The 42,190-nt window shown below is 70.0% G+C and carries 43 protein-coding genes, 2 pseudogenes and 1 riboswitch; of the genes and pseudogenes, 28 read left to right on the top strand and 17 right to left on the bottom strand.

The genetic code is table 11. The features are described from left to right. A pseudogene (locus tag KUTG_RS63795) lies at positions 1-669 on the bottom strand (bifunctional transcriptional activator/DNA repair enzyme AdaA); the annotation flags it as partial. An 80-nt stretch (positions 670-749) separates the two neighbouring features. On the opposite strand from KUTG_RS63795, the gene ychF reads away from it, so the two are divergent. Continuing rightward, complete coding sequence (ychF, locus tag KUTG_RS21970; RefSeq protein ID WP_043719176.1) at positions 750-1,829, top strand: redox-regulated ATPase YchF; 1,080 nt, start codon at positions 750-752, stop codon at positions 1,827-1,829. A gap of 68 nt (positions 1,830-1,897) precedes the next feature. Here the strand turns inward: ychF and KUTG_RS21965 are convergent, their stop codons facing one another. Together KUTG_RS21965 and KUTG_RS21960 are read right to left on the bottom strand one after the other, a co-directional pair. After that, entirely contained in the window at positions 1,898-2,098 is a 201-nt protein-coding gene (locus KUTG_RS21965) for a hypothetical protein (protein ID WP_043719175.1), read from the bottom strand. Beyond that, positions 2,098-2,784, bottom strand: a complete 687-nt coding sequence (locus KUTG_RS21960) for a hypothetical protein (protein WP_157494701.1) — start codon at positions 2,782-2,784, stop codon at positions 2,098-2,100. The genes KUTG_RS21965 and KUTG_RS21960 overlap by 1 nt, the downstream gene beginning before the upstream one ends. A 54-nt stretch (positions 2,785-2,838) precedes the next feature. Here KUTG_RS21960 and KUTG_RS21955 point away from each other — a divergent pair, with 54 nt between their 5' ends. Next, entirely contained in the window at positions 2,839-3,339 is a 501-nt protein-coding gene (locus KUTG_RS21955) for a GNAT family N-acetyltransferase (protein ID WP_043719170.1), read from the top strand. On the opposite strand, the gene KUTG_RS21950 is transcribed toward KUTG_RS21955, so the two are convergent. After that, complete coding sequence (locus KUTG_RS21950) at positions 3,320-3,901, bottom strand: Uma2 family endonuclease (RefSeq protein ID WP_043719169.1); 582 nt, start codon at positions 3,899-3,901, stop codon at positions 3,320-3,322. The genes KUTG_RS21955 and KUTG_RS21950 overlap by 20 nt on opposite strands. Positions 3,902-3,953: 52 nt before the next feature. Continuing rightward, the gene (locus tag KUTG_RS21945) at positions 3,954-4,175 is read right to left on the bottom strand and encodes a hypothetical protein (RefSeq protein ID WP_043719166.1); all 222 of its coding nucleotides are present in this window, start codon (positions 4,173-4,175) and stop codon (positions 3,954-3,956) included. Positions 4,176-4,614: 439 nt separating this feature from the next. Between KUTG_RS21945 and KUTG_RS21940 the strand changes: the two genes are divergently transcribed. After that, positions 4,615-5,103 (top strand): YflT domain-containing protein, encoded by a 489-nt coding sequence (locus tag KUTG_RS21940; RefSeq protein WP_043719165.1) that lies wholly within the window; start codon positions 4,615-4,617, stop codon positions 5,101-5,103. On the opposite strand, the gene KUTG_RS21935 is transcribed toward KUTG_RS21940, so the two are convergent. Beyond that, entirely contained in the window at positions 5,088-5,393 is a 306-nt protein-coding gene (locus tag KUTG_RS21935) for a 4a-hydroxytetrahydrobiopterin dehydratase (protein WP_043730220.1), read from the bottom strand. The two genes, KUTG_RS21940 and KUTG_RS21935, sit on opposite strands and share 16 nt — an antisense overlap. Before the next feature lie 45 nt (positions 5,394-5,438). Beyond that, a riboswitch (TPP riboswitch) is annotated at positions 5,439-5,550 on the top strand. A gap of 28 nt (positions 5,551-5,578) precedes the next feature. Here KUTG_RS21935 and KUTG_RS21930 point away from each other — a divergent pair. From KUTG_RS21930 to KUTG_RS21900, 7 genes are all read left to right on the top strand, one after another. Next, positions 5,579-6,625: a thiamine ABC transporter substrate-binding protein gene (locus KUTG_RS21930; RefSeq protein ID WP_043719163.1), complete on the top strand. Its 1,047-nt coding sequence runs from the start codon at positions 5,579-5,581 to the stop codon at positions 6,623-6,625. Continuing rightward, on the top strand, positions 6,601-8,178 hold the full coding sequence (locus KUTG_RS21925) for an ABC transporter permease (protein WP_043719156.1): 1,578 nt from the start codon (positions 6,601-6,603) through the stop codon (positions 8,176-8,178). The genes KUTG_RS21930 and KUTG_RS21925 overlap by 25 nt, the downstream gene beginning before the upstream one ends. Further along, positions 8,178-9,212, top strand: a complete 1,035-nt coding sequence (locus tag KUTG_RS21920; protein WP_043719155.1) for an ABC transporter ATP-binding protein — start codon at positions 8,178-8,180, stop codon at positions 9,210-9,212. Before KUTG_RS21925 ends, KUTG_RS21920 begins: the two co-directional genes overlap by 1 nt. Before the next feature lie 231 nt (positions 9,213-9,443). After that, positions 9,444-11,606 (top strand): ATP-binding protein, encoded by a 2,163-nt coding sequence (locus KUTG_RS21915; protein WP_052395198.1) that lies wholly within the window; start codon positions 9,444-9,446, stop codon positions 11,604-11,606. A gap of 61 nt (positions 11,607-11,667) precedes the next feature. After that, entirely contained in the window at positions 11,668-12,885 is a 1,218-nt protein-coding gene (locus KUTG_RS21910; RefSeq protein ID WP_157494699.1) for an FAD-dependent monooxygenase, read from the top strand. Between the two features lie 29 nt (positions 12,886-12,914). Continuing rightward, positions 12,915-13,625 carry a TetR/AcrR family transcriptional regulator gene (locus KUTG_RS21905; RefSeq protein ID WP_043719153.1) on the top strand — a complete coding sequence of 237 codons (711 nt, stop codon included), beginning with the start codon at positions 12,915-12,917 and terminating at the stop codon, positions 13,623-13,625. A gap of 10 nt (positions 13,626-13,635) precedes the next feature. Continuing rightward, complete coding sequence (locus tag KUTG_RS21900) at positions 13,636-14,550, top strand: alpha/beta fold hydrolase (RefSeq protein WP_157494698.1); 915 nt, start codon at positions 13,636-13,638, stop codon at positions 14,548-14,550. A gap of 4 nt (positions 14,551-14,554) precedes the next feature. Here KUTG_RS21900 and KUTG_RS21895 read toward each other — a convergent pair whose 3' ends face one another. The 6 genes from KUTG_RS21895 to KUTG_RS21870 all read right to left on the bottom strand — a co-directional run bounded on the left by KUTG_RS21895 (position 14,555) and on the right by KUTG_RS21870 (position 20,125). Then, a complete protein-coding gene (locus tag KUTG_RS21895) occupies positions 14,555-15,211 on the bottom strand; it encodes a response regulator (protein WP_232240888.1) in 657 nt (218 codons plus the stop codon). After that, positions 15,193-16,344: a sensor histidine kinase gene (locus KUTG_RS21890; RefSeq protein ID WP_043730214.1), complete on the bottom strand. Its 1,152-nt coding sequence runs from the start codon at positions 16,342-16,344 to the stop codon at positions 15,193-15,195. Before KUTG_RS21890 ends, KUTG_RS21895 begins: the two co-directional genes overlap by 19 nt. Continuing rightward, the gene (locus KUTG_RS53710) at positions 16,344-17,003 is read right to left on the bottom strand and encodes a DUF998 domain-containing protein (protein WP_198047273.1); all 660 of its coding nucleotides are present in this window, start codon (positions 17,001-17,003) and stop codon (positions 16,344-16,346) included. Before KUTG_RS53710 ends, KUTG_RS21890 begins: the two co-directional genes overlap by 1 nt. Before the next feature lie 184 nt (positions 17,004-17,187). Next, positions 17,188-18,057 carry an ABC transporter permease gene (locus tag KUTG_RS21880; RefSeq protein WP_043719147.1) on the bottom strand — a complete coding sequence of 290 codons (870 nt, stop codon included), beginning with the start codon at positions 18,055-18,057 and terminating at the stop codon, positions 17,188-17,190. Next, on the bottom strand, positions 18,054-19,022 hold the full coding sequence (locus KUTG_RS21875; protein ID WP_043719145.1) for an ABC transporter ATP-binding protein: 969 nt from the start codon (positions 19,020-19,022) through the stop codon (positions 18,054-18,056). The genes KUTG_RS21880 and KUTG_RS21875 overlap by 4 nt, the downstream gene beginning before the upstream one ends. Further along, positions 19,019-20,125, bottom strand: a complete 1,107-nt coding sequence (locus KUTG_RS21870) for a LolA family protein (protein WP_043719144.1) — start codon at positions 20,123-20,125, stop codon at positions 19,019-19,021. The genes KUTG_RS21875 and KUTG_RS21870 overlap by 4 nt, the downstream gene beginning before the upstream one ends. Positions 20,126-20,400: 275 nt before the next feature. Between KUTG_RS21870 and KUTG_RS21865 the strand changes: the two genes are divergently transcribed. The 12 genes and pseudogenes from KUTG_RS21865 (at position 20,401) to KUTG_RS21810 (ending at position 35,444) form a co-directional block, all read left to right on the top strand. After that, positions 20,401-21,108 (top strand): response regulator transcription factor, encoded by a 708-nt coding sequence (locus KUTG_RS21865; RefSeq protein ID WP_043719143.1) that lies wholly within the window; start codon positions 20,401-20,403, stop codon positions 21,106-21,108. Then, positions 21,105-22,457 (top strand): ATP-binding protein, encoded by a 1,353-nt coding sequence (locus KUTG_RS21860; RefSeq protein ID WP_043719142.1) that lies wholly within the window; start codon positions 21,105-21,107, stop codon positions 22,455-22,457. The genes KUTG_RS21865 and KUTG_RS21860 overlap by 4 nt, the downstream gene beginning before the upstream one ends. A 2-nt stretch (positions 22,458-22,459) precedes the next feature. Beyond that, the gene (locus tag KUTG_RS21855) at positions 22,460-22,870 is read left to right on the top strand and encodes a (deoxy)nucleoside triphosphate pyrophosphohydrolase (protein WP_043719139.1); all 411 of its coding nucleotides are present in this window, start codon (positions 22,460-22,462) and stop codon (positions 22,868-22,870) included. A gap of 101 nt (positions 22,871-22,971) precedes the next feature. Further along, positions 22,972-23,316 carry a hypothetical protein gene (locus tag KUTG_RS21850; protein WP_043719137.1) on the top strand — a complete coding sequence of 115 codons (345 nt, stop codon included), beginning with the start codon at positions 22,972-22,974 and terminating at the stop codon, positions 23,314-23,316. A 131-nt stretch (positions 23,317-23,447) separates the two neighbouring features. Continuing rightward, positions 23,448-24,320 (top strand): NBR1-Ig-like domain-containing protein, encoded by an 873-nt coding sequence (locus tag KUTG_RS21845; RefSeq protein ID WP_052395194.1) that lies wholly within the window; start codon positions 23,448-23,450, stop codon positions 24,318-24,320. Positions 24,321-24,657: 337 nt separating this feature from the next. Then, a pseudogene (gene typA / locus KUTG_RS21840) lies at positions 24,658-26,566 on the top strand (translational GTPase TypA). A 759-nt stretch (positions 26,567-27,325) separates the two neighbouring features. Beyond that, entirely contained in the window at positions 27,326-29,074 is a 1,749-nt protein-coding gene (locus tag KUTG_RS21835; RefSeq protein ID WP_157494697.1) for an ABC transporter family substrate-binding protein, read from the top strand. A 310-nt stretch (positions 29,075-29,384) separates the two neighbouring features. After that, complete coding sequence (locus tag KUTG_RS21830) at positions 29,385-31,187, top strand: ABC transporter family substrate-binding protein (protein WP_043719135.1); 1,803 nt, start codon at positions 29,385-29,387, stop codon at positions 31,185-31,187. A gap of 163 nt (positions 31,188-31,350) precedes the next feature. Further along, positions 31,351-32,349, top strand: a complete 999-nt coding sequence (locus tag KUTG_RS21825) for an ABC transporter permease (RefSeq protein ID WP_043719134.1) — start codon at positions 31,351-31,353, stop codon at positions 32,347-32,349. After that, entirely contained in the window at positions 32,342-33,262 is a 921-nt protein-coding gene (locus KUTG_RS21820; RefSeq protein ID WP_369794496.1) for an ABC transporter permease, read from the top strand. Before KUTG_RS21825 ends, KUTG_RS21820 begins: the two co-directional genes overlap by 8 nt. Continuing rightward, positions 33,262-34,398 (top strand): ABC transporter ATP-binding protein, encoded by a 1,137-nt coding sequence (locus KUTG_RS21815; RefSeq protein ID WP_043719132.1) that lies wholly within the window; start codon positions 33,262-33,264, stop codon positions 34,396-34,398. Before KUTG_RS21820 ends, KUTG_RS21815 begins: the two co-directional genes overlap by 1 nt. Continuing rightward, a complete protein-coding gene (locus KUTG_RS21810; protein WP_043719131.1) occupies positions 34,395-35,444 on the top strand; it encodes an ABC transporter ATP-binding protein in 1,050 nt (349 codons plus the stop codon). Before KUTG_RS21815 ends, KUTG_RS21810 begins: the two co-directional genes overlap by 4 nt. A 126-nt stretch (positions 35,445-35,570) precedes the next feature. On the opposite strand, the gene KUTG_RS21805 is transcribed toward KUTG_RS21810, so the two are convergent. The 4 genes from KUTG_RS21805 to KUTG_RS21785 form a co-directional block, all read right to left on the bottom strand. Beyond that, the gene (locus KUTG_RS21805) at positions 35,571-35,807 is read right to left on the bottom strand and encodes a DUF397 domain-containing protein (protein WP_043719130.1); all 237 of its coding nucleotides are present in this window, start codon (positions 35,805-35,807) and stop codon (positions 35,571-35,573) included. Positions 35,808-35,816: 9 nt separating this feature from the next. Continuing rightward, positions 35,817-36,083, bottom strand: coding sequence for a Scr1 family TA system antitoxin-like transcriptional regulator (locus KUTG_RS21800; RefSeq protein ID WP_255361031.1), 267 nt, complete (start codon positions 36,081-36,083; stop codon positions 35,817-35,819). Positions 36,084-36,104: 21 nt separating this feature from the next. Continuing rightward, positions 36,105-36,979, bottom strand: a protein-coding gene (locus KUTG_RS56540; RefSeq protein ID WP_198047272.1) for an IS5 family transposase whose coding sequence is annotated in 2 segments (ribosomal slippage) — positions 36,105-36,589 and positions 36,589-36,979 — 876 coding nt in all. Because the reading frame shifts where the segments join, the coding sequence is not laid out codon by codon here. A 7-nt stretch (positions 36,980-36,986) separates the two neighbouring features. Continuing rightward, entirely contained in the window at positions 36,987-37,592 is a 606-nt protein-coding gene (locus KUTG_RS21785) for a helix-turn-helix domain-containing protein (RefSeq protein WP_052395190.1), read from the bottom strand. Between the two features lie 86 nt (positions 37,593-37,678). Between KUTG_RS21785 and KUTG_RS21780 the strand changes: the two genes are divergently transcribed. The 4 genes from KUTG_RS21780 (at position 37,679) to KUTG_RS21765 (ending at position 40,037) form a co-directional block, all read left to right on the top strand. Then, positions 37,679-37,900, top strand: a complete 222-nt coding sequence (locus tag KUTG_RS21780) for an HC3 family zinc finger protein (protein WP_043719125.1) — start codon at positions 37,679-37,681, stop codon at positions 37,898-37,900. A gap of 261 nt (positions 37,901-38,161) precedes the next feature. Then, a complete protein-coding gene (gene mshB / locus KUTG_RS21775; RefSeq protein WP_043719124.1) occupies positions 38,162-39,028 on the top strand; it encodes an N-acetyl-1-D-myo-inositol-2-amino-2-deoxy-alpha-D-glucopyranoside deacetylase in 867 nt (288 codons plus the stop codon). Further along, a complete protein-coding gene (locus tag KUTG_RS21770) occupies positions 39,025-39,429 on the top strand; it encodes a hypothetical protein (protein ID WP_043719122.1) in 405 nt (134 codons plus the stop codon). The genes mshB and KUTG_RS21770 overlap by 4 nt, the downstream gene beginning before the upstream one ends. Before the next feature lie 59 nt (positions 39,430-39,488). Beyond that, positions 39,489-40,037 carry a hypothetical protein gene (locus KUTG_RS21765; RefSeq protein ID WP_043719120.1) on the top strand — a complete coding sequence of 183 codons (549 nt, stop codon included), beginning with the start codon at positions 39,489-39,491 and terminating at the stop codon, positions 40,035-40,037. 48 nt (positions 40,038-40,085) lie between these two features. Here the strand turns inward: KUTG_RS21765 and KUTG_RS21760 are convergent, their stop codons facing one another. Further along, positions 40,086-40,892, bottom strand: coding sequence for a GNAT family N-acetyltransferase (locus tag KUTG_RS21760; protein WP_063753548.1), 807 nt, complete (start codon positions 40,890-40,892; stop codon positions 40,086-40,088). Between the two features lie 185 nt (positions 40,893-41,077). Here KUTG_RS21760 and fdxA point away from each other — a divergent pair, with 185 nt between their 5' ends. After that, positions 41,078-41,404, top strand: a complete 327-nt coding sequence (gene fdxA, locus KUTG_RS21755) for a ferredoxin (protein ID WP_043719118.1) — start codon at positions 41,078-41,080, stop codon at positions 41,402-41,404. Beyond that, positions 41,401-42,190: succinyldiaminopimelate transaminase (gene dapC, locus KUTG_RS21750; protein ID WP_043719117.1), on the top strand; the 790-nt coding region annotated here is incomplete at its 3' end. The genes fdxA and dapC, both read left to right, overlap by 4 nt.

Below are 42,190 nucleotides of genomic sequence, written 5' to 3'. Positions count from 1 at the left end.
GGAATCGCCCGGGTCGCGAGGAACGCGAGCATGCCCGCCGCGTCCATCGGCGGTCGGAACGGCAGCCGCAGCGAGATGGTGCCCGGCGTCGCCTCGCGGGGCTTGCGCTTGGCCGCACCCTCGCGCAGCTGCGACGGGGTCACGGCGAACACCGCGCGCACGGTGTCGTTGAACTGGCGGATGCTGGCGAAGCCCGAGGCGAAGGCCACGTCCGAGAAGGGCAGGTCGGTGCTCTCGATCAGCAGCCGGGCCGAGTGCGCTCGGTGGGCCCGGGCCAGCGCCAGCGGCGGGGCGCCGAGCTCCGCCGCCAGCACCCGGGTCAGGTGCCGCTCCGAGTAGCCGAGGCGGCGGGCCAGCCCCGGCACGCCGTCGCGCTCGACGACGCCGTCCGCGATCAGCCGCATCGAGCGGGCGGCCCAGGTCGGCGCCCGTTCCAGTCCGGCGAGCCCGGCACCGCGTCGGGCAGGCAGCGCCGGCACGCCCGGTAGCCGCCGGCCTGCGCGCCGCCGCCGTCAGGTAGAACTCGACGTTCTCCCGCTTCGGGCGCACCGCGGGGCAGGACGGCCGGCAGTAGATGCCGGTCGTGCGCACCGCGGTGATGAAGTGGCCGTCGAAGCGCGCGTCGCGGGAGGCGACGGCGCGGTAGGCGCGTTCCGGATCGATGAGCACGGTATGAATGCTGCCAGCGCCGACCGCCGACGGCTGGCGGTTTTCGGACACGAGCTTCGAGCCGCGTAGACTGCTCCGTCGTGAGTCTCACCCTCGGCATCGTCGGTCTGCCCAACGTCGGCAAGTCGACCCTGTTCAACGCGCTGACCCGCAACGACGTGCTCGCCGCGAACTACCCGTTCGCGACGATCGAGCCCAACGTGGGTGTGGTCGCGCTGCCCGATCCGCGGCTGGACAAGCTCGCCGAGCTGTTCCACTCGGAGAAGATCGTGCCCGCGACCGTGTCGTTCGTCGACATCGCCGGCATCGTCAAGGGCGCGTCCGAGGGTGCCGGACTCGGCAACAAGTTCCTCGCCAACATCCGCGAGGCCAACGCCATCTGCCAGGTCATCCGCGTGTTCGACGACCCCGACGTGGTGCACGTGGACGGCCGCGTCGACCCGTCGTCCGACATCGAGACGATCAACACCGAGCTCATCCTGGCCGACCTCCAGACCCTGGAGAAGGCGCTGCCGCGGCTGGAGAAGGAGGGCCGGACCCACAAGGACCGCCGCCCCGCCTTCGAGGCCGCCGCCAAGGCCAAGGACGTGCTCGACGCCGGCCGGACCCTGTTCCAGGCCCAGGCCGAGTTGGACGTCCCGCTGCTGCGGGAGCTCAACCTGCTGACCAGCAAGCCCTTCCTGTACGTCTTCAACGCCGACGAGGGCGTGCTCACCGACGAGGCCCGGCTCAAGGAGCTGCGCGAGCTCGTCGCCCCCGCCGACGCCGTGTTCCTCGACGCCAAGGTCGAGTCCGAGCTCATCGAGCTGGACGCCGAGTCCGCCCGGGAGCTGCTGGAGTCCATCGGCCAGCACGAGCCCGGCCTCGACGCCCTGGCCCGCGCCGGTTTCCACACCCTCGGCCTGCAGACCTATCTCACCGCCGGTCCCAAGGAATCCCGCGCCTGGACCATCCCCCAGGGCGCCACCGCGCCCCAGGCCGCCGGCGTCATCCACACCGACTTCGAGCGCGGCTTCATCAAGGCCGAGGTCATCTCCTACGGCGACCTCGTCGACACCGGCTCCGTCGCCGCCGCCCGCTCCGCCGGCAAGGCCCGCATGGAGGGCAAGGACTACGTGATGGCCGACGGCGACGTCGTCGAGTTCCGCTTCAACGTCTGATCGACGACGTCGCCCGGCTTCGCTTCAGCCGTTGTCGGCGGCCAGCGTGACCAAGGAAAGCACGCAGCTTATATAGTACCTATCTCGCTTGTGGTGGCCACCGCGACCTGAAGCGAACCGCCGGGGGCGGCCGCCACCGCGAAGTCCATGAGGTTGGGGATCGGTCCGGCGACGTCGTTCGACTCGACCTCGCCGATGTCGCTCCAGGTGCCGTCGGCGTGCAGGATCAGGTGCCACAGGCGGGTGCCGTAGAAGGAGTAGCTGACCATCACGTGGAGGTCGGCGCCGATCTGCGCGATGCTCGCGCTCCGATGCCGAGCGAGGTGCCCAGCACACCGAGCGTCCGGTACGTCGGCGACGACCACACGCCTTCGGGGGACCGGTTCACCAGCATGATGTTCTTGTCGTCGTCGACCACTCCCACCAGCCGGAGTGTGCCGCCGTTCGAGGTCACCGTCAGTCCCCTGATCGGCAGGTCGCCGAGCGGCGCCGTCTCCCACGCCGACCATGTGCCGTCCGCCAGTTGGGTCGACAGCCACGCACTGCTGCGGTCGACCTGGCGGATCAGGGCCAGGCGGCCGTCCAAGCTGGTCACGTTCACCGCGCCCAGCTCGTCGGCCGTCACCGTCGGCACGCTGGCGGCCAGGTCCCACGTGCCGTCGACGTGCCGGACGTAGTGCTCAAGCGCCGTGGACGTGGTGAAGAACAGGTGCTCTTCGCCCTTGATGAACACCGACGTCGGCGATCCGACCGTGGCCGCGTCCAGATGCCCGAACCGCTGCCAGTCGCCGTTCGCGTACCGGATCGTGTGGGCCAGGGTGTTCCCCTCCACCGCCACCAGCTGCGCGTCGCCCGCCATGCTCGGCGTCGCTTGCGCCGCCGGCACCATGCTCACCGCCAGCACCGCCGCCATCGTCAGCGCCGACACCAGCCTGCTGCTCGCTCGTCTCCCCATCGGGGCAACGTATCGGGGTGGAACGTCCCTGCGGTCCCGTTTACCGTTTCGCGCGTGCTCATCCGTGACGCCGTCGAGTCCGACTGGCCCTTGATCTACCCGTTCTTCGCCCAGATCGTCGCCGAGGGCCGGACCTACGCCTTCCCCGAGGACCTCACCCTCGACCAGGCCCGCGGCTGGTGGATGGAATCCCCGCCCGGCCGCACCGTCGTCGCCGTCGACGGCCCCGTCATCCTCGGTTCCGCCAAGATGGGCCCCAATCGCCCCGGCCGCGGCTCCCACGTCGCCACCGCCAGCTTCATGGTCGACCCTCGCCACCGCCGCCACGGCGCCGGCCGCATCCTCGGCCTCCACGTCATCGACTGGGCCCGCTCCGCCGGCTATCGCAGCATCCAGTTCAACGCCGTCGTCGAGGCCAACACCACTGCCGTCACCCTCTGGCACTCCCTCGGCTTCCGCACCATCGGCACGGTCCCCCAGGCCTTCGACCACCCCGACCACGGCCTGGTCGGCCTCCACGTGATGTGGCTGGACCTCAGCGCTTCTTCGGGTTGAACATCGCCGCGAGGTCGATGTCGATGGGGAACGGCACCGGGCGCTCCAGGCGACCACGGAAGATGCCGGCCGGGACATATGTGCTGGTCGGCCGGTCCAGCTCGTAGACGTGCACCACGGGTGCCCCGTCTTCCTCTTCGATGATCCAGAAGTGGGCGATGCCAGCTTCGGCGTACTTGCGAAGCTTGACCGTGCGGTCCCGGTGCCCGGATTCCGGGGAGACCACTTCGACAGCGAGCACCACATCGCTGGGAGCGAACCAGGTTCGGTTGAAGTCGATCGGCGCCACTGTCGCGAGAATGTCGGGCTCCGGCCGGTTGCGCTCGTCGAGCCGGACCGTCATCTCGGGAACTACGTAAATGCCGTCCGGAGCCTGGCTGGCAAGGGTGTTCGTGACAACAGTAATGACAATGGCATGCCAGTACCGCTGCGGCGACATCATGAAGACGAGGGCTCCGTCGATCAGTTCCGTGTGCCTGGGAGCCTCCGGCAGGTGGTCCAGGTCGTCCGCGAACCAGCCCTCGGCGCGGGGAGGGCGCATCCAGTCCGGTAGAGCGGTCATGGCTCAACGGTAGCCGGTGTGTCGGGGCGCAGGGAGCCCCGACACAGGTGGCTCACTGCTCGGAGTGGCGGTGCCGGGCGGCGTAGATGATCACGCCGAAGGCGGCGGCGAGGATGAACAGGCCGGCGGCGCCGGCGAAGATCAGGTCGCCGTTGCCCTGATCGGGCTGGGCGGTGACCCGCGGGCTGGGTGAGGCGGCCTGCGCCTGCACGGCGAACAGGACGGCGAGAACGACGGCGGCGGCGCTGGCGGTTGCGGTGCGAACGAACTTCATCACTTCTGATCCCCTTGAACGGCTTCACTACCAACGACGCACGGGGAGGGGCGATCGTTGCCCGGGTCGCGCAGGTCACAACCCGATGGGGTGAGAGGGAGGGGCGGGGCTCGCGAGGGTGTGTCGGAAAACAGGTTCGGGCAGGACACGTCGGGGCGTGGGGGAGGGGTGTCGCTGGGCTCTGTGGGGGTGTGCTGGAAGGCGGCTTTCGGTGTGCCGCCGGGCGGGACACGGCGGGGCGCGCGGGTGGAGGTGTCGCTGGGGTGTGTCGGAAAGCGGGTTTCGGTGTGACGGTGGGCGGGACTCGCGGGGGTGTCTGAAGCGGTGGGGCGGGACCTCCGGGGCGCAGTCTGAGATTCCGCTGTGGACTTCGGGGGAGGGGCACAAGGGGAGTGGGGGCGGCGTTGAAGCGTGTGTAAGGCCGACAAGGAGGGCCAAGATGACTACAGCATTCGCGAACAACAACGGGCCGGCGTCGGCGCTGCCCACTCCGCCCACCGGCTGGCCGATCGGGTCGTACGACACCTACGAGCAGGCGCAGCGGGCGGTGGACTTCCTTGCGGACCGGGACTTTCCGGTGCAGGACATCACCATCGTCGGCGTGGAGCCGATGCTGGTCGAGCGCGTGGCGGGGCGGCTGAGCTGGGGACGGGTGCTGGGCGCGGCGGCGGCCTCGGGTGCGTGGTTCGGCCTGTTCGTGGGCATCCTGCTGTCGCTGTTCACGGCGGGCGGGGGCTGGCTGGTGATCGCGCTGGGCCTGCTGGCCGGCGTGGGGTCGAGCATGATCTTCGCGGCGATCAGCTACGCCTCGACGAGGGGCAAGCGGGACTTCGTGTCGCAGAGCCAGCTGGTGGCCCGCCGCTACGACGTGCTGTGCCAGCCGCGCAACGCGGAGGCGGGCCGCAACCTGCTCTACTCGCTCGGCTGACCGAGCAGCTCCAGCACATTGTCGATCTCGCCGGCGAGTGTCACGTCCAAGGCCGTGATGCCGCCGGCGCTGTGCGTCGAGCATCGAAACGTCAGGGTCCGCCAGCGGATGTCGATGTCGGGATGGTGGTTGTCGTTCTCGGCGATCTCGGCGACGCGGTTCACCGCCTGGATCGCCTCGGAGAAGCTGGCCAGTTCCGCGATGCGGACTATGGCCTCGCCGTCCTGGGTCCACTGGGACAGCCGCCCCAGCGCCTCGGTCACCTGGTCGTCACTGAGCAATTCCGCCATGCCCTCCATGGTGGTCCTGACCACGCCTGAACGCAGCGTAAGCTCCGGGTGAGCCACGGGAGTCCGGTACGCCGGGCTGAGAGGAGAGCGGGCGAGCTCTCGACCGTAAGCACCTGATCCGGGTCATGCCGGTGGAGGGAGGCACTACGGGCGACCTCGCGCGACGAGGTCACCTGGAGGAGAACTTGACCCGGACGGCACGGCTGGCCGCGCTGGCGCTGGCGGCGACGACACTCGCCGGCTGTTCGCTGGTCGGAGGCGGTGAACAGGCCTCGAGCGGACACACGGTGACGCTGGTCACCCACGACTCGTGGGCGGTCGACAAGGCACTGTGGGCGGATTTCCAGAAGACCTCGGGCATCACGGTGAAGGTCAGCACGAACGGCGACGCGGGCGCGCTGACCAACAAGCTGGTGCTGACCAAGGCCAACCCGATCGGCGACATCGCGTACGGCGTGGACAGCACCTTCGCGTCCAGGGCGCTGTCGGGCGGCGTCTTCGCCCCGTACAGCAGCCCGGACGCGGGCAAGGGCCCGCAGCGCTACCAGATCGACGACTCGCACCGGCTGACGGCGGTCGACGTCGGCGACGTGTGCCTGAACGTGGACACGGGCTGGTACGCCCAGCACAACCTGCCGGCGCCTTCTGGGTACGCCGATCTGGTCGATCCCCGCTACAAGGGACAGACCGTGGTGGAGGACCCGTCGACCTCGTCGCCGGGCCTGGCTTTCCTGCTGGGCACGGTGAAGCAGTTCGGCGCGGACAAGTGGCCGGACTTCTGGACCAAGCTCAAGGCCAACGACGTGAAGGTCGACGCGGGCTGGGACGAGGCGTACACGCAGGACTTCTCGGGCTCGTCGGGCAAGGGCCCGCGCCCGGTGGTGGTGTCCTACGCGTCCTCGCCGGCCGACGAGATCGGTGACGACGGCAAGCCGCGGACCAAGGCCGTGTTGAACACCTGCTACCGCCAGGTCGAGTACGCGGGCGTGCTCGACGGGGCCAAGAACCCGGACGACGCCAGGAAGGTGCTGGACTTCCTGATCTCGCAGAAGTTCCAGGAGCAGGTGCCGGGCAGCATGTACGTCTACCCGTCGCGCGAGGGCGTTGCCCTGCCGGACGCCTGGAAGACGGCAGCCCCGCTGCCGGACGCGCCGGCGCAGCTGCCGGCCGACCAGGTGGACGCCAACCGGGAGAAGTGGGTCCAGCAGTGTCGAACGCTGCTCCAAGGCTAGTTCTGCTGCTGCTGGCCCTGGTTCCGGTCGGCTTCCTCGGCTTGTTCTTCGCCTGGCCGGTGGTGTCGATCGTCGGCATCGGCCTGGGCGGCAGCGGCGTCACGGAGGTGCTGACCAGCGGCGACACCTGGCGGCTGGTGGCGTTCACGCTCGGCCAGGCGGCCGCGGCGACGCTGGTGGCGGTGCTGATGGGCATGCCGCTGGCGTACGTCATGGCGCGCTGCAAGCTGCCGGGGGTCGGCCTGGTGCGCACGCTGATCCTGGTGCCGTTCGTGCTGCCGACGGTGGTGGTGGGCCTGGCGTTCCGGTCGCTGCTGCCGGACGGCGGCGTGCTGTCGATCGTGCTGGCCAACGCGTTTTTCAACGTCGCGGTGGTGGCCCGGACGGTGGGCGGGCTGTGGGCCCACACGGATCGGCGCGCGGAGGAGGCGGCCCGGTCGCTGGGGGCGTCGCGGTGGCGGGCGTTCACGTCGGTGGTCCTGCCGGCCATCGCGCCGGCCGTCGGTTCGGCCGCGGCGGTGGTTTTTCTGTTCTGTGCCACCAGTTTCGGTGTGGTGCTGATGCTCGGCGGGGCGCGCTACCGGACGTTGGAAACCGAGATCTACCTCCGCACGGTCGACCTGTTCGACCTGCCCGGCGCGGCGGCGTTGTCGATCCTCCAGGTGGTCGCGGTGATCGCCGTCCTGCTGGTCGGCGCGTTCGCACGGCGACGCCGGGAGACGGCATTGAAGCTGCGCGGGCGTACGGAGACGGCGAAAAGGCCGGTCGGCGCTGAATGGATCATTGTCGGGGCAGCGCTCCTAGTAGTGATCGCCCTGCTGGTGCCGATCGTCGGCCTGATCACACGGTCACTGACCACAATGGACGGCTGGCGCGCGCTGGCCGGCACCGGCGACGAGGGCACGCTGGAGGTGCCGGCCTGGCAGGCGGCGTCGAACTCGATCCGCGCGGCGACCGATGCCACGATCCTGGCGATGCTGCTCGGCGTGACGGCGGCGGTGGTGCTCTCGCAGCTGCGCCGCGGCCGCGCGGTGCTCGGCGAGACGCTGGACCTGGCGCTGATGCTGCCGCTGGGGGTGTCGGCGGTGACGGTGGGCTTCGGTTACCTCGTCACGCTCGGCGATCTGCCCTTCGACCTGCGGACTTCGCCGCTGCTCGTGCCGTTCGCGCAGGCTCTGGTGATCACTCCGTTGATCGTGCGCACGGTCCTGCCGGTGTTGCGGGCGATCGACGAGCGGCTGCGGCAGGCCGCCGGCACGCTCGGCGCCGGGCCGTTCCGCGTGTGGCGCGAGGTCGATCTGGCGCTGGCCTGGCGGTCGCTGATCGCCGCGGCCGGGTTCGGGTACGTGGTCGCGCTGGGCGAGTTCGGCGCGACGAGTTTCCTGGCGCGCCCGGACGCGCCGACGCTGCCGGTGGCGATCGCACGGCTGATCTCCCGCCCCGGCGAGCTGAACAACGAGATGGCCTACGCGGCGTGCGTGGTGCTGATGCTGGTCACCGTGGTCGCCGTGGTGGCGATCGAACGGCTGACGCCGGCCGTTGGGGAGTTCTGATGGCACTGGAACTACAAGGTTTGTCCGTACGCTACGGCTCGTTCGCGGCAGTGTCCGATGTGGACCTGAGCGTGGCCGACGGCGAGGTGGTCGCGCTGCTGGGGCCGTCGGGCTGCGGCAAGTCGACCCTGCTGCGGGCCGTCGCCGGCCTGGAGCGGGCCGCCGCGGGCTCGATCCGTTGGGACGGAACGGATCTGGCCGGCGTCGCGGTGCACCGGCGCGACTTCGGGCTGGTGTTCCAGGACGGACAGCTGTTCCCGCACCGGGACGTCGCCGCCAACGTCGCCTTCGGCATGCGCATGCACCACGTCGACAAGGCCGACCGCAGTGCCCGAGTCGACGAACTCCTCAAACTGGTCGGCCTCGAAGGCTACGGCGAACGCCGCGTGACGGAGCTGTCCGGCGGTGAACAGCAGCGAGTCGCCCTGGCCCGGGCCCTGGCCCCCAAGCCCCGCCTGCTGTTGCTCGACGAGCCGCTGTCCGCTTTGGACCGAGCGCTGCGCGAGCAGCTCGCCGTGGACCTGGCTGCCCTGCTGCGCGCCACCGGCACCACCGCTCTGGTCGTCACCCATGACCACGACGAGGCGTTCACGCTGGCCGACCGGGTCGCGCTGATGCAGGCCGGGCGGATTCGGCAGGTCGGGCCGCCGGACGAGGTGTGGCGGCACCCGGCCGATGACGTGGTGGCCGGTTTCCTCGGCTGCACCACGTTCGTGCCGGCCCGGGCCGACCGGGACCTGGTGACCAGCTCGCTCGGCGAGATCGCGCTGCCGGGCTCCGGCAACGGGACCGTGCTGCTCGGCTTGCGCGCCAACGCTTTGCGCACCGATCCGGGCGGCTTCGTGCACGGCGAGGTGGTGCAGCGGCTGCACCGGCGCGATCACGCCCGGCTGCTGGTGCAACTCAGCGGCGACGGCGTGCCCAGCGGCCCGGTCGAGGCGGTGGCGCCGGTGGCCGGCGCGCCCGAGCCCGGCGACGCCATCCGGCTCGCCCTCGACGCGGACGGCATCGCGCTGACCGGACTGGCCGTGTGATTCGGGCCGGTTCGGTGCCGTAAATTCGCAAACCTTTTCTCCCTGATTTCCGGGGTTGGACGTCGACGATCGGTCCGGCCGAAGTCCGCTCGACCGTTTGTCGCGCGTTTTCGACTGGTCGTCGCAAAGGCCTACAGTCGCCCCCGGCGGCCGGTAGCGTCCGGATGTCCTTCGGATCTGGGGATGGGGAAGGAGCGGGCGTCGTCATTGTTCGGCGCCCGGGCGTGCCTGATGTCAAAAGAAATCGATGAGGTTCTCGGATCGGCGGTCGCCAATACCGTCGCCGCCGGTCTTTACGACAACGTGGTGCAGGCCGGGGAGATCAATGGCGGCGTGCACCTGCATCCACGGGCCGACAGCCGGCCGGCTCCACCCGGCCACCTGCCGCCGCGGCCGCGCGCGTTCGCAGGTCGGGAGCGGGAAACGCGGCTGCTCACGGCGGCGCTGACCCGGTCGGGCATCGCGATGATCTGCGGCGCGGGCGGCATCGGGAAGACCTGGCTGGCGCTGGACTGGGCATATCGGAACATTGACCGATTCCCGGACGGCCAGTTGTTCGCGGACCTACGCGGCTTTGACGCGGCCGGTGAGCCGAAGACCCCTTACGCCGTTCTGCACTTCTTCCTTCAGGCACTCGGTGTCGAATCCGGGCGAATTCCACTCGACATCGATGGTATGGCTTGCCTGTATCGCAGCCTGGTCGCCGGTAAAAGAATGCTCATACTGTTGGACAACGTGAGGGACATTGCCCAGGTCACGCCCTTGTTACCGGGGAGTTCGAACTGTTCGGTCATGATCACCGGCCGGAGTCGGCTGGTCGGATTGCTGGTGCAGCACGACGCGCGACTCGTGCCGATGGACGTCCTGTCCGCGGCCGACGCGCACTCGATGCTGGCCCGCCGGCTCGGCGCCGCCCGCATCGCCGACGAGCCGGCGGCCGTGTCCGAGCTGCTGGACAGCTGCGCCGGGCTGCCGCTGGCCCTGGGCGTGGTCGCCGGCCGGGCCACGGCCAACCCCTGGTTCACGCTGACCCGGCTGGCCGAGGAGCTGCGCGACGCGGCGACCCGGCTCGGCGTGCTGGACGAGCACGATCCGGCCACCGGCCTGTCGGCCGTGTTCTCGTGGTCGTATGCCGCGCTGACCGACCGTGAGGCCGAGACGTTCCTGCTCATGTGCCTGGCCCCGGGGCAGGACCTCAGCCTGCCCGCGGTGGCGAGCCTGGTCGGCCTCCCGCTGGACGGCGCCGCGGTCGTGCTGCGCGAGCTGGAGCGGGTTTCCCTTGTGCAGGAACATGTTCCGGGGCGGTTCCGGGTGCACGACCTGATCCGGCTGTACGGCATCCAGCAGGCGCGGCAGACGCCGACGCCGCACGGCCCCGAGACCGCGCTGCGCCGGCTGGCCGACTTCTACCTGCACACCGGCCACATCGCCGATCAGCTGCTCGATCCGGACAGCCAGCCGGTCGACCTCGAACCGGCGACCGAGGGCTGTCAGCCGGCAGCCCTCGGCAGCCGGCAGGAGGCGTTGGCGTGGTTCGAGGTCGAGCATTCGCAGTTGCTGGCCGTGCAGGAGCTCGCGCATCGTTCCGGCTGGCGGCAGCACGTCTGGCAACTAGCGTGGATCCAGCACGCCTACCACTGGTGGTGCGGGCATCTGCACCACGACCTGACGATCTGGCAGCTGGCGCACGAGGTTGTGCGGGAGAGCGACGATCCGGTCGCGAAGTCGATCGTGCACCAGATGCTCGGTTACGCGTACTCGCGGCTGGGGATGCACCGGCAGGCCTTGAGATTCGTCGCCGACGCGATCCACTTTGCCGGCGCGACAGGCAATCACGCGCACCGGGCCGCCGCCCACCATGCGGCGGCGCGGGTGTGGGGGCACCAGGGCGACACCGTGGAGGCGCTGCGCCATGCCGCTGCCGCGCTGCGCATCTACCGCGTCAGCCACAGCCCGCTGCGTGAGGCGTTCGCGTTGAACATGATCGGCAACTTCGCTTCCCGGCTCGGCGACTTCCAGCTGGCGCAGCGCTCGTACGAGCAGGCGCTGAGCCTGCTTCGCACGCACCACTACCGGCCGGGCGAGGCGATGATCCTGGACAGCCTGGGCCGGATGGCCGCTGCCGTCGGCCATACCGAGGCGCTCGGGCACTACCAGCGCGCCCTCGTGCTGCGGCAGGAGCTGGGCGACACCTACGCCGCCGCCGAGACGCTGGAGCGGTTGGGGCAGACCTACCGGGCCCTCGACCAGAACAACCGAGCCGGCGCCGCGTGGCGGCAGGCGCTGCGCCTGTACCGGACGCAGCGTCGGACCGAGGACGCCGATCGCGTCGAATCCCAGCTGGAGCTGCTGAAAGCCGGCACCGCGACCGTGGACGGGGGTTCGTGGGGCTGAGTGACGCAGCTAACAGAATAGACGGAATGACGAATTTGGTCAGTGGGTCTAGCTTGAAAACATGACCACTGAGACGGAACGGGAACGCCGGGCGCTGGTCGTCGGGCTCGGCATCAGCGGTGTCGGGACGGCACTGGGGCTCAAGCGCGCCGGCTGGCAGCCCGTGCTGATCGAGAAGGCGTCGCAGCGGCGCTCCGGGGGCTACTTCGTCGGCCTGTTCGGAGCGGGCAAGACCGCCGCGGCGCGGCTTGGCATGCTCGACGGGCTGCATGACCGGACGGCGTTGGACGGCGTCACCTACGACATGGACCGCTTCGGTGAATGGCGATACGGCCTCGGTTTCCGGGACATACCCGGCGAGCCGTGGCTGATGCTGCGCGGCGACGTGGAGCAGGCGGGGTTCGAGGCGCTGCCGGCGGATGTCGAGGTCCGCTACGCCACGGTGCCGACGTCGATCGACCAGGACGACGACGGCGTCACGGTGACGCTGCGCAACACCGAGGACGGCACCAGCGTCACCGAGCGGTTCGACCTGGTGGTCGGGGCCGACGGCCTGCGCTCGACGGTGCGCCGGCTGGCCTTCGGGCCGGACGAGCGGTATCTCCGTCGGCTGAACTACATGATCGCCGCGTTCCAGCTGCCCGGCGGCCTCGACCGCCTCGCCCTGCACGACGGCTGCACGCTGCTGGAGCCCGACCGGTCGCTGTGGGTGTTCCCGTTCGCCGACCACGCGCCGACGGTGCTGATCGGGTACCGGACCGACGACGTGGACGCCGAGTTCACGGAGCCGCCGGCGGTCCGCGTGCGCAAGGCCTTCGGTCCCGAGCCGACCGGCGACATGCTCGGCGCGGCGCTGGAGGCGCTGGCGGCCGCCGACGAGCTGCTGTTCGACTCCGTCGAGCAGGTGCGCATGGACCGCTGGCACAAGGGAAGGGTCGTGCTGGTCGGCGACTCGGCCTGGTGCGTGACGCTGTACGCGGGCATGGGCGTGTCGGCCGGGCTGGCCGGCGCGGACCTGCTGGGCAGCATGCTCCGCCGGCACTGCGACGTGGAGCGGGCGCTGACCGAGTGGGAACGCCGGCTGCGTCCGTACCTGAGCTACTACCAGCAGTTGGGCGTGCAGCAAACCGCGGTCTTCACGCCCAACCGCAAGCAGATCGGCGTGCGGCGGGTGATGATGAAGGGCATGTCGATGCCGGTGACGTCGAGCGTGCTGCGGTTCATGCGCACCCACAACAAGTCCGGCCGCATGAAGGAATTCGACATCGCGCGGGCATAATCCCAGGCTGGCGCGATGGGAGGACGGTCATGGCGACACTTGCCGAACAGGACTCGGGCAGCGCGGCGCGCATCCTGGCCGCGGCGCGGGAGCTGGTGCTCAAGCGCGGGGTCAAGGGCCTGACCGTCGCGGAGATCGCGGAGCGGGCGCACGTCGCCAAGGGCACCATGTACCTGCACTGGAGCACCCGCGAGGACCTGCTGGTCGGCCTGTTCGCCCGCGACTTCATCGGCATGGTCGACTCGTTCGCCGAGATGCTCGTCGCCGATCCCGAGGTGTGCCGCCCCAGCCGCCTGCTGCCGCTGGCCGTCCGGCTCACGGTCGACCGCCCCTTCGTACGCGCGCTCCAGATCGAGGACGACGACCTGCTCGGCGCGCTCACCAACCACCCGCGCAGTTGCGAGCTGCGGGACAAGATCGGCCCGGCCTCGCTGATGTACGCCGCGATTCCTGTGTGGCGCAAGCACAATCTCGCCCGCACCGACTGGACCCTCGACGACCAGGCGTACGCGATGCAGGCGCTGCTCTCGGGTTTCTTGACCGCGGTCACCAGTCAGCCCGTGCTCGCCACGGTGTCCGTCGACGAGCCGGCCCGGGTGTTCGCCGCCGCGGTGACCGCCCTGCTCGGGCCGGAAACCGCCGGCCCCGACGACATTCGTGCCGTCGCCGACGCCGCGCTGGCCGTGCTGGCCGCCCGTCGCGAGCTGGTGCTGGCCTCCATCGCCAAACGTGATGACTGAGGAGAAAGCCTTGCCGCACAATCGGAAAGTCCACCTCAACGGCATCGACATGCACGTCGCCGAGCAGGGCGAGGGGCCGCTTGTCCTGCTGCTGCACGGTTTTCCCGAGTCCTGGTTCGCGTGGCGGCACCAGATCGACGCCATCGCGGCCGCCGGCTACCGGGTGGTCGCGCCCGATCAGCGTGGCTACGGCGACACCAGCCGGCCCGCGGCCATCGACCAGTACTCGATCTTCCACCTGGCCGGCGACGTGGTGTCCCTGATCCATGCCCTCGGCGAGGAACAGGCGATCGTGGTCGGCCATGACTGGGGATCCATGGTCGCGTGGAACACCGCTTTGCTGCGGCCCGATGCCGTACGCGGGGTGGTGGGCATCAGCGTGCCGCCGCTGCCGCGCGGATCGCTGCCACCGCTGACCGTCACCCGGCAGCGCTTCGGGGATGGCTTCTACCAGAACTACTTCCAGGAGCCGGGCGTCGCGGATGCCGCACTGGACAAGGACATCGCCGCCACGCTCCGCAGGACCTACGGCAGCGTGCGCAACGCCGACCCGGAGCCCGGTTTCCTCGGCGCCTTCGCCGATCCGGGGACGCCGCCGGCCTGGCTCACGCCGGAGGACTTCGCGATCTTCGTCGAGCAGTTCACCGCCAGCGGCTTCACCGGCGGCCTGAACTGGTACCGCAACCTCGACCGCAACTGGGAGCTGACCGCAGCCTGGCAGGACGCCCCGATCATCCCGCCTTCGCTGTACATCAGCGGGGAGAACGATTCCGTGCGCAGGTTCTACGCGATGGACGCCGCCGCCAAGGCACTCGTGCCCAACCTGCGAGGGATCGTCGACGTGCCGGGCTGCGGCCACTGGACGCAGCAGGAGCGCCCCGAGTTCGTGACCGGCGCGCTGCTGGACTTCTTCCGCGGGCTCTGAGCCTTCAGCACAGCCCGGAGCGGTAGGCGAAGACGACGGCCTGCACCCGGTCGCGCAGGCCGAGTTTGGCCAGGATCCGGGAGACATGGGTCTTCACCGTCTCCGGGCTGATCACCAGGCCGGCGGCGATCTCCGCGTTGGACAGGCCGGCGGCCAGCAGCTTGAGCACCTCGATCTCCCGTGGGGCCAGCCCGTCTACCGGGTTGGCCTGCGGGCGGATCCGGTCGGCGAACCGGCCGATCAGCTGCCGGGTGACGGCCGGGGACAGCAGCGACTCGCCGGCCGCGACCGTCCGCACGGCGGCGATCAGGTCGGCCGGGCGGGCGTCCTTGAGCAGGAAGCCGCTGGCCCCGGCGCGCAGCGCGTCGTAGACGTACTCGTCGAGGTTGAACGTGGTGACCACGAGGACCTTGGCCGGATCCGGCACGCCGGGGCCGGCGAGCAGCGCGGTCGCCTCGATGCCGCCCAGCACCGGCATCCGGACGTCCATCACCACCACGTCCGGCCGCAGCCGCTGCGCCTCGGACACCGCGGCCCGGCCGTCCCCGACCTCGCCGACCACCTCCATGTCGGGCTGTGCGGCGAGAATTGTGGCGTAGCCGGCGCGGACCAGCTCCTGGTCGTCGCAGATCAGCACCCGGATCACCGCAGCGGCAGACAAGCACGCACCTCGAATCCGTCGGCGTCACGCGAGGCGGACAGCGAGCCGCCGACCGCCGCGACGCGGGCGCGCAGCCCGGTCAGTCCTCGTCCGCCGCCGAGGTCGGCGGTGCGGGACCGGCCGGCCGCGAGGTCGTTGTGCACGGACACGGTGATGTCGTCCTCCGCATAGTGGAGTCGGACCACGGTGCGATGGCCGGGCGCGTGCTTGACCGCGTTGGTCAACGCCTCCTGCACCACCCGGTACACGGCCAGGGCAACGCCGTCCGGCGTGTCCGATGGCCGGTCGCCGCGCTGGGTGAACTCCACCGGCTGCCCCGCCGACCGGACCTGGTCGACCAGTTCGTCGATGGTGTCCGTCGACGTCGACACCGGCGTCGAACGGGCCCCGTCCAGCACGTCGAGCAGGGTGCGCAGTTCGGCCAGGGCCCGCCGGCCGGTGTCGCCGATGGCGACCAGCCCGTCGACGGCACGGTCGGGGGCGGTCGGGATCAGGAACTGAGCCGCGTCGGACTGCACGACCATCGCCGTCACGTGATGAGTGACGACGTCGTGCAGTTCGCGGGCGATCCGGGCCCGTTCCTCGGCGACGGCCAGCTCCGCGCTGTGCACCCGCCGGGCCTCGACGCCGGCCCGCCAGGACCGCATCCACCGGCCGGCCGCCCAGCACACGACCGTCATCAGGAAGAAGGTGACGTACTGCGCCGGCTGCTCGGGCGAGCCCATCCCGTGCAGCACAACACAAAACGCCACGTACACCGCCAGGCCCGCGACGAGCAGCCAGCGGGCGGTGAGGTAGGCGCCGGCGGTGTAGAGCACGACGAGCAGGCCTTCGCTGCCGAAACCGGGTGGGTAGGCCAGCAGCTGGTCCGTCACGAATGCGGCGACGACCAGCGCCAGGCAGGGCAGCGGGGCCGTGCGGCGCAGCACCAGAGGCAGGCACTGCGCCAGCCCAAGGGCGATGCCGAGGGCGTCCAGCGGACGGTGCGGGAACTCGGCCAGATCCGTGCCGTTGTCGATCAGGCCGGGCGCGAAGGCCAGCGCGGCCAGCACCAGGGCGAAGATCCCGTCCTGGGTGAGGATTCCCAGCGCCCGCCACCAGGTGAGCACCGGATCCACGGCCCGTCGCACCATCACGCGACTGTAGTCCGGCGGAGGACACCGAGCCCCAGCACGGTGATCCAAGCCGCGCCGCCCAGCGCGAACAGCCGTTCCCCGATGCCGCCCGCGCCCACGCCGCCCAGGATGCCGTCCAGGAGGAGCAGCGCCAGCAGCCCGATCGCCGCGAACAGGGTCGGGCGGAACCACGACTGCCACCCGGGCAACCGCTTCATCGCCACGGCAAGGAGAACTCCGCACACCGGCAGCGCGAACGCCCCGATGGTGCTGAGCGTGGCATCGGCCGCGCCGCCGAAGGTCGCGCCCTGCGCCTCCGGCGTGCAGCCCGCGTCGGCCAGGCGGCAGCCCTGCTGCTCGAAGAGCGACAGCAGGTCGCCGAGCCCGAAGATGGACAGTCCCAACAGGATCACGCCCAGCCTCGCCGGCCAGCCCGCCGACCGGAGGGCCGGCCACAGGGACCGGAACGCGAACAGCAGGACCGCCGCCCCGCACAGCGTGAACGTCAGCACCAGGAACCACGCGCCGGGTGCCCCGTCGGCGTACATGTCGCTGATGGTGTGCGCGGCGACGCTGTAGTTCGGGCCCTGCCAGGCGGCCGCCAGCAGCCAGGCGGCGACGAACACGATGTTGGCGATGACGACCAGGCGCGCCCAGCGCCGCATCCCAGGATTCATGGCGGAAACGCTAGGAGCACCGGACCGGCCGCGATATCCCCGCCGAGAGCCCACTTCCCTGTAGCTCTCCCGGGGGACACCCCCTTCACGCCATATGTGCGCCACATTCGACTTCCAGCGCCACATGTGGCGCACATATGGCAAAAAAGCAGGGGAAGGGGGCGTGAAGAGGGGAAGGGGCCGGTCAGCCGTCCTTGGTGGAGAGGCGGGCGTAGGCGACGGAGAGGCCGATGAGCAGGTAACAGGCGGCCTTGAGGGTGCTGTCGATCAGGCCGTCCCAGGGCATGGGGTCGCGGAGCACGTCGGTCAGCGAGGTCCAGCCGGTGGTGAGCAGGTAGGGCTGCATCCAGTCGAGCTGGGGGATGACCGTGAGGATGGCGAACACCAGGGCCCCGGCCAGCGTGGCGGCCATGACGACCAGCGGGTGCTCGGTGAAGGCCGAGACGGCCAGCGCGATGGCGGCGACGGCCCAGACCTGGAAGGTCACCCAGACGACGGACAGCCCGATGCGGGCGAGGGCGTCGCCGAAGCTGAGGGTGTTGCCGGTCAAGGTGATCAGTCCGTCGGTGCCGACGAGGATGACGCCGGTGACGAGGCCGACGAGCGCGACGGCGGCGGTGGCGATGAACACCACGGTGCCGACGCCGAAGGCCTTGACGCCGAGCAGCCGGGCCCGGCTGACGGGGGCGATGAGCAGGCCCCGCAGCGTGCCGTGGTTGGACTCGCCGGCCAGCGCGTCGGCGGCGGACATGGCCCCCAGCAACGGAAGCAGCATGGCCAGCAGCAAGGTCAGCGACAGCACCGGCAGCACGAAGCCGTTGCCGATGAGGATGGTGAACAGCGAGCCGGGCCCGTTACCGCCGGGGCCGGCGTTGGCGTTGCCGGCGATGACGGTGCCGACGCCGATGAGCACCGGCACCAGCGACAGCAGCACGATGGCGATGATCGTGCGCGGCCGGCGCAGGATCCACCGCAGCTCGGACACGAGCAGCCGGCCCAGCGGCGCCCGGACCGGGCGGTCCAGCGCGGGGCGGGCGACAACGGCGGCGGTCATTGCGTTTCCCCCTCGGTGAGCTGCGCGAACAGCTCCTCCAGCCCGGTGCGGCGGCGGCGCACCTCGTGCACCTCGGCCCCGGACTCGACCAACACCTTGACCACCTTGGGCGCGCTGGTGCCGATCAACTCCACGAACAGGCCGTCCTCGGTGGACCGTGCCGCGATCCCGTTGTCACGCAGCGAGTCCAGGGACAGTTCAACGTCCGGAGTGGACACGATCAGCGCGGGCGCGCCGGCCTCCAGCAGCTCGGCCAGCTCACCCTGGGCGACGACGGAACCCTTGTGCAGCACGGCAACGTGTGTGCAGGTGGCTTCGATCTCGGCCAGCAGGTGGGAGCTGACGAGCACGGTCGTGCCGGCGGCGTGCAGCTCGGCGATGACCCGCCGGATCTCACGGGTTCCGGCCGGGTCGAGGCCGTTGGTGGGCTCGTCCAGCACGACCAGCCGCCGCGGCAGCAGCAGCACGGAGGCCAGCCCCAGCCGCTGTTTCATGCCCAGCGAGTACCCCCGGTACCGACGGTCGGCGGCGTCGCTGAGACCGACCCTGGACAGCGCCTCGTCGACCGAAGACGCGATCGCGGAGGTGGCCATCAGCGGCTCGGCGGAGGCGATCCGACGGAGGTTCTCCCGCCCGGACAGGAACGGGTGAAACCCCGGCCCCTCAACCAATGCGCCGACGTGCGGCAGCGTGATCTGGGCGCCGCCGGGCATCGGATGCCCGAGCAGCTCGACCTCGCCGGCCGTCGGCTGCACCAGCCCGAGCAGCATGCGGATGGTGGTGGTCTTGCCCGATCCGTTGGGGCCCAACATGCCCAGCACGGCGCCGTCCGGCACGTCCAGGTCGACCTGGTCGACGGCGACCGTGCTGCCGTAGGTCTTGCGCAGTCCCCGAGTCCGCGCCGCGAGGGCGGGGGCGGCCACGGCCGCCCCCACCCCCGGCTCCACGAGGGAGGTTGTGGTCACTTCACGCTCGCCAGGGCGTCGATCAGGACCTGCTGCGGGACAGCACCGACGGCCACGCGACCGTCGTCCAGGATCAGCGCGGTGCCGACCGCGGTGCTGACCTGGTAACCGGCGCCCCACGGCCCGCTCACGCGCTTGCCGAGCTGGCCGAGCAGCTTGGACGGGTCGAAGGACTGGCCGCCCTTGGTCTTGGCCGTCTTGTCGCCGTTGCCCAGCAGGCCGGCCGGCAGCTTCTCCACCAGCACGGTGTCCCAGCCGGTGCCGACCAACTTCGGCTGCGGCAGGTTCTTGGCCGCGTCGGGCTTCTTCTGGGCCAGCTTCTCGGCGTCACCGGTGACGACCTTGGCGTCGGCCGGCGGCGTGAACGTGAACAGCGCCGGGTCCTGCGTGCCGATCTCCAGCTTGGAGAAGCCGATCTGCCCGACCGGCTGCGCGTTGCCGTTGGCCAGCACGCTCAGCTGGAGCGGGATCTTCGTCTCGGCGTCGACGGCGATGCGCACCTCGCGCAGCAGCGTGCGCTCGGTCGGCTTGGGCGCGAGCACCACCTCGTAGGCGGAGCGGCCGGCGACGGTCGCGGTGCCGTCCACCTTCACCGTGCTGTCCTTGCTGATCAGCGCGATGACCTGCTTGGCCGCCTGGGCCGGGTCGGTGGCGACCTCACCGCTGGAGGGCTTGTCCGGGTGCGCCTTGTCGGGCCCGCCGGTCTCCTTGTGCACGGTTTTGTTCGAGGAGGTCCAGTCCCAGACGGTCGTGCCGTCGTAGACGATGGTCTCCTCGGACGCGCTGTTGGGCAGCGAGATGCGGCCCTTGCCCTTGCCGTCGGTCCACACCTGGGTGTTGGTCGTGCCGTTGCCCAGGAACCGCGACGCCTGCCCCAGCCCCGGCACCGACGGCAGCCCCAGGTTGTTGGTCGCGGTCACGGTGCCGGCCAGCGCCGGCATCGACTTGGTCGTCAGCACCGACTGCACGAGCTCCTCTGCGCTGACCTTCGGCAGCACGGGGGCGGGCCCGGCGCCGGCGGGCATCGCGAGCACCCCCAGCCCGACCACGCCGGCCAGCACGCCGGCCGCCCCGGCGACCAGACCTGCTTTCTTCCCGCTCATGGCTCCCCTTCCCATCTGCGTTCAAGTGAACGCCTCCGAGCTTGGTCAAGGCCAGCTGAGACCGGGCTGAGGAGCTGAGAGAAGACTGAGAGAGGGGAGTTGAACTGGGGATTCGGGAGCCGGGCGCTGAGAGAACGCTGAGACCGAGGACCGCGGGGATGACCCGGCCGAGCTGCGGGAAGCCCGTGACCGGGGCCGGCGGTGGGGTCGAGCGTGGGGGCGCGCGGCGCTGAGAGATCCCTGAGACCTCCTCTTTCCCTGGCCATACTGGCCTGGTGAGACCACGGGTGCTCGTAGTCGATGACGAGATCGGGGTGCGTCGGGCGCTGGAACGCGGACTGACGGCCGAGGGGATGGACGTGGTGTGCGCGGCGGACGGCCCGAACGGGCTGAAGGCGGCGCTGACCGGGAGCTTCGACGTGGTGCTGCTGGACATCATGCTGCCGGGCCTGTCGGGCTACCGGGTGCTCCAGCACATGCGGGCGGAGCACGTGGAGACGCCGGTGCTGCTGGTGTCGGCCAAGGACGGCGAGGTGGACCAGGCCGACGGCCTGGACCTGGGGGCCGACGGCTACCTGGTGAAGCCCTTCTCCTTCATGGTGCTGGTGGCGCAGGTGCGGGCGGTGCTGCGGCGGGGCGCGTCGACGGAGGCGGCCGCGGTGCAGCTGAAGGTGGGGGAGCTGGTGATCGACCGGGCGGGCCGGGAGGTGCGCTGGGCCGGGGAGCCGGTGGCGTTGAGCCCACGGGAGTTCGCGGTGTTGGAGGTGCTGGCCAGCCGCGCGGGGGCCGTTGTCACGAAGGACGAGCTGCTGCGAACGGTGTGGGGTGACGAGCTGGCGGCGACCCGCAACGCGGTGGAGGTGTACGTGGGCTACCTGCGGCGGAAGTTGGAGGCAGTGGGCGCCGGTGACGTGGTCCGGACGATCCGTGGCCACGGCTACATGGCCAGCTCCCCTGAGCTGGATGCCGCGTTGCGTCGATGAACCCTCGCTCCTGGTGGCGGCGGCGGTCGCTGCGTTCCAAGATCACGGTGTCGGCCACGCTGTTCGCGATGGCGTGCCTGCTGGTGCTGTCCCGTCTGGCCGGCGGGGCGATCGGAGAGCTGCTGGTGGGGGCGGCGGATTCGCAGCTGCACAACGCGCTGGGCGCTGCCGCGCCGGCGGTGGCCGCGGGCCGGCCGGTGGGCTCTGAGCTGGTCACCGGGCAGCTGAGGGTGTTGGACACCGAGGGAGCGCCGGTCGACGGGAAACCGCGGCCGAACCTGAGCGAGCGCGACGTCGACGCGCTGATGTCCGGCATGGACGTGCTGCGCCTCGGCGACGACCCGCCGCACCGCTGGATCGGGCGGGTGGTCTACGACCCGACGGGCCTGCCGAGGCTGGTGGCGGCGGGGGCGGAGCTGGTGGGCTACAACCAGGCGGTACGCGAGGGCGCGGACTGGCTGTCGGTGGCGGCGGTGTTGGCGTCGCTGCTGATCGGCGTGGCGACGTGGGTCGTGGTGGGCTGGTCGCTGTGGCCGGTGCGGCGGATGCACGCGGCGGCGGGGGCGTTGCCGATGGGCGAGCGCCTGCCCGTGCCGGAGGCGCACGACGAGCTGCGCGCGCTGGCCGAGGCCATGAACGGCTTGCTGGCCCGACGCGACGAGGCGGTGCAGCGGCTGCGGCGCTTCACGGGGGACGCGGCGCATGAGCTGAGGTCGCCGGTGGCGTCGATCCGGGCCCAGGCCGAGGTCGCGGTGGCGCACCCGGATGCGGAGTTCGCGCAGGAGGTGCTCGCGGCGGTCACGGACGAGTCGGAACGCATGTCGACGTTGGTGGACGACCTGCTGGCGCTCGCGCGGTCTGACGCCGGGGAGTCACAGCCGGTGGGCCGCGTGGACGTGAGCGCGGCGGCCATCGCCGCCGCGGAACGCCGGTCCGGCAACGGCGGCCCGCGCATCCGGGTCGACGCCCCGCGCGCGGGGGCCATGGTGCTGTGCGCCCCGGGGGAAGTGGCGCTGGTGCTGAACAACCTGCTCAACAACGCCATGAGGTACGCGCGCGTGCAGGTCCACATCACCGTGCTGCCGGCGGGCACGACCGTGCGTCTGCTGGTGGACGACGACGGCCCCGGCGTGCCGGTGGAGCACCGCACGCGCCTGTTCGACCGCTTCTACCGCGTGCAGGACGACCGTGGCCGCGGAACCGGCGGCGCGGGCCTGGGCCTGGCGCTGGTGGCCGAGACCGTGCGGCGGCGCGGCGGCACCGTGCGCGTGACGGATTCGCCGGAGGGCGGCGCCCGGTTCGAGGTGCGGTGGCAGGCCGCGGGCCTGGCGACCTGGGGCAAGATCTGAGCGTGACCCAGGTTGTCGTAGCCACCGCGATCATCCGCAACGGCCAGGTGCTGGCCCAGCAGCGCGCGTTTCCGAAAGCCGACGCCGGACGCTGGGAATTCCCCGGCGGACGGGTGGAGCCCGGCGAGTCCGACGAGGCCGCGGTGGTCCGGGAATGCCGCGAAGAACTGGGTGTGGAGGTCAAGGCCGGAGAACGCGTCGGCCCGGATGTGCCACTCCGTGACGACATGGTGTTGCGACTCTATTCGGCGACGCTGGTGGACGAAAGCGCCGAGCCGATCGCCGTCGAGCACAGCGCGGTGACATGGGTGGAGCTCGACGAATTCGACGGCGTTGCCTGGCTCGACGCGGACCTGCTGTTCCTTCCGGATCTGGCGGGAACTGTTCGATCCGCCCCTCGGACAAATCTCTGACCTGCGCGAACGAGACTTCGCACATTTCCGGCTTGAACCGGAAGCCGGTGCCGGGATGGGATGTGCGCAGCGGATTTCCGCGGATGTCATGAGGGGACAACATGAACAAGGTTATTGCGGCGGTTGCGGCTTCGGCCATCGGTCTCGGCGTGATGGCGGTGGCGGCCCCGGCGGCCGACGCGGCCACCCACCGCGCGAGCATCGCCTGCACCTCGCCCGCGAACACGAAGGCGAACTACTCGTGGGGCGACGGCGCCACCTCGGTGACCGTGTATTTCAACAACCACTGCTCGGGCGCGGTCTCGGCCGGCATCGTGACGTCGGACCAGGACGACCGCCAGTCCATTTACTGCCTGAAGACCAACGGCGGCACGTCGGGCAAGAAGAAGTTCGACATCGGCCTGGACGAGCACGTCATCAAGATCAAGAAGGGCTGCACGCTCTGAGCTGAGCGCGGTCGCGGGAGGGCGGGGGCCCGTAACGCGTGAGACGGGTGATCCCGGGGGGAGGGGTCACCCGTCTCGCATGTCCCGTCACCGATCGCTGACATACCCCCGGGTGGTTTATATTCGCGTTCGTGACCGGTCCTCAGAATCAGGCTCGTCGAGGTCGCAGGCACATCGTTCCGGACGCGCAGGACGGTCCGGCCGCGCGATTCGCCCGCGATCTCCTGGAGCTCAAGGAGCTGGCCGGCAACCCGTCCTATGACCGGATGCGCACCGAACTCGGTGCGGCGGCGTCGAAATCCACGCTCTCGGCGGCCACCAGGGGCCGCGTGATGCCGTCGTGGGAGACGACCTGGGAGTTCGTGCGCGCGCTGGCCGGCTCCGGCGAGGACGTCCGGCGCGAGTGGCGTTTCCGTTGGGAGAACGCCAATGCCGAGCTCGCGAGCGCGGAGCCGGCAAGCCCGGAAACGGCGATCGCCGAGCAGTCCGCCGAGCCTGCCAAGACGCCCAGGGCCCGTAAGCGCGCGGCCGTGCTGGCCATCGCCGCGGTGGTGCTGCTGGCGGTCGGGGCGGTGCTGATCCCGCGCCTGTTCCGCCAGCTGCCGACCTGGGGCGAGCGCAACCCGTACCCGCTGCCCGGCGACGCCAGCGCCTTCGGCGGCGACGGCCTGCCCGGCGACATGACCTACCCGGACGGCTCGGAGGTCCCGCTCGGCCAGACCTTCACCAAGGTGTGGCGGATCAAGAACACCGGGACCGTGGCCTGGCACGACCGGTTCCTGGAAATCGCCGGCGGCACGACCACGCAGTGCGTCTCGCCGTCGCGGGCGGAGGTGCCGGACGCCGGCCCGGGCCAGATGGTGGCCGTGAGCGTCACCGTCACGCCCGAGGCGGCCGGGGTGTGCCACGTCCTGTGGAAGATGGTCGACGCGCAGGGCGCCCTGGTCTTCCCGGACCACAACGGGGTCTTCTACGACGTCAAAGTGATCGCGCCCACGCACTGATCAGGTGTGAACCCTGTCACTAGGCAAACGGCCGGCCCGAACGGCGGACCAAGATCGGCATCGACCCCTCGCGGGGGCCGTCAGGCGGCCTTTTTCTTGGCCTTGAGCAGGGCGACGACCGGGCAGCGCTTGCACCGCGGCTTGGACCGGCAGCACTTCTTCTTCACCTTGGCCTTGCCCACCCGCGGAGCTCCCGTCCTCGACTCCCGACAGGATAGGTGAGGCTGCCCTTAGTCGGAACCCGTGCGTCCGAAAAGGTATGATGGGCGAGGACACGTGCGGGTATTAGACGGCCGCTGGTGCCCACCTCCCACTCGCAACGCTCTAGGAGTTCCGCGTGCCCACGGCCACCGCGAGTCAGATCCGTACGGACCTTCGCAACGTCGCCATCATCGCGCACGTCGACCACGGCAAGACCACCCTGGTCGACGCCATGCTGCGGCAGTCGGGCGCCTTCTCGGCCCGCGCCGAGTTGGTCGACCGGGTCATGGACTCCGGCGAGCTGGAACGTGAGAAGGGCATCACCATTCTCGCGAAGAACACCGCCGTGCGGCGGGCCACGCCGGACGGCGTGATCACGATCAACGTGGTCGACACCCCCGGCCACGCCGACTTCGGCGGCGAGGTGGAGCGCGCGCTGGCCATGGTCGACGGCGTGCTGCTGCTGGTGGACGCCAGCGAGGGCCCGCTGCCGCAGACCCGCTTCGTGCTGCGCAAGACGCTGGCCGCCGGCCTGCCGGTGGTGCTGGTCGTCAACAAGGTCGACCGCCCGGACGCCCGCATCGCCGAGGTCGTCGACGAGACCCACGACCTGCTGCTGGACCTGGCCGCCGAGGTCGGCGCGGACGACTCCGTGCTCGACGTGCCGGTCATCTACGCCTCCGCCCGCGCCGGCAAGGCCAGCCTGACCCAGCCCGCCGACGGCGGCCTGCCCGACGGCGAGAACCTGGACTCGCTGTTCGAGGTGCTGCTCAACCACGTGCCGGCCCCGACCGGCGACCCGGAGGCCCCGCTGCGGGCCCTGGTCACCAACCTGGACGCCAGCAGCTTCCTCGGCCGTATCGCGCTGTGCCGCATCCACGCCGGCACCATGCGCAAGGGCGAGTTCGTGGCCTGGTGCCGCGAGGACGGCTCCACCCAGCGCGTGAAGATCACCGAGCTGCTGATCACCGAGGGCCTGGAGCGCCAGCCGGCCGACGAGGCCAGCGCGGGCGACCTGGTGGCCATCGCCGGCATCCAGGAGATCACCATCGGCGACACGCTGGCCGATGCCGAGAGCCCCGAGCCGCTGCCCCGGATCACCGTGGACGAGCCGGCCATCTCCATGACCATCGGCGTCAACACCTCGCCGCTGGCCGGCCGCAACGGCGGCACCAAGCTCACCGCCCGCCTGGTCAAGGCCCGCCTCGACAGCGAGCTGGTCGGCAACGTGTCGGTGCGCGTGCTGCCCACCGAGCGCCCCGACACCTGGGGAGGTGCAGGGCCGTGGCGAGCTGGCGCTGGCCATCCTGGTCGAGCAGATGCGCCGCGAGGGCTTCGAGCTGACCGTCGGCAAGCCGCAGGTCGTCACCCGCACCATCGACGGCGTGCTGTGCGAGCCCTACGAGCGCCTCACCGTGGACGCCCCCGAGGAGCACCTGGGCGCGGTCACGCAGCTGCTGGCCAACCGCAAGGGCCGCATGGAGCACATGGACGGCCACGGCACCGGTCGCATCAAGCTGGAGTACGTGGTGCCGGCGCGTGGCCTGATCGGTTTCCGCACCGACTTCCTCACCGAGACCCGCGGCACCGGCATCGCCAACCACGTCTTCGAGGGCTACCACCCGTGGGCCGGCGAGATCCGCACCCGCCACTCGGGCTCGTTGGTGGCCGACCGCGCCGGCATGGTCACGGCGTACGCCATGATCCAGCTGGCCGACCGCGGCACCTTCTTCGTGGAGCCCGGCGCCGACTCGTACGAGGGCATGGTCGTGGGTGAGAACCCGCGCGCCGAGGACCTGGACATCAACGTGGCCCGGGAGAAGAAGCTCACCAACATGCGGCAGTCCTCGGCCGACGTGATGGAGACGCTGGCCCGCCCGCGCAAGCTGTCGCTGGAGGAGGCGCTGGAGTTCTGCGCCACCGACGAGTGCGTCGAGGTCGCGCCGACCGTGGTCCGGGTGCGCAAGCTGGTGCTGGACTCCACCACCCGCGGCCGCGAGCGCTCCCGCGCCAAGACCCGCGACCAGGCCGCCGCCGCCAAGTAGCCCCAGCCCGCCCAGGACCCCAGCCGGTCTCCCTCCCTCCGGAGGCTGCTCGGCCCGCGCCGGTGCCTGGACCGCAGCCGGATTTCGATCGCCCGCCACCCGACGCACCCCGGTCCGAGCCGACGCGGGCGATCGAAATCCGGCCAGGGAAGGCACCGGTCACGAGCGGCCGAGCCGCGCTGCCGGAGGCGGTGCCAACAAGCACTGCCGCGCCGGTGTTTCGCCCGGTTGCTGGATCTGGGTTTTCATCTGCTCTAAAACTTCTAAAGAGGTACGTAACTTACGCGTGAATAGCGCTCTAGAAACCCAAACAGTGGCGTAGCCACACGTGACTGGAAAGTCGCACTGAACGCACGGAGGCTCGGCCGAGTCCACCATCGGAATCATTGTATAAATAGGGCTTTTGTGAACGGATCCTTTGTGATCCCCGGCTCTACTACCAGAGTGCCTACTCTGTGGTGCCGTATTCTGACGGAGGCTTGCCCATTTAGTCAGAGTACCTCAATTGTGCCCACCCGCTTCAAGGTACATATGCCTAACAAATTGTCCCCACCACCAAGCCGATGCGGCGTTCGAAATCCAGCAAGGGCGAGGCACCGGTCACGAGCGGCCGAGCCGCGACGCCGAAGGCGGCGCCAACAAGCACAGCAACCTGACACACCCCGCACGCGTCTATTCCCCCGTGTGGTCCATAGTTGAGGGCTGAAGCCCGGCCATGGACCACACGGGGCTTCGCCATAACCACTGGGAGGCGGATTCGTGCGCGGCAGGTCGGCGCTGCTCGCCCTCGCGGCCGCGTGCTGCGCACTGGTGACGGCGTGCACCGATTCACCGCCGCCGCCACTGGTCAGCGCCCCGCCGACGACGGTGACGCCGACCAGGCCCACGGATCCGACCCAGCTGGTGGTCGGCGTGGACAGTGTGAAGGGCGGCTTCAACCCGCACCTGCTGGCCAACCAGACGACGGTCACCCGGGCGCTGGGCGAACTCGTGCTTCCCTCGGTTTTCCACACCGGCCCGGACGGCAGCCCGCTGCTGGACAAGACGCTGATGGTGTCGGCCGAGGTGACCAAGGCCAACCCGTACACGGTCACGTACACCATCCAGCCGCAGGCGGCCTGGGGCGACGGCGCGCCGATCGCCGCCGAGGACTTCGCCTACCTGTGGCAGAACATGCGCAGCCAGCCCGGTGTGATCGACCCGGCCGGCTACCGCCTCATCAGCGGCGTCTCGGCCCGTGACGGCGGCCGCGTCGCCGACGTGACCTTCAGCCAGCCCTACCCGGGCTGGCGGTCGCTGTTCTCCGACCTGCTGCCGGCGCACGTGCTCAAGGACGCCCCGGGCGGCTGGACGGGCGCGCTCAGCGAGACCTTCCCGGCCGCCGGCGGGCCGTTCTCCATCCGCAACATCGACCCCGAGCGCGGCGAGATCGTGTTGCAGCGCAACGACCGCTACTGGGGCGCGTCGACCAAGTTGCAGCAGATCGTGCTGCGCCAGGCCGGCCCGGCCGATCTGGTCAGCGCGCTCAAGACCGGCGACGACCAGCTGGCGGTGCTCAACCCGAGCGACAGCACGTCCAAGGCGCTCACCGAGCTGGGCAAGGCGGTCAACCTGACCACGGTGCCCAACCCGGTCGTGGTCGAGGTGCTGCTGCGGCAGGGCGGCGCCCGGCTGTCCGATCCGACGCTGCGGGCCGCCGTGTTCGCGGCGATCGACCGGGAGGCCCTGATCACCCTGGGCACGGGCGGCGGCCCGTCGGCCTCGCTGCGCGCCGACTCGCTGGTGCTGGCCCCGTCGCAGCCGGGCTACAAGCCGACGATCCCGGCCGGCGTCGGGGCGCCCAACCACGATCTGGTGAATCAACTTCTCACCCAGGCGGGCTACACCAAGACCAACGGGTCGTGGCTCAAGGACGGCGTGCCGCTCAACCTCGTCATCGGCGCGCCCAACGACCGGGCCCCCTATTCACAGCTGGCCGGCGTGCTCCAGCAGCAGCTGTCGGCGGCCGGCATCGGGGCGACGATCCTGAACACATCCGGTGACCAGCTGTTCGGCACGGTGCTGCCGGCCACCACGACCACCACGCCGACCACGACCACCGGCACCGCCCCTGCCGACAACCAGGGTAGCGACGGCGACAGTTCGGTGGACATCGGGATCGTCCCGCAGGCGGTTGGCGGCGACCCGGCCAGTGTGCTGGCGGCGTCCTTCGGCTGCCGGGGACCGCTGCCCGACGGCGGCACGGCGCTGCCGGCGGCCAACCCGGACGGCTTCTGCGACCACGGCCTGCAGCCGACCGTCGAAGCGGCCCTGACCGGCGCTTTGTCGCTGTCGGACGCGCTGGCCACGGTGGAGCCGGCGCTGTGGTCCCAGCACGTCGCGATGCCGCTGTTCCAACTGGCCGATGTGCTCGCCACCGGTTCCGAGATCACTGGTGTGAACGGCGGACCCCCCTTGGTTGGGCCCTTTGCCGGCGCGCCGACGTGGCGGCGTTCTGTTCGCCGATGACCCATTCGTGTTGTTAATCGCTGTTAATTCGGGCAAGATGGCTGCGCCCGCCGATTTCAACTCTTGACAGATTTTTCCCCCGTTCGGGTAGCGAACGATCCCGCCCGGTAACTGCTCAATCGCTACGCGCTGTCACCGTGTCACCCTTTGGTCACGATCCCGGTGTGCCCAGTGACCCACGGGTATTCCTGTTCTTACGGTGCCTGGCACAGCGCGCAGGTCGAGTAGCTTGTTGCGCGCTATGGTCCCCGGGTGGTGCAGATCGACCTGATCGGGTCGCTGCCGCCCTGTGCTAGGAGGGCACGTGTCAATGAGGAGATCGAAAGCGATCCCCGCGATCGCGGTGATGGCTGGCGCCGCGCTCATGCTGACCGCATGTGGCGGCTCCAGTGGTGGCGGTCAGGACAATGGGTCGGGTTCGGGCGGACTCGCGAGCGCGGCCATTGGCAAGGGTGAATCCGGGGACACCTACACCGCGCCGAAGGTCAACGACATTGGCCCGGTCGTTGTTTCGACCGACAAGCCGTTTACCGCGTACAACAACGCGACGTCCGACGCGGTCCAGTCCTACAACAGCTACGCGCTGATCCAGGTCCTCGCGCGGCCGTTCGTGTTGGACGGCAACAACAAGGTCCTGCTGAACAAGGACGTCATGGACTCGGTCGAGGTCACCTCGACCAGCCCCAAGCAGCAAGCGCCTAAGATCAAGAAGGGTGTGAGCTGGTCCGACGGCGCCGCCTGGAACTGCAAGGACTTCTACCTGGCGTGGCTGGCCCAGAGCGGCACGGACCTCAAGCCGGACGGCAAGACCACGTACTTCCTGCCCGGCGCCACCACCGGCTACAGCCAGATCGACTCGGCCAAGTGCCAGGACGACCAGACCTTCGTCACGGAGTTCTCGTCGCCGTTCGGTGACTGGAAGAGCCTGTTCGGCATCTCCGACGACCTGCTCCCGGCCCACGTGCTGGAGAAGCAGACCGGCGTCTCGGACATCACCCAGGTGACCCCGAAGAGCCCGGCCGACATCCTGACCAAGGTCTCGGACTTCTGGAACACCGGCTGGAAGGGCTTCAAGGCCGACCTGGCCCCCGGCTCCGGCGCGTACATGATCAGCGACTGGCAGCAGGGCTCGTCCATCACGCTGGTGCGCAACCCGAAGTGGACCGGCAACCCCGGCGGCCCGGCGAAGATCACCCTCAAGGCGATCCCCGACTCCAACGCCCAGGTGCAGGCGCTGCAGAACAACGAGGAGCAGGTCCTGTCCTCGGCGCAGCCGGACGCCAACGCCGCGCAGACGCTGCAGGGCCTCGGCTCGTCGGGCATCACCTACGGCGCCAACGCCGGCCTGAACTTCGAGCACCTCGACCTGAACCTGAAGCGCCCGATCTTCCAGGACGAGGCGGTGCGCAAGGCCTTCGGCCAGTGCATCAACCGCAACGAGCTGGTGGACAAGCTGATCAAGCAGGTCCAGCCGGACGCCAAGCCGTTCAACAGCGTCATCTTCTTCCCGGGCATGCCCGGCTACGCCGACAACTACTCGGACAAGCTGATCTCCAACCCGGCGACCGCCAAGGCCACGCTGACCTCTGACGGCTGGGCCCCGGGTCCGGACGGCATCATGGCCAAGGGCGGCCAGAAGCTGACGTTCAAGATCAGCCACACCGACATCCCGCGCCGCAAGCAGACCGTCGCGCTGCTCCAGCAGGAGTGCAAGGCGGCCGGCATCGACATCCAGGACGACACCGACGCGAACTTCCTGGACAAGCGGGTCAGCGACAGCGACTACGACGTGGCGCTGTTCGCCTGGTCGGTGGCTCCGTTCCACTCCGCCGGCATCACCACCTACAAGACCGGCGGCAACCAGAACTGGAACGGCACGACCTCGCCGGCCGCCGACGCCGCCTTCGCCAAGGCGCTGGCGCAGACCGACGACGCCGCCGCGGTGACGGACTACCAGACCGCGGACAAGGCGATCGCCGACACCTACTCGACGTTCCCGCTGTTCCAGCCCCCGAACATGTGGGCCTACACCGGTGACATCGACAAGGCGTACTTCCAGAGCTACTACGGCTCGATGTGGAACGCCAACGAGTGGCAGAAGCCGAACGCCTGATCTGCTGTACCCCGGGTGTGAAGCTCCCCGGCGTCGGTCGCGCTCGCGATCGGCGCCGGGGCGCACCCGTGTTCACCACTGACCCCGTCCCCACCCGTCCAGGCAGACCTCGCTCCAGCCGGCTACCCGACCAGCGCCCGGTGAGGTCGTCGAGGAGCAACCCGTGTTCCAATACCTGATTCGACGGTTGCTGATCTCCATACCCATCCTGTTGATCGGCAGCTTCCTCGTCTTCATACTCGTGGCCTCGGCCGGCGACCCCCTGGCCGGGCTGCGCACCAAGCCGGGCGTCACGGCGCAGCAGATCCACTCCCTGTCCGTCCAGCTCGGCCTGGACCACTCGATCCTGGTCCGGTACTGGGACTGGCTGACCAGCTTCCTGCGCGGCGACTGGGGCACCAGCGTCGCGCTCGGCGAGGCGCAGAGCCCGGTGTTCACCACCGTGTCCAGCGCCCTGTGGGTGACCATGCGCCTGGTCATCGGGGCCGAGCTGATCGCGCTCGTGCTGGGCATCGGCGTCGGCGTGTTCTCGGCCGTCCGCCAGTACTCGATCTTCGACTACCTGATGACCAGCGTCGCGTTCCTGATGTTCTCGATGCCGATCGCCTGTGTGGCCGTCGTGGTCAAGAACTACGGCATCCAGTTCAACGACCTGCTCCAGTCGCTGCACCTCAAGCGCTGGCTGACCACCGCGGGCCCACCGCCCGGCGGCTTCGGCAGCAACCTCGGCCAGGTCATCGTCAGCTACTCCGGAACCTTCCTGCTACCGACGATCTCGCTGATGACCATCAGCTTCGCCGCGTACAGCCGGTTCCAGCGCGCCTCCATGCTGGAGACGCTCAACGCCGACTACGTGCGCACCGCCCGCGCCAAGGGCCTCTCGCAGAGCCGGGTGATCTTCCGTCACGCCATGCGCAACGCGCTCATCCCGGTCAGCACCCTGTTCGCGCTCAACATCGGCGCCATCATCGGCGGCGCCATCATCACCGAGCGGGTCTTCGGCTGGAACGGCATGGGCACGGTGCTGGTGAAGGCCGTGTCCAACTACGACCCACCGACCCTGATGGGCTGGTTCGCGGTGACCGCGACGGTCGTCGTGGTGTTCAACCTGATCTCGGACCTGCTCTACGGCCTTCTCGACCCGAGGATTCGCCTTGGCTAACGCAACCCAGACCGCAGGCGACGGCGGCGGCGCGGTCGCCGTGCGCCACGAGTTCGACGCCAAGGCGCGTTCTCAGACCTCGATCATTCTCGGCCGCTTCGTGCGGCACCGCCTGGCCATGGTCAGCCTCGCCGTGCTGGTGCTGCTGGCGGTCGCGTCGTTCGTGGTGCCGATGTTCCTGAAGTTCAGCTACGCCGACACCAGGGCGGGCAGCTACCTACGGCCCGGCGGCGGCCACCTGCTGGGCACCGACCAGCTGGGCCGGGACGCCTTCGCCCAGCTGCTGCGCGGCACCCAGTTCTCGCTGGCCATCGCCTTCACGGTGGCGATCAGCTCGACCATCGTCGGCGTGCTGATCGGTGCCGTCGCCGGCTACCTGAAGGGCCTCGTCGACAGCAGCCTGATGCGGCTGGTCGACCTGTTCCTGATCGTGCCGCAGATCGCGCTGACCGCCCTGCTGGTGCACGCCTTCGCGCCCAGCTGGTACATCGTGGCCGCGGTGCTGGCGCTGTTCAACTGGATGCAGATCGCCCGCATCACCCGCGGTGAGGCGCTGTCGCTGTCGGCCCGCGAGTTCGTCGAGGCCTCCCGGGCCTCGGGCGGCGGCACCTGGCACATCGTGTTCAAGCACCTGATCCCGAACATGATCGGCACCATCACGGTCAACGCCACGCTGTCGGTGTCCACGGCCGTGCTGACCGAGGCCGCGCTGTCGTTCATCGGTCTCGGCGTGCAACTGCCGGACACCTCGCTCGGCCTGATCGTCCAGGACAACTACACCCAGGTGCTGCTGCGCCCGTGGCTGTTCTGGGGCCCGTTCCTGGCCATCGTGGCGATCTCGATGACGATCAGCTTCATCGGTGACGGACTGCGTGACGCGTTCGACCCGAGGCAGACGAAGGTGCGTGCGTGATGACCGAGACGATCGACCCGAACGAGCCGCTGCTCCGGGTGGCCGACCTGACGGTCGAGTTCCCCACCGACGACGGCGTCGTGCACGCGGTGCGCGACCTGTCGTTCGACCTGAAGCCGCGTGAGGTGCTGGGGGTCGTCGGCGAGTCCGGCTCCGGCAAATCGGTGTCCTCCATGGCGATTCTCGGCCTGCTGCCTCGTAGCGCCCGGATCTCGGGCTCCATCTCGTACCGCGGCCAGGAGCTCAACGGCCTGAGCTACAACGAGATGCGCAAGTTCCGCGGCAACTCGGTGTCCATGATCTTCCAGGACCCGATGACTTCGCTCAACCCAGTTTTCACGGTGGGGGCGCAGCTGTCCGAGGCCTACCTTGAGCACCACAAGGTGTCCAAGAAGGCCGCGTGGGCCAAGGCCGTCGAGGCGCTGGAGCAGGTCGGCATCCCGCAGCCGGACCGGCGGGCCAAGCAGTACCCGCACGAGTTCTCCGGCGGCATGCGGCAGCGCGTGGTGATCGCCATGGCGATCATCAACGACCCGGACGTGATCATCGCCGACGAGCCGACCACCGCGCTGGACGTGACGGTGCAGGCGCAGATCCTGGAGACGCTGCTGCGGATCCGGGACGACACCAACGCGGCCATCATCATGATCACCCACGACCTGGGTGTCGTGGCCGGCATGGTGGACAAGGTGCAGGTCATGTACGCCGGCACCGTGGTCGAGGCCGGCACCGTCGACGACGTGTTCGACGCCCCGCGCATGCCGTACACGGTGGGCCTGCTCGGCTCCAACCCGGACCCGAGCCTGATCGGGCAGAAGCTGACCCCGATCAGCGGCGCCCCGCCCTCGCTGGTCAACCTGCCGACGGGCTGCGCCTTCTCGCCGCGCTGCCCGCTGGTGGCACCGGTGTGCCACGAGTCGGAGCCGGACCTGCTGGAGATCGGCGGCGCGGTGGTCCACCACAGCCGGTGCCACCGGTGGAACGACCTCGCCGGTTACGAGGATCCGAAGAAGCTGTTCGCCCGCAAGGAGATCGGCGCCGAGGAGCCGCTCGCGGCCCTCCTGATCGACAACCCCGAGGTGGTCGTCGAGGAGCACCTCGCGGACAGCGGCGACAAGAAGGAGGCCGCGTCGTGAGCACCGGCACCGAGACCAGGCCGGCCAGCGGCGACGCGGGCACCACCGGCACTCCTCTGCTCCAGGTCAAGGACCTGTTCAAGTCGTTCCCGGTGCGGGGCGGCGGCATCATCCCGCGCACGGTGGGACAGGTGCAGGCCGTGCACGGCGTCAGCTTCGACCTGGCCGCCGGCGAGACGCTCGGCCTGGTCGGCGAGTCCGGCTCGGGCAAGTCGACCACCGGCCGGGCCATCCTCCAGCTGCACAAGCCCACGTCGGGCTCGGTGAAGTTCGAGGGCCGCGAACTGACCACCATGCACAGCAAGGAGCTCCAGGCGATGCGCCGGGACCTCCAGATCGTGTTCCAGGACCCGTACGCGTCCCTGGACCCGCGCTGGCAGGTCAACGACATCATCGCCGAGCCGCTGCGGATCCACCGCTTCGGCAGCGCCGAGACCATCCAGCAGCGGATCAACCAGCTGATGGAGATCGTCGGCCTGAACCCCGAGCACCGCAACCGCTACGCCCACGAGTTCTCCGGCGGGCAGCGGCAGCGCATCGGGATCGCCCGGGCGCTGGCCCTGAACCCGAAGTTCGTGGTCCTGGACGAGCCCGTGTCGGCGCTGGACGTGTCCGTGCAGGCCGGTGTGGTGAACCTGTTGGGCGAGCTTCAGCAGGAGCTCAACCTGGCGTACCTGTTCGTGGCCCACGACCTGTCCGTGGTGCGGCACCTGTCGCACCGGGTGGCGGTCATGTACCTGGGTTCGCTGATCGAGGTCGGGCCGCGGGAGCAGATCTACAGCAAGCCCATGCACCCGTACACGCAGGCGCTGCTGTCGGCCGTGCCCGTGCCCGATCCCAAGCGGGAGCGGGAGCGCCAGCGCAGCCGGATCGTGCTCACCGGCGACGTGCCCAGCCCGGTCAACCCGCCGTCGGGCTGCCGGTTCCGGACCCGCTGCTGGAAGGCGCAGGACGTCTGCGCCACCGAGGTGCCCGAGCTGAAGCGGCGCGGCGACAGCGAGCTGTTGTCGGCGTGCCACTTCGCCGAGGAGATGCACGTCGCCTGAGCTGGCACCGTGGGCCGTTCGACGACTCCCCCTCGTCGGACGGCCCACGAGCCGTTCACCGGTGTTCCTCCCCACGGTGTCTCGACCCTAGCGGGAGGGTCTGACATTTTCGTGACGCCGAGGGGATCAGCTGGTCTTGAGCCTGGTCAGGAAGGCGCCGAAGGCCTTGGCGGGGAAGAGAAGATGCCCGCCCTCGGGGTTCTTCGAGTCCCGAACGGCGGTCAGTAGCGGCTGGACAGCGAGCTCAACACACTCGCCGCCGTTGCCGTTGCTGTAGCTGGACTTCCGCCACTGGGCGAGTTCGACGCACGCGCCGCCGTTGCCGTTGCTGTAGCTGGACTTTCGCCAGCGTGGGGTCGCCATGCGGCCCTCCTAGAGATCGCGCAGTACCTGGCCGATCAGCTCCACCGTCTGCGCGGTGCTCAGCGCCGCGCCCAGGAGCCGCTCGAACGTGAGGCTACACGCGTCGACCTGCGCCTCCTGATCGAAATAGTCCGAGCCGAACAGGTTCTCCGCGTAGGCAATGCGAACCCCGTAGGGCTGCGGCAACTGCAGGATCGTGAATGGGCTGCCCATCGCGGCGTGCGCTCCCGCGGCATACGGCAGCACATGCAGCTCGATGGTCGGCCAGCCTGTCAGTTCTAGGGCCTGTTTCAGATGTCAGAGCCACTCGTTGATCGCCGCGATAACGACCGTGGCCTCATACCGGACAGCGAGCTTGTCGTACCGAGTGGCCACGGCCCGGTTCCGCTTGAGTCGGTTGATGCCGCACTCCACAGCATGCCGCCGCTTGTAGATCTCCTTGTCGAACGCCGGCCGACGACCACCACGCGCACCACGGTTCTTGCGATGGAGGATCTGGTCCGCCTTCTCCGGAATCGTGCACCGAACACCCCGCCGCCGCAGGTAGCAGCGATTGGCGCGGGAGCCGTACGCCTTGTCCCCCAAGACCCGATCCGGGCGCGTCCGCGCCCGCCCCCGACCCAGACGGGGCACCCTGATTCGCTCCAACACCGTCTGGAACTGCGGCGAGTCACCCCGCTGCCCGGCCGTGACCACGACCGACAACGGCTTCAGCCCCTGCTCGGTCGCCAGGTGCACCTTCGTGGTCAGCCCGCCCCGGGACCGGCCGATCCCATGGTCATCCGGCTCGGTGTCGACTCCACCCGGAGATTCACGCTGGTCAGCCCCTTTTTACGCGCGCCAGCGGCATGCTGGTGCGCGCGAGCCACAGTGGAGTCGACGCTCACATCCCAGGTGATCAGCCCGGCCGCGTCAGCCTCGGCCTGCAACCGGGTCAGGATCTGTTTCCAAGTCCCGTCGCGCTGCCAGCGTCGGAACAGGCCATACACGGTCTGCCACGGCCCGTACCGGTCCGGCAGGTCTCGCCACTGCACACCCGTCCGCACCCGGAACCGGATCCCGTTGATGAGTTGCCGTTTCGGGTGTTTGGGCGGGCGTCCAGACTTCTTGCCCTTGGGTAGCAAGGGTTCCAGCTTTGCCCACTGCTCGTTCGTCAGATCACCACGACCCACCCGAAGATCATCTCAAACCGAGATCAACTTCTGAAACAGGCCCTAGCAGCCGCTCCAACTGCGCGGCCATGACTACAGGGCCGCCGACCACTCGCCGAATCACCGCCTCGTTCAACACGACCACCAGGCGTGGTGGCTGGTCTTCGAGTAGCAGGTTCTGCCGCTCGCTCCGCCCCGCTACCAGCCGGTCGACCTCTTTGGCCGGGCGGGTCGGATCTGCGGCCAAGGTGACCACTCGCGAGTAGTCCTCGGTCTGGAACAGGCCATGAACGAGTTCGTTCTCGTAGATGCGGATCTCGCTGCTTGCCTGCTCAAGGCCGGCGTACTTCTGGGCCCAGTCCGCAACGCGATAGCTGGTCCTGCGGCGGGAGTCCCTGGCCAGGGCCTTCAGCTGGTCGGCCTTCTTGGCGGGGAGGTCGAACAGCTCGGCCAGGGCCTTGACCTCCAAGGTGCTCAGCGAGCCTTTGCCGTTCTCGATCCGGCTGATCTTCGACAGGTCGCAGTCCAACACCTCGGCCATGGCCTCGCGGCTGACCGAGCTGTTCTCCCTGAGCTCCCGCATCTCGAAGCCCAACAGGATCTTGCTGACCACCGGGTTCGCCATGGCGGACATCCTCACCTCATGCCGACCACATGTGCACCGACGTCACCTGATCGTGTCACATCTAAACCGCATATGTAGGTTGTACTGTGCTTGCTATGAGCGATCTGGTGCGGCTGAAGGGCCCCCGGTTCGCGTGGCAGCCGGCCGACGGACGCCGGCACTGCTACCCGGACGAGCAGCTCCTGGCCTGGGGCACGCACGTCATGGCGCTGTGCGGCAAGGGCATGGCGGCCAAACGGGTCCCCCGCGAGCAGTGGTTGTGGCCGACCTGTCACGACTGCGCGGAACAGGCCCGCGAACGGCAGGCCGATGGCTGACGTTTCCGCAGGTCGGGGCCGTCGAAGCGCTACGCCACCGGCGCGTCACGGAGACGTCACGCCCCCTTGGTTAGCTCAGACCCGTCGACGTCCGGATGTTCCGAGTCGCTGCCGGCCTCGCGGCAGGGGGGAACTCGGGCCGCCCGGGCGCTGACGATCAAGGGGGGAAACGAGGCCGCGTTCGCAGATTCCCCAGTCCCGGACGCGGTCTCGGCCTCCCCACCACCGGTGGCCGTCAGACCCGAGCTCTACGCTTGGCCAGTGACCCTGACCGCCCCACCACGGCTCGCGCTGGTGCACGCGCACCCCGACGACGAGAGCCTGTGGACCGGGGGAACCATCGCCCACTACGCCTCCCTCGGCGTGCACGTCACCGTCGTCACCTGCACGCTCGGTGAGGAGGGCGAGATCATCCCCGCCCGCCTGAACGAACTACGCGCCGAGGCCGCCGACCAGCTCGGCGGCTACCGGGTCGGCGAGCTCCGCTCCGCCTGCGCCGCGCTCCGCGTCAACGACCACCGCTACCTGGGCGGCATCGGTCGGTGGCGCGACTCGGGCATGGTCGGCGTCGACGCCAACCACCACCCGCGCGCCTTCATCGGCGGCGACCTCGCCCTGCAGACCGAGCAGCTGGCCGAGGTGCTGCGAGAGGTCAAGCCGCAGGTCGTCGTCAGTTACGACAGCAACGGCGGCTACGGCCACCCCGACCACATCCGCGCGCACGAGATCACCACCACCGCCGCGGCCTCCGTGCCGGACGTGCTGCGCGTCTTCCACGCCGTCACCTCGCGCGACGCCACCGCCGCCGGCCTGGCCAAGCTGCGCGACGTCGAGGGCGTGCCGTACCGGATGCCCGAGCCCGGCGAGCTGCCCGTCGTCGACGACGAGATCATCACCACCCGCGTCGCCATCGAGCCCCACGTGCCGACCAAGCTCAGCGCCCTGCGTGCCCACGCCACCCAGGTCAGCGTGTGGCAGAACGGCGAGGGCGCCGCCTGCTACGCCCTGTCCAACGGCATCACCCAGCCCGTCGTCGGCACCGAGTTCTACGTGCTCGCCGCCGGCCCGGCCGAGGGCGCCGAGACCGACCTGTTCGGCGGCCTGAACGATGTGGAGCGCATGCGATGAGGCCCGGCGACTGGGTGGTTCTCGTCGTGCTCGTACTCGACGCGATCCTGCTCGCGGTCGTCGACACCGTCTTCCTGCCCGCCCGGTTCGACGGCTCCGTGCTGCCGGACCTGGGCGGCTTCCCGTTCCCGATCACCATCCTGATCGCCTTCGTCACCACGCCCATGCTCGTGCGGGCGGCGGCCCGGCTGCGGCCCGTCACCTGGGTCGGCGGCCTGCCCGGGTTCGCGTGGATCGCCGTGATCCTGTGGCTGGCCGTGGGCGGTCCGGGCGGCAACTTCCAGGTCTATCCCGACTGGCGGATCCTCGCGCTGCTCGCGGCCGGTGCGCTGCCGTCGGCGGTGGTCCTCGGCAACGCGCTGGGCCGGGCCCGAGCGCCGCAGCCCACCGCCGGTGGATGACGCGGAGGTCGTCGCCGCGCTCCGGCCGTTCGCCCGCGCCGCCGCGCAGGTGCTGGCCGTTGCTCGACGATCCGGACCCCTTCCGCCTGCACGGCCGGGCCATCGGCGCCGTGGCCAACATCGACGGCGTCGACCCCAAGTACCTGGCCCGCCTCGGCGCCCTGCCCACGGAGCTGACCAGCCGCGTCGCCGCCCTCGTGCCCCTGCTGGTCGCCTCCACCGGCGTCGACCGCAAGGCCCTGACCCTGTGCGAGCAGGCCCTGGTCGTCTGCGCCGAGGCCGACAGCGTCGAGCTGCGGGTCCGGGTGCTGGCCGCCGTCCTCTACGGCCGTGACGTCCGCGCCGCCTCCGTCGGCGGCGGCGAGGACGGTCAGACCACCTGGCTGCTCGCCGAGCTCGTGGAGTCCAACCGGCGGCACGGCCGGGTCACCGTGCGGGCCCTCGCCGTCACCGCGCAGCGCCTCGGCGACCTGTTGGCGACGATCGACGGGCGCACCGGACCCCTGATCGGTGGCAGGCTGGTGCTGTGGCGTCTGCGCAAGCGTGCGCGGCGCTGGATGCGGGAGCAGAGCGCGGTCCGGTGGGACCCGCGTGGGAGGCAGTCATGAGTGTGCAGCGCAAGGACGACCGGCACTCCAACGACCCGATCGACGCCATCAAGGCCCTGGTCGACGGCGAGAACGAGAAGGCCAAGCCCAGCACCGGCGGCCCCCAGTTCCGTATCGTCGGTGACGTTCGTCACACCGACAAGAAGAAAAAGGCCTAGGCCGCCAGTAGGCGTAGCGATGGTGCTCGGTGAAGCCGAGGCCCTCGTACAACCTGATTGCCGCCTCGTTGTGCACGGCGACCTGGAGCACTGCACCCTGCGCGCCACGGTCCCGGGCCCACGTGCCCAGGGCCGCCATCAGCCGCCGCGCCGTGCCCTGACGGCGCAGCTCCGGCCGCACGGACAGCCGTGAGATGTGCAAGGTCGAGTCCACGATGCAGCCCCGGACCACCGCCGCGCCCTCGACGTGCCCGAAGCCGAGCAGTGGACCGGTGCCCAGCACATGCCGCTGCGCCGCGGTCGGCTCGCCGACGGCCAACTCCCACCACTGCGGCGACGGCTTGTCCAGAACCTCGCCCTGGGTCTCCCCATCGGGCAGCGGGCCGGTCAGCACCGTCGCCACTGCGCCGCCCGGGTGGTCCTCGGCCAGACTCCAGTCCGCTTCCCGGATACGCCGCTCGGTCTCGGACCCTTGGGTGACATGAGCTGCCGGATTGATGCCGTTTCGCGCCGCGAAAGCGGCGATGGTTGCCAGCGCCTCAGGCATCGGCACGCCGGGATCGCCGGTGGTCAGCGCGCTGTTGGCCCGCCCCGTGAAGCCGCCGGCCGCCCTCAGGCGCCACTGGCCCAGGCGCTCGTCGACCAGCGCCGGCCAGGCGTCGGCACACCGCAGTTCCAGCTCCGTGATGGCGTCCATCGGGTGACTGTGCCCGGGGCCACACGGCGGTTCCAGCATTTTTCCCGACCCTCGGGACGTACCGTGGCGATTGGGTGCCCGGGTGCGAACCCCACCGGCCAGCCGGGGGATACTGGCCGGGTGCCCGCGGAACCGCGCACCGATGTCCCGCGGCAGATGGACGAAGACGGAAGCAGGAGAACGCAGTGACCTACGTGATCGCCGAGCCCTGCGTCGATCTACTCGACAAGGCGTGCATCGAAGAGTGCCCCGTCGACTGCATCTACGAGGGTGACCGGATGCTCTACATCCACCCCGACGAGTGCGTCGACTGCGGAGCCTGTGAGCCGGTGTGCCCGGTGGAGGCCATCTACTACGAGGACGACGTCCCCGACCAGTGGAAGGACTACACCAAGGCGAACGCCGACTTCTTCAACGAGCTCGGCTCGCCCGGCGGCGCGGCGAAGATCGGCAAGACCAGCAACGACCCGTCGTTCGTGGCGGCGCTGCCGCAGCAGGCCGCGCACGAGTGAGTGGTTCTACATCGGGGCCGGCCCTGCCGGACTTCCCGTGGGACTCGCTGGCCGACCACACCGCCACCGCGCGGTCACACCCGGACGGTGTGGTCGACCTGTCCGTCGGAACACCGGTCGACCCGGTGCCCGAGCTGATCCGTGACGCCCTCGCGGCCGTCAGCGACCAGCCCGGCTACCCGACCACGCACGGTACCCCCGAGCTGCGGCAGGCCGCCGTCGACGCGCTGGCCCGCCGCTTCGGCGTGACCGGCCTCGACCCGGTCGCCGTGCTGCCGACCATCGGCTCCAAGGAGCTGGTGGCCTGGCTGCCCACGCTGCTCGGCGTGCGCGCCGGGGACCTGGTGGCCATTCCCGAGCTCGCCTATCCGACCTACGAGGTCGGGGCCCTGCTCGCCGGCGCCGAGGTGGCGCGGGTGGAGGGGCTCACCGCGCTCGGGCCGCGCCGTCCCGCGCTGCTGTGGCTCAACTCCCCGTCCAACCCGACCGGCCGGGTGCTGCCCATCGAGCACCTGCGCAAGGTCGTCGACTGGGCTCGGGAGCGGGGCACCATCGTCGCCTCCGACGAGTGCTACCTGTCCCTCACCTGGGACGCTGACGCCGTCTCGATCCTGGATCCCCGGGTCAGCGGCGGCAGCACCGAGGGGCTGCTGGCCGTGCACTCGCTGTCCAAGTCCTCCAGCCTCGCCGGCTACCGCGCCGGCTTCGTCACCGGCGATCCCGCGTTGGTCAAGCGTCTGCTGGAGATCCGCAAGCACGCCGGCATGATCGTGCCCCGGCCCGTGC

It is taken from the genome of Kutzneria sp. 744 (assembly GCF_000568255.1).
In the GTDB taxonomy this organism is placed as follows: domain Bacteria; phylum Actinomycetota; class Actinomycetes; order Mycobacteriales; family Pseudonocardiaceae; genus Kutzneria.
Note: the sequence above shows the minus strand (reverse complement) of the source record. Positions and strands in the feature narration are given on the sequence as shown.

What these genes read in the sequence shown, in the direction of transcription:
- KUTG_RS21965 (WP_043719175.1), bottom strand. Translation starts at nt 2,098, where the DNA reads ATGGTCAGCTACTCCTTCTACGGCACCCGCCTGTGGCACCTGATCCTG.
- KUTG_RS21960 (WP_157494701.1), bottom strand. Translation starts at nt 2,784, where the DNA reads ATGGGGAGACGAGCGAGCAGCAGGCTGGTGTCGGCGCTGACGATGGCG.
- KUTG_RS21950 (WP_043719169.1), bottom strand. Translation starts at nt 3,901, where the DNA reads ATGACCGCTCTACCGGACTGGATGCGCCCTCCCCGCGCCGAGGGCTGG.
- KUTG_RS21945 (WP_043719166.1), bottom strand. Translation starts at nt 4,175, where the DNA reads ATGAAGTTCGTTCGCACCGCAACCGCCAGCGCCGCCGCCGTCGTTCTC.
- KUTG_RS21940 (WP_043719165.1), top strand. Translation starts at nt 4,615, where the DNA reads ATGACTACAGCATTCGCGAACAACAACGGGCCGGCGTCGGCGCTGCCC.
- KUTG_RS21935 (WP_043730220.1), bottom strand. Translation starts at nt 5,393, where the DNA reads ATGGCGGAATTGCTCAGTGACGACCAGGTGACCGAGGCGCTGGGGCGG.
- KUTG_RS21920 (WP_043719155.1), top strand. Translation starts at nt 8,178, where the DNA reads ATGGCACTGGAACTACAAGGTTTGTCCGTACGCTACGGCTCGTTCGCG.
- KUTG_RS21915 (WP_052395198.1), top strand. Translation starts at nt 9,444, where the DNA reads ATGTCAAAAGAAATCGATGAGGTTCTCGGATCGGCGGTCGCCAATACC.
- KUTG_RS21910 (WP_157494699.1), top strand. Translation starts at nt 11,668, where the DNA reads ATGACCACTGAGACGGAACGGGAACGCCGGGCGCTGGTCGTCGGGCTC.
- KUTG_RS21905 (WP_043719153.1), top strand. Translation starts at nt 12,915, where the DNA reads ATGGCGACACTTGCCGAACAGGACTCGGGCAGCGCGGCGCGCATCCTG.
- KUTG_RS21890 (WP_043730214.1), bottom strand. Translation starts at nt 16,344, where the DNA reads ATGGTGCGACGGGCCGTGGATCCGGTGCTCACCTGGTGGCGGGCGCTG.
- KUTG_RS53710 (WP_198047273.1), bottom strand. Translation starts at nt 17,003, where the DNA reads ATGAATCCTGGGATGCGGCGCTGGGCGCGCCTGGTCGTCATCGCCAAC.
- KUTG_RS21880 (WP_043719147.1), bottom strand. Translation starts at nt 18,057, where the DNA reads ATGACCGCCGCCGTTGTCGCCCGCCCCGCGCTGGACCGCCCGGTCCGG.
- KUTG_RS21870 (WP_043719144.1), bottom strand. Translation starts at nt 20,125, where the DNA reads ATGAGCGGGAAGAAAGCAGGTCTGGTCGCCGGGGCGGCCGGCGTGCTG.
- KUTG_RS21860 (WP_043719142.1), top strand. Translation starts at nt 21,105, where the DNA reads ATGAACCCTCGCTCCTGGTGGCGGCGGCGGTCGCTGCGTTCCAAGATC.
- KUTG_RS21850 (WP_043719137.1), top strand. Translation starts at nt 22,972, where the DNA reads ATGAACAAGGTTATTGCGGCGGTTGCGGCTTCGGCCATCGGTCTCGGC.
- KUTG_RS21830 (WP_043719135.1), top strand. Translation starts at nt 29,385, where the DNA reads ATGAGGAGATCGAAAGCGATCCCCGCGATCGCGGTGATGGCTGGCGCC.
- KUTG_RS21815 (WP_043719132.1), top strand. Translation starts at nt 33,262, where the DNA reads ATGACCGAGACGATCGACCCGAACGAGCCGCTGCTCCGGGTGGCCGAC.
- KUTG_RS21805 (WP_043719130.1), bottom strand. Translation starts at nt 35,807, where the DNA reads ATGGCGACCCCACGCTGGCGAAAGTCCAGCTACAGCAACGGCAACGGC.
- KUTG_RS21785 (WP_052395190.1), bottom strand. Translation starts at nt 37,592, where the DNA reads ATGTCCGCCATGGCGAACCCGGTGGTCAGCAAGATCCTGTTGGGCTTC.
- KUTG_RS21780 (WP_043719125.1), top strand. Translation starts at nt 37,679, where the DNA reads ATGAGCGATCTGGTGCGGCTGAAGGGCCCCCGGTTCGCGTGGCAGCCG.
- KUTG_RS21770 (WP_043719122.1), top strand. Translation starts at nt 39,025, where the DNA reads ATGAGGCCCGGCGACTGGGTGGTTCTCGTCGTGCTCGTACTCGACGCG.
- KUTG_RS21760 (WP_063753548.1), bottom strand. Translation starts at nt 40,892, where the DNA reads ATGGACGCCATCACGGAGCTGGAACTGCGGTGTGCCGACGCCTGGCCG.